This is a genomic window from Maribacter sp. HS, assembly GCF_048059195.1.
GTDB classification, from domain to species: Bacteria; Bacteroidota; Bacteroidia; order Flavobacteriales; family Flavobacteriaceae; genus Maribacter; species Maribacter dokdonensis.
On record NZ_JAYLVV010000006.1, the window covers coordinates 173,015 to 216,689 of the forward strand.

Below are 43,675 nucleotides of genomic sequence, written 5' to 3' on the forward strand. Positions count from 1 at the left end.
ATGCTCCAATCATCATATCGATGTCAGACTCCTCTAATTGTGCTCTAGTTGGGTTAATGATGAATTCTCCGTTTACACGACCAACTCTAGCTTCAGAAATTGGGCATTCAAAAGGGAAATCTGATAATTGAATAGCTGCAGAAGCTGCTAAACCTGCCATAGCATCTGGCATAACGTCTTCGTCATGAGACATTAATTGAATCATCACCTGAGTTTCAGAGTGATAATCTTTTGGGAATAATGGACGTAAAACACGATCCACTAAACGCATGGTCAATACTTCACCGTCACTTGGTCTTGCTTCTCTTTTAAAGAAGCCACCTGGGTAGCGACCCGCAGCAGCAAATTTTTCACGGTAATCTACCGTTAGTGGAAGAAAGTCCACATCACTTTGTTTGTAGTTGGAAACAACTGTACATAATAACATACATTTTCCTGATTGTACAACAACAGAACCGTGTGCCTGTTTTGCCAATTTTCCGGTTTCGATAGAAATTTCTCTACCATCCCCAAGGTCAATGACCTCTTTAAATACTTTTGGAATCATAAAATTTGATTAAAACCTGCTCATGCAGATTTGTTAAACAATGGTCTTTCCGACTGAAATTTTCTCTGGTCGGAGTTGTTGTGTTGTTGTGTTGACCAATGAAAAACCGTGTGTAGCTTTTTGTTCGCCTTTACCAAAATACTTGGCTTTAACTCCTAAGGCATGGAGTACTTAAAAAAAAGGGGATAGTTAACTATCCCCTTTTTAAAAATTATTTTCTAATACCTAGTTCTTTAATAAGCTCTCTGTATTTTACAATGTCATTTTTAATCATGTAATCTAAAAGACTTCTTCTTTTACCCACCAATTTTACAAGTGAACGCTCAGTGTTGTAATCTTTGTGATTCTTTTTCAAGTGACCGGTCAAGTGGTTGATTCTGTGTGTGAACAAAGCAATTTGTCCTTCTGTAGAGCCAGTGTTTTCTGCGCTACCGCCGTATTTTTTAAAAATTTCGGCTTTTACTTCTTTTGATAAATACATTCCAATATTGTTTTAAATGATTTTTATGTATGTGATTGTTTTTCAATCAGGGCGCAAATATACAATTATTATTGAAATGTGCAGTATATTTTATAATCAAAAATGCTCGCCGAATCAATTGATAGGGCGAGCACTTTAAGATGGACCGTAATAACTTTAATGAAGATGTTCTATCATTAAAATATTAAGCAGAAGTTTTTTCTGCTCTTACCGGGTTATTTTGAATTAAATCTATGTAAAGATTAACTTTTCTCTTTAAATCTCTTCTATGTGAAATGAAATCTAAGAAGCCGTGTTCCAATAAAAATTCTGAAGATTGAAAACCTTCAGGTAAATCTTTACCTGTAGTATCCTTTACAATTCTTGGACCTGCAAAACCAATAAGTGCACCTGGCTCTGCAATATTGATATCACCTAGCATAGCGTACGATGCAGTTGTACCACCCGTTGTTGGATCTGTACATAAAGAAATGTACGGCAAACCAGCTTCAGATAATTGAGCCAATTTAGCAGATGTCTTTGCCAGTTGCATTAATGATAGGGCAGCTTCCATCATACGAGCACCACCAGATTTAGAAATCATCATAAAAGGCACTTTTTTCTTAATGGCGTGATCTATACCGCGGGCAATTTTTTCACCTACAACACTACCCATTGAGCCTCCTATAAATTTAAAATCCATACAGCAAATAACGATGTCTTTACCATAAGACTTACCAAAGCCTGTTCTAACAGCATCTTTCAACCCTGTTTTTTTCTGAGCTGCTTTTAAACGCTCACTATATTTTTTGGTGTCTTCGAATTTTAAAGGGTCTTTAGAAGAAAGCTTCTCATCAAGTTCAGTGAACTTATTGTCATCGAAAAGAATTTCAAAGTATTCTTTACTTCCTATCCTTACGTGATAATCATCTTCTGGGCTTACATAAAAGTTTTTTGCTAGATCGTCTGACTCAACAATTTTGCCTGTGGGAGATTTGTACCACAAGCCTTTAGGTGTGTCTTTCTTTTCTTCGGTAGAGGTTTGTATACCTTTTTCTTTTCTTTTAAACCAAGCCGTCATATCATCCATTTTATGGTTATCCTAAGTTGTTATAACGTATTTACGTTATTTAAATCTTCAAATGCTTTTTTCAATCTTTCAATAAAAGATATTTCTCCTTTTCTTAACCAAACTCTTGGGTCATAGAATTTTTTGTTTGGTTCATCTGCTCCCTTAGGGTTACCTATTTGAGATTGTAAATAATCTTTATTGTCCTGAACATAATCACGAACACCTGCTAAGAACGCATATTGTAAATCGGTATCAATGTTCATCTTAATTACTCCGTAGCTAATACCTTCTCTAATTTCTTCAACAGTAGAGCCTGACCCACCGTGGAATACGAAATCAATATGATTGTTTTTTACACCATATTTTTTAGAAATATACTCTTGAGAGTTCAAAAGGATTTTTGGGGTCAATTTTACGTTACCAGGTTTGTATACCCCGTGAACATTACCAAAAGCAGCGGCAATTGTAAATCTAGGGCTTACTTTAGAAAGTTCTTCATAAGCATACGCTACTTCTTCTGGTTGAGTGTATAGTTTAGAATCATCTACATCAGAATTATCTACACCGTCTTCTTCACCACCTGTAATACCTAATTCGATCTCTAAGGTCATGTTCATTTTGCTCATGCGCTCTAAATAACCTTTACATATTTCAATGTTCTCTTCTAAAGGCTCTTCAGAAAGATCGATCATATGAGAGCTGAACAAAGATTTACCGGTTTCTGCAAAATGTTTTTCACTTGCATCTAAAAGTCCGTCTATCCAAGGCAATAATTTTTTAGCACAATGGTCTGTATGTAAAATTACCGTAGCACCATAAGCTTCTGCTAATTGGTGTACATGTTTAGCACCTGCAACTGCACCTAAAATAGCAGCTTGCTGTCCATCATTTGAAAGGCCCTTACCGGCATTGAACTGAGCTCCGCCATTAGAGAATTGTATAATTACAGGAGCATTTAAGCTAGCTGCAGTCTCTAAAACGCCATTAATAGTGTCAGAGCCTATTACGTTTACTGCAGGTAGTGCAAATCCTTTTTCTTTTGCGTAGTTGAAGATTTCTTGAACCTCATCTCCGGTTGCAACTCCCGGTTTTATGTTGTGAGCCATAATTATGTTGTTGTTTGTTTCTTAAAAAAATGAAAAACAAAAGTAATAAAACAATTATATTTAAAAGGGATAGTTGATACCAATTTGCAAAACAGCATTGGCAAAATTATAATCTCTAAACCATCGTTTAGACTGAATTTCAGCTGGGTTATAAGTTTTGAAGCCTAAATCTAATCGAAATAGGAAATAGGTGAAGTCGTATCTAAGACCCATACCAGTACCAAGGGCAATATCTTTTAAAGATGCTAAACCGTCAAAAGTGGCATCTGGATCTTCAACATTATCTAGCACGTTCCAAATATTACCGGCATCAGCGAAGATCGCTCCGTTAATATCTCCTGCAATAGGAAATCTATATTCAAGATTTAAAGCTAATTTTAGGTTGGCTTCGTTGAAATCGTTGATAGCAGAAGTGCTTCCGGGTCCTAATGAATATGGGAACCAAGCTCTGTTGTCATTAGATCCACCACCAAAATAACTACGAACAAAAGGTATGTTGTCAGAGTTGCCGTATGGAATAGCGATGCCAAAAAATGCTCTTGCGGCCAAAACGTTAGACCGTTTTAAATCCCAATATTTTACATATTCAAATTCATTTTTTATGTATTGCGAGAAGGGAACACCAAAAACCAAAAGTTGATCATCGTCATTTTTATTGAACGGGATAAAAGTGGAGAATGCAGACAGTACGTTGCCGGCACCTTCAATTTTCCAACGAAATTGATAAAAAGTGTTATCTAGAACACCAGTTCTATTCGTTTTATTAAAAGTGTAGTTAGATGCAAATATTAAATTGTTTTCCGTGAGTCTTATTCTTCTTTCTTCAATAGTATTTACATCTTCAAAATCATCTGTTGTAGCACTTACTGTGCCGTCTAGAATAGCATTGGTGAATCCGCTTGTGCCACTAGGTATGATCAAATTTAGATCATCATCACTATCATCTGTTTCAAAATATTCTGCCAGTTCTGGGTATAGCGTAGCGTCTTCATAAGAATCTGCAATTTCATCTAATAGTTCGTAGGTGTTTGTATATACATTGTAAAACCTATTACTGTTCACATTTCTTACAAATTGAATATTTAAAAGCTCAACATCGTGGTTTACAAAATCACTGGGTGTCCAGCTGTATCCTAAAACGGTATTGAAGGTTTGTTTGTCCAGACCAATGTTATTTTGAAAATTGGTACCAATAGCTATTCTGGTTTTTGGTAATGTATAATTAGGTATAATTCTGGATGTATTAATGAAAGGAAACCATATTCTAGGGAAATCTAAAGAAATGTCTCCGCCAAATTCGGAAAAATAATTTGCCTCAAAGGTGTTGCTGCTTAATAAACCATAAGAGCCATTTGCCGAGATACTCAAATTTTCCGCCCCTTTAAAGATGTTTCTAATGAGTAGGGTGGTGCCCAAACCAACACCAAGTCTTCTTAAATTAGATCTACTCACTTCAAAGTTGGTTCCCAATGCGTATTTTGTTTTAGGAGCCAAGTAGATGTTGGTGTTTACTTTGTTGCCAAGGCTGTCTGCTTCAAATATTATGTTTGGGTACTTAAAAACGTTTAGTGCGTTTAATTGCCTTGACGTTCTAATTTTATCGACATCTCTATAAATACTATCCTTTTTGAAAAAAATGGCATTGGCCAAGGTTTTAGGTTTAATGTCAAAATTTTTAGAATAGTGAATGGTATAGTCTTGGTAGTCTATAGTGTAAATGGAATCTTGATTGTTTGTTGAAAGATAATCTGTATAGATATTTATTTTATCGATTTTCTCAACTTTATAAGCAGAAGTGGTCACCTCATTTTCACCTCTTGTCTTTAGGTCACCTATATTAAGGGTGATGTTCATCTTTTGATCGTCTGCAGCTCTAGCGGTATCTCTTAAAATATCAAAAGTTATAGAGCTTTCTTGAAAATTTCTAATACCATTATTCCTGAAAATGCCTGTGAGTCTTTCACGTTCTCCGTTAAAATTTGAAAGATCAAATTGTTGCCCTTCTTTAATCAGTGAATTTGCGGCGTTTAAAAAATATAATGAATCTATTGCTCTAGATGAGATGTTGTTACCTAAAGAATCTATCATATAGGGATCACCCAATTCAATATGGTAATTTACCTTGGCCTTTTTATGCCTTGCGCTATCAATTACATACGTGGTATTGTTGGTGAAATAACCTTTGCTTTGATAGTAGGCGCTTAATTTTTCTAGACTTAATCTTGTTTTGGTAGTATCTAAAACAGTGGGTTCTTCGCCAATATCCTTTAGCCAATTACTTAGTCCCTTGACCAGAAAAGATTCGCCTAATCTTTCCACTTGCTTTTCTGAAAGCAGTTTATCCAGTCTTTTTTTTCTGTTCTCTTTTCTGTATAACCAAGCGTTGTAAGAAGAATCAGGGTTTTCTTTGGCAAGGTTGTATAAATTTAACCTTAAAGGGTATCCTAGAACAGTAGAATTCGGTTTTTGATAGACGAGACTTTCTAATTCTTCGTTGTTAACTTTTATAGAATCAGCATAAATGGTGTTTTTAATCACCAAGAGTTCATCATCCTCAACCTTCTTTAGCGAGTTACAGGATAACAAGACTATTGCCAGTAGGGATAATAAGCTTAATTTAGCCATGATGTTTTTGGAGCAAAGTGCCATCCTCATAGAAATCAAAAATACATTATTTGAATGGTTGTCAAAAGTGAATTGAAACTTATCAAAAGCCTACAGCAAAAAAAGTGCCGAATTGAGCACGGACTATTTGTAATAGAGGGGAAAAAAACCTTGGAAGAAGTTGTGAAATCTCAAATGAGACTATACAAATTGTTCGCCGTTGACCCAAGTGATTTGGATAATGGCGGTCATGAGGTAACGCAAGTGAGTGCAAGGGAGCTAAGTCAAATGAGTAGCTTAAAGAACCCAAATGGGTATCTTGGTGTATTTTATATTCCTGAAAAAGTAGAAAAAATAGCCTCTGATTGGGTTTTGGTGCTCGATGGTGTTCAAGATCCAGGAAATTTGGGTACTATTATAAGGCTTTGCGATTGGTTTGGTATCAACGATATTGTTTGTTCAAATGATACGGTGGATTGTTATAATCCAAAAGTGTTGCAGGCAACCATGGGGTCTATAACAAGGGTCAATATTCAATATAGGTCGTTAAGTACATTTTTAGGGTCAACAGAATTACCCATTTATGGAACATTTATGGACGGCGATAATGTAAATACTACCACATTACCTAAAAAAGGAATCATGATTATGGGTAATGAAGGAAAAGGAGTGTCAAATACCGTTGCTGAATTATGTTCAGATAGATTGGCAATACCTCAATTTGGCGAAAAAACCACAGAGAGCTTAAATGTGGCTTCTGCAACGGCAATTCTATTACACGAGATAAGAAAATAGCCCGGCTTTTTAATTCGAAATATTTAACTTTTGCTAATTGCTAATTGCTAATTGCTAATTGCTAATTGCTAATTGCTAATTGCTAATTGCTAATTGCTAATTGCTAATTGTTAAATGTTATTCAAAAGTGAAGTTGATGAAAATGCCTCGGGTTTTCAGAGATTCAATATTTCCGGTCCAAGGGCTGTTAGGGTCTTGATCGGGCACTAGTTCATCCGTAAGAGCAAAGACACCTCGTATAGAAGGAGTGAACTTAAAGTATTCTAGGTAAAAATCAATACCAAATCCAAGTTCGTAGTTGTACACCCATTTTTTCATTCTAAATGTTCCAGAACTGTTATCGTCCAAACTTTCTTCGTTACTACCTAGGTTTAAACTACGAGATCCGCCTGCCAATAAAAAAGGTTTAAAGTTGCCAAACCTGCGTGTACTTGCTTTAATAAGTACCGGAAAATTGATGTAGGTAGATTTTATTTCCCTGATGGCATCTCTTTCATCATCAAATCCAGGAAACCCCATTAGTCTGGTTCCGTAATGCAGTCCTGGTTCAAAACGAACATCAAAAAATTCATTAAGTCTTAATTCGCCTATTAGTCCAACGTTGAATCCAAAGCTTTTGCTAACCAATATGTCTTTGGCATTTTCTTTATATTCAATTTTAAAATCATACTGATTTAAACCTAAGAAGTAACCCCAGTTTAAGAGTTTTTTATCTTCGTTCTGTTTATTCAATATAGGGCTCTCATTAAATTGAGCGCTCATTAAATTCGTTATCAACAACGTTAAGGGTATTAAAAACCACTTCTTCATAAATGCTGGTTTACGATTGTAAAACGTCAAATAAATATTGAAAGACAGCTAATATTATAGATTAGCTTTTTTTGCAACATAAATTGAAGCAACCCCAAATGTTTGAGGTTTATTCGTTACATCTATAAACCCAATTTCGCGCAAAATATTGTTGAAGTTTTCTCCATGTGGAAAAACAGAAGCAGATTCGCTTAAATAGCCATATGCCGAATCGTCTTTTGAGAAGATTTTTCCAATTAATGGAAGAATATTTTTTGTGTAGAAATTGTAACCTTGTTTGTAAGGGGTCTTGGTGGGTACAGATGTTTCCAGGACCACTAACGTGCCGTTAGGTTTTAAAACTCTAAGAATTTCAGCCATACCCGTTTCAAGGGTTTCAAAGTTACGTACTCCAAAAGACACGGTAACGGCATCAAAAGAATTAGCATCGAAAACAAGATTTTCACTGTCACCAACTACCATTTCAATAGTATTGTCCAAATTTTTATCGGTTACTTTTTCTTTACCAACCGCCAACATTCCCGGAGAAATATCTAGGCCCACAATTTTTTTTGCACCTGTTTTTGTAAGTGCTATGGCTAAGTCACCAGTACCTGTTGCAATATCTAATATAGAATTAGGTTGTTCCTTTTTTAAAATTTCAACAACTTTTTTACGCCATTTAATATCAATGCCAAAAGAAATTACTCTGTTTAAACCGTCGTAATTTTTAGATATGGTATCGAACATTTTGGTCACCTGTTCCTTTTTACCTAAGTCAGAATCTTTGTATGGCGTAACTTTTTGGGGCATTATATTGCTATTTTTTTGGCAAATATACAATATAGTAGGAGCTTAACTCCTTTTTAACCGCCAAGGTTGGTCATTGATAGGTTAAAGAATTGAAAATAAAGAATAAACTAATTTAATTATGTAATTTTGCCCCATAATAATTGCTACGGTTTTCAAGACTACTTTTAAGTATTTATAGTGTTTAAGAGAGAAATTTTATGCTTGATAATTAGCGGTCTAATAAGATAAATGAAGATTATAATTGCTGGTGCTGGGGAAGTAGGCTTTCATTTGGCCAAATTACTATCCTATGAATCACAGGATATTACTTTAATCGATTCTAAAAAAGAGAGTCTGGCTTATGCCGATAACCATTTAGATATTCGTGTTTTAAAAGGTGATGCTACTTCTATTTCGGTGTTGAACGATGCCCAAGTGCAAAATTCTGACTTGGTTATTGCGGTAACCTCTTCTGAAACAACGAACTTAACACTTTGTATGTTGGCCAAACAGCTTGGTTGCAAGCGAACTATTGCCAGAATATCAAATACCGAGTTTATAAAGAATAAGGATCTTTTAAGGTTCTCTGACCTGGGGATAGATGAATTGATTTCACCCGAAGCATTAGCGGCGACTGAAATTCAAATGTTGTTGAATAAATCTGCATTCAACGATACCTATGAATTCGAGGAGGGCGAATTGATTATGGTTGGGGTTTCTTTACTGAAATCTGCTCCATTTGTAGGTAAAATGGTAAAAGAGGCTGCCAAAATTTTCCCTGAATTACATTTCATGCCCATAGCCTTGCAACGTACAGGAACGCAATATACGGTTATACCGCGTGGTGATACCGTTTTTAAAGAAGGTGACCAAGTATACTTTATTACGGTAAAGGAAGGTGTAGATGAGTTGTATAAATTAACTGGAAAGAAAAAAGCTGAAATCAAGAATGTAATGATTCTTGGTGGTAGTAAAGTAGGTTATAAGACGGCAAGAGATCTGTGTGCCAACAAGTTCAATGTTAAGTTGATAGAAAAGAATAAGGAGAAAGCCTTTGATCTTGCTGATGAATTGCCAAATGCACTGGTAATTAATGGTGATGGTAGAAATGTTGAGCTGTTAGATGAAGAAAGTTTAGAGTCCATGGATGCCTTTATTGCGGTAACCGGCAATTCAGAGACCAATATTATGTCTTGCTTGGTAGCAAAATCAAAGTATATTAAAAAGACCATAGCCTTGGTGGAGAACATGGATTATTTTCAGCTTTCACATTCTATAGGTATTGATACCTTGATCAATAAAAAGCTTTTAGCTGCAAACAATATATTTAGGCACATTCGAAAAGGTGAAGTTGTAGCATTAATGCGATTAAACAACTTAAACGCCGAAATTTTAGAATTCATCGTAAAAAGAAATTCTAAAGTGACCGGTGCTACTATTAGAGAGTTAGATTTTCCTAAGGCGGCTACCATTGGTGGTGTTGTTAGGGATGGGGTAGGCCACATTGCACTTGGTGGTTTTAATATACAGGAAGGAGATAGGGTAGTGGTTTGTTGTCTACCATCTGAAATTCCTAAAATAGAACGAATGTTCCTTTAAGATGCGACTTAATTTAAGAATTATATTTCATATCATGGGGCTTCTGTTACTTTGTAATGGGGGGTTTATGCTTTTGGCTGCAGTTGTTAGTGGTCTATATAAAGATGGGGCTACCTTGAGTATTGCACTTGCTTCTATCTGTACTATGTTCGTTGGTGTTTTTATGATGTACTATACCAGGGGGCATAAAAAAGAGGTAAAACAAAAAGAAGGATACATCATTGTAACATTTGGGTGGATCGTAATGTCGATTTCCGGGATGTTGCCATATCTGTTTTCTGGAGCGTTACCGACGATAACCAATGCTTTTTTTGAAACTATTTCAGGTTATACCACAACCGGGGCATCAATCATGGATGATATTGAAGCCATGCCCGAAGGAATTCTTTTTTGGCGTAGTTTAACCCATTGGATCGGTGGTATGGGAATCATTGTTTTGGCAATTGCCATTCTGCCTTTGTTGGGTATTGGTGGTATGCAGTTATTCTCTGCAGAGGCACCAGGACCTACTGGGGATAAGTTGCACCCTAGAATTACTGATACGGCAAAACGACTTTGGCTTATTTATTTTGGATACACTGTGGCAGAGACCATATTATTGCAGTTAGCTGGTATGTCCTTTTTTGATGCTATCAATCATGCAATGGCAACGTTATCTACGGGTGGATTTTCAACTAAAAATGCAAGTGTAGCCTATTGGAACGATCAGCCTTTAATTCAATATATCATCATATTCTTTATGTTTTTAGCGGGTAGTAATTTCGTATTAAGCTACTTCGCATTTAAGGGTAAAGTACAAAAAGTAATAAAGGATGAGGAGTTTAGGTACTATGCAGGCTTTATCATCGTTTTTACAATAATCGTTGCTTTGGTGGTATATTTCAAGGCAAATATTACAGAGCTTACTCCTGGTTATCCTATGGTGTTAGGAAAGGCGGAAAGTGCCTTAAGACATTCACTGTTTCAGATTATCTCTGTGATAACCACTACTGGTTTTGTTAGTGCTGATTTTACGCAATGGACACCTTTTTTAACCGTGTTTTTCTTTGGACTGTTCTTTTTGGGTGGCTCTGCGGGTTCTACTGCCGGTGGTATAAAGGTTATGAGGCATTTATTGATAATTAAAAACGGAGTATTGGAATTTAAGCGTACGTTGCATACCAACGCCATAATCCCTGTACGATACAATGATAAAACGGTAAAGGAAAAAATTGTCTATAATATTATAGGTTTCTTTGTGCTGTACATGTTACTGTTTATTATTGGTGCTTTGGTGTTAGGTTTCTTGGGGTTGGATTTTGAATCTGCCATAGGAGGGGCGGCATCTTCATTAGGTAATGTAGGTCCTGCTTTGGGGAGTTTAAACCCGGTAAGTAATTTTAACAGCTTGCCCGATCTTGCAAAATGGTGGTGCGGATTTTTAATGTTAGCCGGTAGGTTGGAGTTATTTACCGTACTGATTTTATTGACTCCTTATTTTTGGAAAAGCACTTAAGGTAAAGAATAGTAGAAATAAAAAAGTCCCTTAAGAAAAGGGACTTTTTTTATGAATATATGCTGAGGTTTACTTCAGCGCTTCTTTAATTCTTGATATTGCTTCTTTAATTTCTTTTACAGACGCCGCATAAGAAATACGAATACAGTTTCCATTACCAAAAGCATCTCCCGTAACGGTAGCTACATTTGCTTCTTCTAGTATGTACATAGAAAAATCAGATGCATTATTAATTTGCTTGCCTCTCAAGGTTTTTCCAAAGTAAGCGGTAACATCTGGGTACACATAAAATGCACCTTCTGGCTCATTACATTTAAAACCTTCAATTTCATTCAATAGGCTTAAAATGAGTTTACGTCTTTCTTTAAACTCATCAACCATATACTTTATACGCTCTGGTGATTCTTCTAAAGCTGTAATAACTGCGCGTTGTGCTATACAGTTTGCACCACTGGTTACTTGACCTTGTAATTTGTTGGTAGCACGTGCAATATATGCAGGAGCACCAATATATCCAATTCTCCATCCGGTCATCGCAAATGCTTTGGCAACACCGTTTACCGTAACGGTACGGTCATACATATCTTCAAATTCGGCCATGGAGGCGTGTGCTGTAACACCATAGTTAATGTGCTCATAGATTTCATCGCTGACCACTATAATTTGAGGATGTTTTTGAAGTACGTCCGCTAGTGCACGTAATTCTTCTTTACTATAGATAGACCCACTTGGGTTACAAGGAGAACTATACCATAACATTCTGGTTTTTGGTGTAATAGCGGCTTCCAACTGCTCAGCGGTCATTTTAAAATCATTCTCTAAAGTAGTCGGGACTTCTACCGGTACACCATCTGCTAATTTTACGATATCGCTGTAACTTACCCAGTAAGGACAGGGTAAAATTACTTCGTCACCTGCGTTCAATATAACTTGGGCAACATTGTATAAGGATTGTTTAGCTCCTGTTGAAACAACTATTTGAGCAGGCTCATAATTTAAATTGTTATCTCTTTTGAATTTGGTTATGATAGCTTTTTTAAGGTCTACATATCCATCAACTGGAGTATAGGAATTATAATCTTCGTTCACTGCTTTAATTGCAGCTTCTTTAATGTAATCTGGAGTATTGAAATCTGGCTCGCCTAAGCTAAGACCAATAATATCTTTACCTTCAGCCCTAAGTTCACGGGCTTTAGCAGCCATTTCTAAAGTAGCTGACGGTGTAACACTGTTGATTCTGTCCGAAAGTTGATTGCTCATGGGTACTCTTAATTTCTAGTATTGTAAAGTAGGCTCTTTGCCCAACTCTTTTAAATGTTTAAAGTGCGAAATTATAGCTTTTCTGGTAGTTTTATACTCGTGATAAGGTAAATTAAATTCCTGTGCCGTCTGTTTCACAATTTTTGAAATTTTTGTGTAATGTACATGGCTAATGTTAGGGAATATATGGTGTTCAACTTGATGGTTCAATCCGCCGGTAAACCAATTTACTATTCTGTTTTTGGTTCCAAAATTTACAGTGGTAAACAGTTGGTGAATGGCCCAAGTGTTTTTCATGGTACCAGATTCATCGGGTAAGGGGGTGTCCGCATCATCAACGATATGAGCTAGTTGAAAAACAACGCTAAGAATTACACCTGCAACGTAGTGCATTAAAAAGAATCCTATTAATATTTTCCACCAAGCAATATCTAAAATAAGCATAGGTAGTACGATCCAAATGGTGATGTACAATATTTTGGTAATGATAAGTGTACTCCAATTCATGGTAGCACTAGGTAGTTTTCCGTAAGATAATTTACGCTTCATATAGCGGTACATTTGCTGAAAATCTGTGGTTATCGCCCAGTTGAAAGTCAAAAGACCATAAAGAAATACAGAATAAAAATGTTGAAACTTATGGTGTTTCTTCCATTCGGCATGTTTGGAAAAACGTAAAATTCTACCAGCTTCCATGTCCTCATCATGTTCATGAATGTTCGTATACGTATGGTGAAGTACATTATGTTGTACTTGCCAATTATATACATTTCCGGCTAAGATGTAAATACTGCTTCCCATTAATTTATTCACCCATTTTTTGTTAGAATAGGCTCCGTGGTTACCGTCATGCATTACGTTCATGCCAACACCGGCCATGCCTATACCCATAACTATGGTCAAAAGTACATTGGCCCAGTTAGGTAGACCTAAGGTCAAAATCAAAAAATAAGGAGCAAGAAACAAAGCGAACATGATTACAGTTTTAAGGTGTAATCGCCAATTACCTGTCTTTTTAAGTTTATTTGTTTTAAAGTATTCGTTAACTCTGCTGTTCAAGGTTTTGAAGAACTTGGCAGAATCAGTTCTAGGGAAACGAATGGTATTTTGTTCCATAATTCGGTAATCTTTTACTTAATATAATGTAATTGAATCTATAATAGTTTGATAGCTTAATTAAAAGCCAAATCTTTGCACGAGTGAATATACTAATTAAATCTATTTACAAATATACGGATGACTGCTGAAATCATATTTGAAAATTTTCCCAATTTATCTGAAGATCAGAAAAGAAGGTTTGAGAAACTAGAGGAACTATATAAAGACTGGAACCAAAAAATTAATGTGGTATCCAGAAAAGATATAGATGAACTTTATTTAAGACATGTTTTGCATTCATTGGGAATTGCAAAATTTATTCAATTTAAAGAGGGTTCATCTGTTTTAGATGTGGGTACGGGTGGTGGTTTTCCCGGAATACCATTAGCTATCTTTTTTCCAGAAGTTGAGTTTACTTTGGTAGATTCAATAGGAAAGAAGATAAAGGTGGTAAATGAGGTAGTTGAAGGATTACAGCTAACCAACGTAAAGACCATTAATGCAAGGGTAGAGGAAATACCTGACCGATTTGATTTTATCGTAAGTAGAGCCGTAGCGGCGATGCCTACTTTTGTTCACTGGGTAAAGGGTAAAATCAAAAAAGAATCAAAACACGATATTAGAAACGGAATTCTGTATTTAAAGGGCGGGGATCTGCAAGATGAATTAAAGGAGTATAGAAATGCAGAAATCTTTGAGTTGACCAATTACTTCAAAGAAGATTTTTTTGAAACTAAGAAAATGGTCTATCTGCCTTTAAAGTATAAAGGGTAGTTAAAAGTGTTACAACAAAAAAGAGCTATAATATGCCTTTTTGTATTTACGTGCAAATTCCTTTAAGTTGTTCCAAATATGTATTTGAATACATGTGATATGTAATTTTAAATTGTCAATAATCATAAGCAATTGATTTTAAATGAGGTACAAAGTTCGGTAAATCACATTGAGTTTACAATTAATTAACGTTAAATTTACATTGATATTGTGTTAGTGAGGTGTTAATTTAGTTGAATAAATAAAAAAAAGTCCATCAAATTCAATTGACGGACCTTTTTTATGCTTTGTAAAATTATTTATTTACTCCATGGTGGTACCACGCCATTAGTTCTTGCATAAGCTATTAATTGCCCTTTGTGCTCGCCATTGTGTTCCATAATTGCCAATAGGCCGCCAAGTTTGTTTGACTTCATAAATCCGAAATCAACTTCTTCGTCTAAAGTACCATCTTCTACTTTTGTAATGTTTTTAAGTACAAATTCATTAGATTTTTTTAGGGCGGCTATAATATTTTCTTTTCCTGTAATTTTACTTAATCCCATGATGTCTACATCCTCTGGCGGGGCAAAGCCTAGTTTTGAGGCAAGGAAATAATTGGCACCTGCTACGTGCAAAAGCGCTTCTCCTACAGAACTTATACCTTCTGCCGGTCTCCAATCATATTTTTCTTCAGGGAAAGCTTCGGCAAGTTGAACAACCTGTAATTGATTGCCGGTTAAAACTGCTTGAATGCTGCTTTGTGTTAGTCCGTCTTGGGCAAAAGAGATACAGCTAGTTAGAAGTAAGGTGAATAGTAACTTTTTCATAATAAGTGTGTTAAGGTTGATGTTAAGAATGTATAATCTATGTAATTTACTTTAAAGGTAAGGTAAATTAAAAAAAAAGGCTGAAATTAATTTCAGCCTTTTTAGTTGTTTTTTTATCCTAAAAAAGGATATCTGTAATCTACAGGAGTAACGAAGGTTTCTTTAATTAATCGAGGTGAGACCCAACGCAATAAGTTTTGAGCTGATCCAGCTTTATCATTTGTTCCAGAAGCTCTGGCTCCTCCAAACGGTTGTTGTCCTACAACGGCACCAGTTGGCTTGTCATTGATGTAGAAATTACCTGCACAATTTTGTAATGCTTTGGTAGCTTCATCAATAGCGTATCTATCTTGAGAAAGAACAGCACCTGTTAATGCATATTCAGAAGTTTGATCGATTAATTGAAGAGTTTCGCTCCAATCTTTGTCATCATAAACATAAACGGTTACCACAGGACCAAATAACTCGGTTTCCATAGTGGTGTATTTTGGATCTGTCGTTAAGATTACCGTTGGCTCTATGAAATAGCCTTTAGATTTATCAAAATCACCACCTGCGTAAATTTCCGCATTTTCATCTTCCTTGGCTTGGTTGATGTATTTCACCAATTTATCAAAAGAACCTTCGTGTATTACCGCAGTAATAAAGTTGCTCATATCTTCTGGTGACCCAGGTTTGTTAAATGAATCTATATCTGCCTTTACGTATTCTAAAATCTCTTTTGAAGTGGATTTTGGTAAGTACACTCTTGACGCTGCGCTACACTTTTGACCTTGAAATTCAAATGCACCTCTGGAAATAGCGGTTGCTACTTGTTTGGTGTTGGCTGTTGGGTGTGCCAGAATAAAATCTTTACCACCAGTTTCTCCAACTATTTTAGGGTATGTTTTATAGGTGTGGATATTGTTACCTATTTGTTTCCATAGCTCTTTGAAAACATGCGTAGAACCTGTAAAGTGTAATCCTGCAAAATCTGGGCTGGACAAAACAGTGTCGGTTATCATAACTGGGTCACCGTAAACTACATTGATCACTCCGTCAGGTAATCCAGCTTCTTTAAATATGTCTACAATAACTTTTGCCGAGAAAATTTGGCTGTCACTTGGTTTCCAAACAACCACATTGCCCATCATAGCTGCACTAGCCGGTAGGTTACCCGCAATAGCAGTAAAATTAAATGGGGTAATGGCGTATATGAAACCTTCTAATGGTCTGTATTCTACTCTGTTCCAAATACCTTCGGCAGAATCTGGCTGCTCTTCGTAAATTTGAGACATGTACTCAACATTGAAACGCAAAAAGTCAATTAATTCACACGCCGCATCAATTTCTGCTTGATGAATGTTCTTTGATTGTGCGATCATTGTAGCCGCATTAATTTTTGCGCGGTACGGTCCTGCAATGAGCTCAGCAGCTTTCAAGAATATGGCAGCTCTTTGTTCCCAAGTTAGGTTGGCCCAAGCGTTCCTTGATTCAAGACAGTTGTCTATAGCATCCTGTATGTTCTTTTTATCTGCAGTATGGTAAGTGCCAACTATATGTTTATGGTCGTGCGGAGGGGACATCGGTTTGGTGTTACCTGTACGTACTTCTTCTGAGCCAATGTACATAGGTACATCAACTTGACCGTTAAAATATGTTTTGTATTGTTCTAAAACCGCTTCTCTTTCTGGTGATTCAGGAGCGTAGCTTTTAATAGGTTCATTAATAGCTGTAGGAACTTGAAAAAATCCTTTACCCATTGTCAAATTTTTTAAATTAAAAAGTTGACCAAAGGTACTAAAAGGGGATAGGACTAAAAACTAATAAAAGATTAAAAGGGTTTAATTGAGAGCAAAAGGAGCACTAAATTTAAATGTAGGTATGTAAACCCTAAATTTTTGTGCGTTGCTCATAATTACCATATTGTAATGGCCTTTCATGGCGCCAATAGGTGAGGTCAGTAAACATCCAGAATTGTAAGTGTGCGATTCTCCTGGTTGAATAACAGGTTTTTTGCCGATAACACCTTCGCCGTCCAAAGTTTCCATATCATTTAAGGAATCATATATTTTCCAATGACGAGAAGTTAACTGTACAGCATCTTTACTTTGGTTTTCAATAGTAATGGTATACCCAAAAGCATAATGCATTTTGTAGTTTTTAAAGAACGTGCCTTCAAAAGTTGTTTGTACCGATATCTTTATGCCTTTAGTAACTTGTGTTATCATCATATTTAATATGTAAATACGCTTTGTGCTATTAATATGGTTATAGCTATTATGCCTAAGATAAAAAATATCGTGTTTAGGAAAAAATACTTTATAACCGTTTTAACTCTTCCTTGCTGATAGAAATTGCGCATTGCTTTGTAAAGGTAGAAAGCGAAAATTAAAATAAATAATCCTTCACTACTAAAATTGAACACTGCATTGAGCAAATTGCTAACAATGAGCAAGATAAATAATAATGACTGATTGTGAAAGCTAAAGATTAAATGATCGGTATAAGTGTATTTTTTTCTGATATAGACCAACCAAATGAAGAAAGAGAAGAACGGAAGAAAGAAAAATGTTGTAAATGGAAGTTTGGAAAATAAGGTATTTAAAAATGTTCCTGGCCGTTTTTCTATTTCCACCAAACTATTGGCAAGGTTAAAGGCCATTTTGTTTTCCCTAGTGCTGGGTATACCAAACTTTTCTGTACTCTCATCAAAATAGTAAATGGTATCATGTTTGATCGTTGTATTGAAAAAATCAATTTTTTTAAAAAATCTATCCGTTAAACCGTTGGTGTCTATTTGATTAAAATAAAATTTCGGATTTGCCAGAACCATAGAGTCTTTTTGGTCTATGGTGTTTTTTAAGTACTTGTTTAGTTTTAATGAATCTATTTGTGCCAGTGCAATTTTTCTCTCCGCTTCATTTTCGAATTCCAAATTGTTGAATTCCGTATTTAAATCTATAAAGGGGCGTTTGTTGGCAGAACCGAATTTATTGAAAGATTCAAATTCACTATTAATGCTTAATATTAAAAAGTAGATGATAGACAGGCTTAGTAAAAACCTAAATGGGTTTGTGTAAGACAATCGCCTGCCTGAAATATATTCTTTAGTGATTTTGCCAGGTCTTAATAAAAGGGCTGCCAAGGTTCGCCATAACTTAGAGTCGTACGATACATAATTGGCTAGAAATTCTTCGAAGAAATCTAATATGGTTAGCCTTTTAGTGCTGTTGGCCTGAGAACAATTTGGGCAATACTTGTCACTTAATTCTAACGGGTGTCCGCAATTTAGGCAGTCAACACCTCTGTATTTTAATTCGTATCTGCCTTTTGGTTGGGTGGTTGGTTTGTTTTCCATAAATGATGAAAAACGTAAATATACAGTTAGTTCGTGATATTTCTAGAATTGGCAGAGCCTATACCTATAATACTATCGTACATATCTCCAAAATTTCTATAATATACCAATACCAAATAGGTGTTCTCGGTAAAATGAAAATTACCGCCAACTTCGTTTAGTTTTATTTTATCATCACTCTTTATAGCGTACTTATAGTTGTAAAAGCCTTGTTTCATCTTTAAAGTGACCTCTAGCATTCCGTTCTTTTCATTGTAGATCATTTTATTTTCTTCTGTTAGGGCGTAGTTATTGAATTTTCCAAAAACATAAACATCTTCTAAGGCAATGAATTCTGTATAGGGTAGACTAAAATGGACGTTTGTGTATTCAGCCTCTCTAGAGGCGTTATCACCTTGTAATGTTCTAATAACAAAATCTCCATTGATATCCGGAAAGTAAGTGTAGGGTTTGTCATTTCTAAAATCGTCGGAGAAAAGATAGTGGTTGTACAAATCGGTAAGGTCAATACTTGAAATCTGGGAACTTGGAGCTCTAAGGTCGCTAGTATCAAAAAGTAAAAATTCATTGCCGCCATAAAAAGCCGTTTCTTGGTCGTATTTATATACTAGCTCGCTTCCTAAGGTGTATTGTGGGGCTATGTTGGTGATCATAGTGGGCCAATAGTGATTCTGTAATATAGCAACTTTTACTTCTTTTTTGGGGTTGATCAATCTGGTGGATCCAGAATTTATACTGAATTGAACTACTTGTTTTTCGTTGATAAAGTTAAAGTCCCGTGATCGTTTTATTTCGGTACCAACGGTTACCACATCTTTATAGACAACAAACCTTCTTGAAAACTGTATTTCGTTATAACTGTTATATACTTCTAAAAGATAGTTGCCGCTAACCTTTAAGCGTACATTGTCATTGGGTATGGTTAATTGGTAGTTGGAGTATGATTGTAAGGTACTATAGCTATTCTCGTAATCTGTGATGCGCTGGTTGTCAACTCCGTCTAAGAATTGAGACTTAAGAAGGGAAGAGGGTGTCCAATCGTAATCGCAGTGTACTATTTTGTAATAATAATCTTGTTCGTTTGCAAGGATGTCATCAAATTCCAAATAGAGTGGTTCTCCAATTTTAATAACAGGAAATTGATCTTCAGTGGGACCTTTGAAAACTATTGATTTAATATTTTCGGGCGGATTTACCTCTACTTGAACTTGGGCGATCAAATTCTGTAAAAATAAAAGACAAATAAAGTGTTGGAAGAAAATGCGCATTGTACCCCGTTTTTTTTGAGTAAAGGTAAACAAAAAGGATGCCTAAAAAATATAGCTCGTTCTATTGTCTAATTTATGGGACAATAATTATGAAAACGAACTTTTTGTACTTAAATTTGCTCAAATTTTGATAACCTAAAGGTCTACACGCACATGTCAAAAGACATTCGAATTAAGAAAGGGCTCAACATTAATCTGGTGGGCGCCGCAGAACAGACTACTTCAAAAGCTGTTTTAAGTAATGTTTACGCAATACAGTTAAGTGATTTTCACGGAATTATTCCTAAGATGATGGTAAAACAAGGTGCCGAAGTGAAAGCGGGCGAGCCTTTGTTCTATAACAAAAACATAGAGAGTATGGTTTTTGTTTCGCCGGTAAGTGGTGAGCTCATCGAAATTGAAAGAGGGGATAGAAGACGTATTTTGACCTTAAAGATATTAGCGGATAAAACACAAGAGGTACTTTCAGGTGCTGCTATAGATGTAGAAAATGCATCTAAAGAAGAGTTGAAAGCAACGTTGTTGAAAAGTGGCTGCTGGCCATTTATCAAACAAAGACCTTATGATGTAATCGCAAATCCGGATACTACGCCTAAGGCTATTTTTATTTCCGGTTATTCAAGTGCTCCGTTACAGGCAGATTTGAATTATGTGTTACAGGGTAAGGAGAAAGAATTGCAAACTGCCATAACAGCACTTGGTAAGTTAACGCCAGGTAAAGTTCATGTTTCGGTAGGTTCAAGTGCTTCACCACTATCATCTATGAAGGGTGTTGAATTGCATAACGTATCTGGTCCCCATCCTGCAGGGTTGGTGGGTACTCAGATCAATAAAGTAGATCCTATCAATAAAGGAGAGTTGGTTTGGACCGTATCTCCACAAGATCTTATTATTATAGGTGAATACTTGCTTACGGGAATATACAATCCAGAGCGTATTGTAGCCCTTGTTGGGTCTTCAGTAAAAGCACCAAAGTATTATTCAACAAAAATAGGTTCTGAAATCTCTACATTTCTTTACGCAAGTGGTGTAAATGAAGAAAACTTTAGGGTGATCAATGGAGACGTGCTTACAGGTTCTAAAAGTAAGCCAGATGGCTTTTTGGGATACTATAATAATACGGTATCGGTTATTCCTGAAGGGGATGATTATGAGTTCTTTGGATGGAACAAGCCGGTTTTTGATAAAGTTTCTGCAACTAGGGCTTTGACGTTCTCTTGGATGCAGCCTAACAAGAAATATGATTTAAATACCAATACCAACGGGGAACATAGGGCTTTCGTGGTAACGGGGCAATATGAAAAAGTATTTCCAATGGATATTTTTCCAATGCAGCTTTTAAAAGCATGTATGGTGAAAGATTTGGATGAAATGGAGCAATTAGGTTTGTACGAAGTGGCTCCTGAAGATTTTTCGTTAACTGAGTTTATATGTATTTCTAAACAACCGCACCAGAAAATTATTCGTGAGGGGTTAGATTTATTGCAAAAAGAAATAGGATAAGAAATGAGTTTAAAAAGCAAATTACACGAACTTAAACTGAAGTATCAGGGTAAGAAAATGGCTCCTGCCTTTAATGCCATTCATACTTTTTTGTTTTCGCCAGATGAGACTACCCATGCAGGTGGTACACATGTTAAGGCGGTAGATGATTTAAAGCGTACCATGAACACGGTAATTATGGCGCTGGTACCGGTGTTGATATTTTCAATGTTCAATGCGGGTTATCAATATTATTCTGCTATCAATGGTTTTCCTGAGGAATTTTCGTTGATGAACGATTTCCTTACTTGGGATAATTTTTGGATCGGTATTATTAAGGTTTTGCCATTAGTTGTGGTTTCTTATGCTGTAGGTCTAATAGTGGAATTTATTTTTGCTGTTATCAAAGGTCATGAGGTTGAAGAAGGTTATTTGGTTACCGGTATGTTGGTTCCATTAATTGTTCCTGTAGATACACCACTTTGGATGTTGGCGGTGGCCGTAGTTTTCGGTGTTGTAATCGGTAAAGAGGTTTTTGGTGGAACGGGAATGAATATTCTTAATCCTGCCTTAACAATTAGAGCATTTTTATTCTTCGCTTATCCAACTTGGATGAGTGGTGATAAAGTTTGGGTTTACGGCGCTAGAGAACGTTCAGAAGAGATTCTGGCAGGAGCTACAAATGTGGATGCCTACTCTGGTGAGACCATATTAGGATTTTTAGCGCAAAACAAAGGTGCGGAGATGTCCTATTCTGTTTCGGATATGTTCTTCGGATTTATTCCTGGTTCTGTTGGTGAAACATCTGCTTTCCTGATTTTATTAGGAGGTTTGTTTTTGATATTCACAAAAATCGCTAGCTGGAGAATAATGCTAAGTGCTGTAATCGGTTCATTGGTTATGGGCTTAATATTCAATCAAGTTGTTGAATTTGGTTGGGTTGCAGAATCTAGTAAGTTCTACGGTTTAATGAGTTTTGATTTCTGGAAACATTTAATTGTGGGTGGTCTTGCCTTTGGTATTGTTTACATGGCAACTGATCCTGTAACTGGTTCTCAGACAAATAAGGGCAAATGGTACTATGGTTTCTTTATAGGGTTTATTTCTGTAATGATCCGTGTATTCAACCCTGCATACCCAGAAGGTGTGTTCTTAGCTATCCTATTAATGAACGTATTTGCACCTACAATTGATCATTATGTGGTTAGGGGCAATATCAAGAATAGAATGAAAAGATTAAAAGATGCTACTATCTATCCAAAAGATTCAGATGGTAAGGCAGAAGAACTTAAAGCTGAAACAGTTTAATTATGGCTAATAAAACAGATAGTAACGTTTATACAGTAGTTTTTGCTGCTGTTATGGTTGTGGTAGTTGGTTCAATACTTGCATTCTTGGCATCGGCATTGCGACCAAATATCAAAGAGAATGAGCGTTTTGAAAAACAACAGAACATTTTATATGCAATGGGTGTTAACGAAAATGGTGATGATGCCGGTAGCGTTAATTTTATTCCAACAGATGTGGTTGAAGACGAGTTTGCTAATTATATCAAGGAGCAATTGGTAATTCAAGGTGATAAAATCACTGAGGACAATGAAGCTTATTTGATTGATTTAAAAAAGCAATTGGCCAACATTAAAAAGGGAGAACCTTATAAGTTGCCAGTTTTTATCGGTGAGAAAGATGGGAAGAAATTCTACATCATTCCTATGTACGGTAAAGGACTTTGGGATGCTATTTGGGGCTTTATCGCTTTAGATGATACTATGACGGTTCAGGGTGTTTATTTTGATCATAAAGGTGAAACGCCAGGTTTAGGTGCCAACATTAAAATGCGTTATTTCATGGACGATTTTAAGGGTGAGACCATACTTAATGGAACTCAATACGCTGGTATATCCGTAGCAAAGGGAAATAATGATCCATTGAATAAAACAAAAGATGATAATGAGGTAGATGCCTTGGCGGGCGCTACTATTACCGGTAACGGTGTTTCTGCTATGATCAGCGAAACTGTCAAATTATATAAACCTTATTTAGAAACAATTAGAGCAAAGTAATATGGCACTACTATCAAAAAAAGATACAAATCTTATTACAGATCCGTTAGCGGATAACAACCCTATTACCATTCAGGTGTTAGGTATCTGTTCAGCATTGGCAATTACGGCAGAACTAAAAGCATCTTTGGTGATGGCAATTTCTGTAATGTTCGTATTGGGTGCGGGTAATGTTGTAATCTCTTTGATGAGAAACATTATACCTTCAAAAATTAGAATTATTGTTCAACTAATTGTAGTTGCTACATTGGTAATTATTGTGGATCAAGTGCTAAAGGCATTTGCTTATGAGCTAAGTAAAACCCTGGCGGTTTTCGTAGGGCTTATTATTACCAATTGTATTATTATGGGACGTTTTGAGGCATTTGCATTGGCAAACGGTCCTTGGCGTTCATTTTTAGATGGTATTGGTAACTCTTTAGGTTACGGTGTTATTCTAATCATCGTAGGGTTCTTTAGAGAACTTTTAGGTTCGGGAACATTGTTCGGTATTCCGGTTTTAGGTGATCCAATTGAAAAAACAGGATTGTACGCTACAGGTTATGAGAATAATGGTTTTATGATTATACCACCGGCAGCGTTAATAGTTGTTGGTATTATCATTTGGGTACAACGTTCAAGAAATCCTGCGCTTGTAGAAGAAAATTAAACGACATTTAAGTAGAAATTATGTTAGAACATGTAGAATTATTTTTTAAGTCCATCTTTATAGATAACATGGTATTTGCCGTGTTCTTGGGGATGTGTTCTTATTTGGCGGTATCAAAAAAAGTTGCTACTGCTGTTGGTTTAGGTGCTGCTGTAATATTCGTATTGGCGGTTACCGTACCAATGAACTGGTTATTGGATAAGTATTTACTACAGGATGGTGCCTTGGTTTGGTTAGGACCTGAGTATGCTGATTACAATCTTAGCTTTTTATCGTTTATCTTATTTATCGCAACCATTGCAACAATGGTGCAATTGGTGGAGATTGTAGTTGAGAAATTCTCACCTTCCTTATATAACTCATTGGGTATATTTTTACCGTTGATTGCTGTAAACTGTGCAATTTTGGGTGGATCGTTATTCATGCAGGCAAGAGAGATAGAAACTTTTGGTTTGGCATTTAATTACGGAGTGAGTTCTGGAATTGGATGGTTCTTGGCTATTTTGGCAATTGCTGCCATTCGTGAGAAAATTAGATATAGTAATGTTCCTGCACCGTTAAGAGGTTTAGGTATTACATTTATCATTACTGGTTTAATGGGAATTGGTTTTCAAAGTTTCGGTGGTATGTTGACCGGTGGCGGTGATGATGCTGAAGAGGCAACGGAACAAGTAAATCAAGTAACTCAGCCAGAAGTGGTTGCACCAATTGAAGAAGAGGTAGTAGTAGATAAGAACGAAGAAATTGACGAAAAAGTGATTTCTTATAACGACGTAAACAAATAATTATGATTTTAGCTGCAAGTACTGGCGGAACAATACTAATAACTGTTGTCGCATTTCTAATACTGTTGATGGTGTTAGTGGCATTGCTTCTGTTTACCAAACAAAAACTTTCTCCATCAGGTCCTGTGACCATTACTATAAATGGAGAAAAGAAAATTGAAGTTGCATCAGGTGGGTCATTATTATCTACCTTAGGTAACCAAAAAGTATTTTTACCATCTGCCTGTGGTGGTGGTGGAACATGTATTCAATGTGAATGTCACGTTCTTTCTGGTGGAGGTGAGGCCTTACCTACTGAAACTCCTCATTTTTCTAAAAAAGAATTAAACCATGGAGCACGTTTGGCCTGTCAGGTTAAGGTAAAGCAAGACATGGAAATTACCATCCCAGAAGAGGTATTCGGTATTAAGAAATGGCCTGCGAAAGTGGTTCGTAATTATAACGTTGCTTCTTTTATTAAGGAATTTGTAGTTGAGATTCCAGAAGATATGGGCTATAAAGCTGGTGGTTATATTCAAATTGAGATTCCTGAGTGTGAGGTTAAGTATGCTGATATAGATATTACCGCTCACCCAGAAGAGCATGAAACTCCAGATAAGTTCCAAGCAGAGTGGGATAAGTTCAACCTTTGGCCTTTGGTGATGAAGAATCCAGAAACGGTTGAGAGAGCTTATTCAATGGCTTCTTTCCCAGCTGAGGGTAGAGAAATTATGTTGAACGTACGTATTGCTACTCCGCCATGGGATCGTGCTAAGAACGGATGGATGGATGTTAACCCTGGTGTTGCGTCATCTTATATCTTTAATTTGAAGCCTGGTGATGATTGTACAATCTCCGGTCCTTACGGTGAATTCTTCATCAATGAATCAGATTCAGAAATGTTGTACGTAGGTGGTGGTGCAGGTATGGCGCCAATGCGCTCTCACTTATATCACCTATTTAAAACTTTAAAGACCGATAGAAAAGTAACTTACTGGTACGGTGGTCGTTCTAAAAGAGAACTTTTCTACTTGGATCATTTCTATAAGTTGGAAGAAGAGTTTCCAAATTTCAAATTCTACTTGGCATTATCAGAACCATTAGAAGAAGATAATTGGAAAGTAAAAGAGAATATAGATGCACCTGGTGATGGTTTCGTAGGTTTCATACACAATTGTGTAATTGATAATTACTTAAGTCTTCATGAGTCTCCAGAAGATATTGAACTTTATTTCTGTGGACCACCGTTAATGAACAAAGCTGTTCAGAAAATGGGTGAAGATTTCGGAATTCCAGATGAACATATACGTTTTGATGACTTTGGAGGATAAGCTATAAGTTGTTGAAATAGAATAAATTAACCGGTATGTAATGTATCGGTTTTTTTTATAATTTTATTTAGATATGCACGTATTAACAGAACAGGAGCTTCACAATTTGGCAATGAATATTGTTGGGAAGCAGTTAGAGGAAGCAGGGTTTGAGTTTTTAGCGGTCAATAGTGAATTGCGTAAGAATCCGCAATTTGTTTGTACCAAGGATAAGAAGATGCGTTTTATTGTGGTTAAGGCAATTGAATATCCAGGTGATCCCAAGGATTTAGATTTTTTTATGTCCGATTTAAAGAAAATGAAAGAACACGCCCTTAAGTTTGAGGCAACTACATTTTATGCAGGTGTGGGGTTGGTGAATGCAGCTGACCATAATTTACCGGTGTATTTAGATGAGGAGTATATTGTTGATTATGATGGTTTGGTAGAAATATGAAAAAGTTCTTTTTAATAATTGGTTTGCTTGCTGTTGGTCTTCAATCGTGTAAATTCGGCAATGATAGTTTTGTCCGTAATGATAATGTTGGTGGAGCCTTAGGTACTTCATATAGTATTATATCCTTTACAGAGAATAAATCCGACTTACAACCAGAAATTGATTCAGTATTTGCGGTCATTAACCAATCGTTATCTACATATATTCCAGAGTCGGATATATCAAGGGTCAATAATGGTGATAGCACTGTGGTTGTAGATGCTATGTTCAAGGAGGTTTTACAGCTGTCACAAACCATTCATGAACAAACAGATGGCTTCTTTGATCCTACTGTTGGAACATTGGTGAATGCTTGGGGTTTTGGACCTGAGCAAAAAATAACTATGGATAGTTTAAAAGTGGATAGTCTTTTAAATTATGTTGGTCTTGACAAGGTTTCTTTAAATCAGAATAATCAAATTATAAAGACCGATAGTCGCATCTATTTAGATTTTAATTCAATTGCCAAAGGTTATGCAATAGATAGGTTGGCTGCCATGTTAAATGCTAAGGGAATTCAAAACTACTTAATAGAAGTGGGTGGTGAACTTGTAGCGAAAGGTAAAAACGTGCTTAAGAATAAATCTTGGGTAGTAGGTATTGATGACCCTGAAATGGATATAAGCAGGGCAACCAAGATTTTAATCAATTTAAACGACAAGGCATTGGCTTCGTCAGGAAATTACCGTAAATACAGGGTAGATGAGGCAACTGGTAAAAAATATGTGCATACCGTAAATCCTAAAACCGGTTACACGCAATTATCCAATACACTAGGCGTAACCATTTTGGCGGATAATTGTGCTACGGCAGACGGTTATGCTACCGCTTTTATGGCGATGGACTTAGATGAGGCGTTTAAGGTAATCAGTGAGAATAAAAGTTTAGAGGCTTATATCGTATACATAGATGAGCATGGTGATACTCAGGAATATATGACACAAGGATTTAAATCGTTAGTAGTGGAATAATTATTTCTTTACTAATGGAATGATTTCACCAGGAGCTAGTCGGTATCTATTTATTTCTTCTTGGCTCAAAAGTTTTGTGAAATTTATTTCTTCGACCGTAAAACCAATAGTTCTCAATTTATTGAAATAGTCTCTACCATAAATTCGAACATGGTCATATTGACCAAAAATCTTTGCGCGTTCTACTTTGTCCGTTATAGAATCATCTTCAAAGGTGTTTTCCCTATTTAAGTCTTGTGGTATTTGAAAAATGCCCCAACCGCCTGGTTTTAAAATTCTATATAATTCTGACATCGCTTTGGTGTCATCTGGTATGTGTTCTAATACATGATTGCATAAAATTACATCGAACTTGTTGTCTTCAAAAGGCAAGTTGCATATATCTGCTTTAACGTCCGCTAAGGGAGAATTTAGGTCTGTAGTTACGTAATTCAGGTTCTTTAATTTTCTAAATCTTTTATAGAAAGCTTGTTCTGGCGCAAAATGTAATACGTGTAAACGGGCTGTAAAAAAGTCCGTTTCCTTTTTCAGAAACATCCATAGCAATCTATGTCTTTCCAAAGATAGGGTAGACGGAGAAAGCACATTTTCCCGCGGATTTTCATAGCCATATGGTAGAAAACTTCTAAAGGTGTTGCCATCAATTGGATCTTCATAGGTGTTGCCCCGGTAATAAGCCTTAAAAAATGGTTTCACCAAATAGCTAAGTGAAATTAATACCGGTCTAGGAACAAGGTTGAGAAAAAATTTAAAAATTTTTTTCATGCTTGTTGACTAGCTTTTTACGATGGAAGAAGTAAACTCATCTTCTTCATCACTTTCAATACCCAAGGCTTCATAAATGTATTTAAAAGTCGATAATAGCTCTGGTTTTCCATTCACAATAGCAACATCATGCTCAAAATGGGCGCTAGGTTGACCATCTGCGGTAAGTATCGTCCATCCGTCTTTAAGTTGTTTAATATTTTTAGTACCCATATTGGTCATAGGTTCTATAGCTACCGTCATACCTTCAAGAAATTTTTTACCTCTTCCGCGTCTACCATAATTTGGCATTTCAGGACCTTCGTGCATTTTTCTTCCCAAACCATGACCAACCAATTCACGTACCACTCCGTAGCCATGGTCTTCCGTAAATTTTTGAATAGCATAACCTACATCACCAACACGGTTACCTACTTTAAATTCACGTATGCCAACGTAGAGTGATTTTTTAGTGACCTCAAGTAGTTTTTTTACCTCAGGGCTAACTTCGCCTACTTCAAAGGTGTAAGCATGATCACCGTAGAATTCGTTTTTTAAAGCACCGCAATCTATTGAGATGATATCACCTTCTTTCAATGGTGTATTATTTGGAATACCATGTACCACTTGTGCATTAGGGCTCATACATAACGAGTTTGGAAAATCATATAAGCCTAAAAAGCCAGGTACTGCACCATGATCGCGAATAAAAGTTTCTGCCATAGCATCTAACTGAAGAGTCGTAACTCCCGGTTTAACTTCTGCAGCGATCATTCCCAAGGTCTTGGAAACGATCAAGGCGCTTTCTCGCATTAATTCAATCTCTTCAGCTGTTTTTATTTTAATCGTGCTCATGATGTGCTAATGGGTTGGTTATGTAATTATACCAAAGAATTTTGGGTCATAAATTTTGATTGTTCAACGCCCATTAATTTTAATATCGTTGGTGCAATATCACCTAGTACACCATCTTTGATTTGATGAATATCCTTGTCCACCAAAATTAATGGTACAGGGTTGGTGGTATGTGCCGTGTTAGGTGAGCCATCTTCGTTGATCATGGTCTCACAGTTACCGTGGTCAGCAATTACGATTACGGAGAAATCTTTTTCTATAGCTGCGGTAATAACGTCTTTTGCGCATTCGTCAACAGTTTCACATGCCTTGATCGCGGCATTCATGTCACCGGTATGACCAACCATATCTGGATTCGCAAAGTTCAAGCAAATAAAATCTACATCTCCTTTTTTGATTTCAGGGATGATTTTATCCCTAATCTCAAATGCACTCATTTCTGGTTGCAGATCGTATGTAGCCACTTTTGGTGACGGACATAATATACGCGATTCTCCTTCAAAAGGAACTTCTCTACCGCCATTGAAAAAGAAAGTAACGTGTGGATACTTTTCTGTTTCGGCAATTCTTATTTGTTTTTTACCTGCATTGGATAAAACCTCACCTAGCGTTTCTACAATATTGTCCTTATTGTAGACAACATGAACATTGTTGTAAGATTCATCATAATTGGTAAGGGTAACATAGTAAAGATCAAGTTTGTGCATATTCTGTTCATGCATATCTACTTGACTTAGCACTTGGGTCAATTCTCTACCACGGTCAGTTCTAAAGTTAAAGAAGATAACCACATCGCCTTCCTTTACAGAAGCAATAGGAGTACCGTCCGTATTGGTCATTACGATAGGTTTAATAAACTCATCAGTAATATCGGCATCATAGCTTTTTTGGATTGTTTTGCCGATATCGGTAGATTTTTCACCTTCGGAATTTACAATTACATCGTAAGCTTCTTTAACGCGTTCCCATCTTTTGTCGCGGTCCATGGCGTAATATCTACCAATAACCGTTGCCAATTTTGTGTTTTTATCAGAACCGTATGCTACAATGTCTTCTAGAAAGCCTTTTCCACTTTTTGGGTCAACGTCTCTACCATCGGTAAATGCATGTAAATACATATTGTTTACACCAGATTCTTTTCCAGCAGCTATTAAACCCTTAATATGGTTTGTATGGCTGTGTACACCACCATCGCTTAACAAGCCTAAAAAATGAACATCTTTGTTGTTTTTCTTCGCGTAGTCAAAAGCACTTTTTAAGACCGGTTCTGAACTTAAGGTGTTTTCGTTGACCGCCTTATTTATTTTGGCAAGATCTTGATAAACTATTCTACCGGCACCTAAGTTCATATGACCTACTTCGCTATTTCCCATTTGACCTTCTGGCAAACCAACATTCATTCCGTCGGTCAACAAATTGGAATTAGCATATTTGGTATATAAACTATCTATAAAAGGAGTATTGGCTTTATCTACTGCAGATACTTCTGGATCTGGAGATTTGCCCCAGCCATCTAATATCATTAAGATTACTTTTTTGTTCATCTTTATTAGGTTTTAAGGCTACAAAAATACTATGATCTATTAAGTTAAGCTACTACATTACCTACCTTTTTTGTAAAGCTGGAGTAACACAACAAATTTGTAGTCTGTGTTAAGATTTGTTTGTTAAAGTTTAGTTATAACAATGTTAAAGGCTGAAACAATTTATGTAGACAAGCGTCTTTTAAATGTACGCTATTGTACTTCATCAATTAAAATCAATCATCATGAAAAAAGTAATTCTAACATTATCCATGGTAGCACTTACCATGGGGTCAACAATTTTGGCTGCAGACAAAACTAGCAACGCTACAGATTCTAACACAACACTTGTAAAAAGGGTAAACATCAGTTCATTTTGTAAAGCGGTAATTAAGGGAGATTTAGAAACGGTTAAGCGCTTAATTGACCTTGGCGAAGATGTAAATCAAAAATCTCTAGGTATGACACCGGCCATGTTTGCTGCCCGTTATAATAAGGTGGATGTTTTAGAAATTCTCCTTGATAATGGTGCGGATCTAAATCTAAAAAGTAACCAAGGCTATACCGCGAAACGTTATGCGGAATTATCAAATGCAACCGATGCTCTTGAACTTATTGAAATTGCAGCTGGCAGTTAATTATTTCAATTATTGTTGTAATTGAAAAAGCTTAAAGAACGAGAATGTCAATTTGACACTGTATAAGTGTTAAATATATATTATTTAATTCTTAAATTTAAGAATATCTTAATGATTTATATGTAAATTTATAATATTGATAATTTTAACACTAAATAAAATATAAATATTATGAAAAAAGTAATTACATTTTTATTCTGTATAGGGGTGTTCTCGATAGCTAATGCCAATGTAACCGGTATTGAAAATTCTAATACATATACTATTGAATCTATTACCGTTAATGATGAAATTAGTTCATTATGTAAGGCGGTAATTAAGGGAGATGTGGATAAGGTTAGAAGTTTAATAGCAACGGGGGCGGAGCTTAACGAAAAATCTTTAGGACTAACACCGGCGATGTATGCTGCACGTTACAATAAGGCAGAGGTATTAAAAGTTTTATTGTTGAACGGTGCAAATTTAAACATTAAGAGTGATCAAGGCTACACTGCTAAAGACTATGCCAAGCAATCTAATGCTAAAGATGTATTAGAAGTTATAAAGCAAGATTCTTAAGAAATTAGAAAATTAAATTTGAAAAGGCCCATTGAAATTTCAATGGGCCTTTTTTTAATTAATACAAAATTCTACTCCAAATAGTGTTCAGGTAAAAGAGTAAAACGCGTTAAAAATCAAATCCGTTTACGGCTCTAACAACGAAGGCATACATTGCCATAAATATCATTAGGGCGCAAAACACCGAGTAGACTTTTAAAAATGTAACCAATATTTCTGGTTTACAGTTTTCAAATGCCTGCACGTACAAGTTTTTGAAATGTGTAATTGTTCCCATTATAGTGTTCTTCTATGATTAAATCATAGCTATAAAGGCAATAGATAAATGGTAAAATAAGCTTGGGACTTACCCAAAGTTACAAAAATATTGGTAGCGTATAGCGAGCACTAGATGAAGTGTAAAAAAAATCGGATTAACCTTGATTTTTATACTTTGCTATGGCTTCTTTTATTTTTTCTATTCTATTTTCTGGATCAGGGTGGGTACTTTGAAATTCAGGAGTACGGTTGGGTCCGCCCGCTGCTTTTAAAATTTCCATAACCGTGATCATTTCATAAGGATCATATCCAGATTGAATCATAAAAAGAACGCCAAGTTCATCACTTTCCAATTCATCGCCCCTCCCATTTTTTAATAAAGTACTTTGACCTATGCTGCCAACAATACTTCCCATGTCTCCGGCACCAACGGTTGCACCCATGGTCGCTGTTTGCCATGTTTGGCTATCAGCTATTCTTTCAGCGGAATGTCTACCTATTACATGACCTATTTCATGACCTAGTACTCCGGCCAATTGAGCTTCGGTCAATTGTGAGAATAAAGCGTAGGTAATAAAACATTGTCCGCCTGGCAATGCAAAAGCATTAATGGTCTGGTCATCTGCCAATAAATGAAAGTCATATTCATATGGCGTTTCCCTAGCGATACTATTTTGAACCAATTTGTTGCCTACCGATGATACAAACGACTGTAAACGTTGGTCTGGGTAGAGTCCGCCATGTTGTTGAGCCATCTCTGGGGCACTTTGTAATCCTATGGCAATTTCTTGATCAGGGGTCATTGTAATATGCTGTGATCGGCCTGTATAAGGGTTCTCTTCTGTATTGCTGCATTTCTGTATAAAAGCGAAGGCAACAATGGCCAAACCAATGAATATTCTAATTTTCCAACTTCCTCTTCTCATCGTAATGTGTTATAGTACAAGCTCTAATGTACAAAATGCTTATAATAGCTTCCTATTGATATCTAAAATATTATTTTGAATGTAAGACTTTAAAAAGTTCATTGTAAAATGCTCTGCACCATAATAATCTTCTCTAATTATAATTGAGGCAACATTCTTACTTCTAAATTGCTCAAGCATAGGTATTGATAATGGAGCATAACTATAGTGCCATGGTTCATACTTAAAACCTCTTCTTTTAGGTTCATTGGTGTAAACTAAATAAAAACCATAAGTTTCAGAGTTTTCATCCATCCATTTTTTAAAATCAACATAGGGTCCGTCACCTTCGTACTTATGTGGTACCAATACATCGCCATCTACTTTTCTGTAACCGTCCACAACATCTATATCAGTACCCCAATGATGTCTACTTGTACCGGGTATAGTAGAATATTCAATGATTTTATCAATAGCTTCGGTAGGGTTCATGCCATCATCATCTGTATATTTTAAAAATTTACGCTCAAAAATTGCCTCTTGTCTATCGTAGCTTCTATAGCTTGATACAATTTTTAAATCAATACCATCTTTATAAGCGGCCTTTTTCATTTCAATAAAAGCATCGTGTGCTTCTTTGCGTAGATTGATTCCCTTACCAAAAAGTTCAATATCTTCTTTACCCATAAGCTCTAGAATACCATATTCCTTTTCTTCTTGAATAAATAATGTGGGCGTTAAGGCAAGAGCCAAGGCTGCCGAACTACTTTTATTAATAAACGTTCTTCTTTGCATATCTGAATATTGAGGTTAATGGAGCAAAATATTTGCCAAACTTTATCAAAAGAAAAAAACTAGTGAAAGTGGTCAATTCATTCCATAATAAAGTAAAAATAGTAAATCTTGATCTTAAAAGATGTAAGATTAGTTGTCTTCCCTTGTGGTAAGGTATAAATACCCTTGATGTCTGAGATTTATATCATTTAGGGTAACTATATAAAAATAAATACCCGATGGTAAACCTATATTCTTTGCAATGACACCGTTGACATTGGATATTCCATTGAATTCGTTGTTATAATTCTTCATTGAATATACCATTCTACCGTACCTGTTAAAGATTTGTAGGGTATTATTTGGTGAGCCTTCTATACCTTCTATGACAAGAAAATCATTGATGCCATCACCATTTGGCGTCATATAATAATTGTCTAAAGATATGTTCTCAACAGTTTCCAGAAGATCGGAATTACCACCAATGGTTATGATTTCGTAATCACTTGGTATAAAGTCTTCGGAGGTAATAGAACCGCTATTAAAATCTCCCTCTACATTGGTATTGCCCAAATTGACCCATACTTTGTCTATAATGCTCCAACCTACCACTTTTAGGTCTGTAATAAAATCACCATAAAGGCTGGTATTGCTATCTTGGTCCCATGTTAAGGTTACTTTTGATGGAATACTACCTTCTAAATGCCAGAATTCATATTCGCTAACCGATAAAAATTGATTTTCGGTCAAACTGGTATCAAAAGTAGTACCTACAATACTAGGAGTATTAGGGTCTTCAAAATAATAGGCAGCTTTAGTATAATCGTTTGAACTTTCTGAGGAAATGGTCAATGGTCGTAACTTATCGAACTGACCAATAGGGAAAGTGAAGTCGGTTTTATTACTCATAGCCGCATAGCCATCTACCTTTGTGGTATTGCCTTCGCCTATATAAAATGAATCGTTTAGAAAATTAATATTGACATCTGATGCTGCCCTATTGGTCACAACATCACCTGTGATGAAATTGGCATTGTTTAAGACACCCACGGTATTATCAACATAAAGATCATTATCTACGGCAATCTCAAAATCATAGAAAATAGGATTTGATCCGCCAGATATGGTCAAAGCTTTATCCATGGCATAAAAACCCACTAGACCTTTGTTTTGGTTAAAAGCTCCGTTATTTATTACATCCATGTGAAAACCTACAAGTCCGTCATCATGAATTTGGATATTACCATAATTATGTACGGCATCTTGACCGTAGCTGTATATGGTACAGAGAGCAATGCATATGGAATGTATTAAGGTGTAGGTATTTCTCATAAACTTATCTATGTGCTTCATAAATTACAACTACCCCATCGGCATAATTATCTGTATTCAATGTAAAACCTGTAGAGGTGAATGCGGTAACCGTCGCTGTGGTCAAGCCTAATTTATCACCATTTTGGTTGGCGTATCTTACACCGATACTATGTGAATCTGAAGCATATCTAGAAATATCGTTAATAGAATTTCCGCTACCCCCATTAAAGATTACTTGCTCGGTAATAGAGCCATTATCATCCCTAGCAAATCCTTTCATGCTACCATAAGCGTTAGGTAGACCTGTTTCATTGTTTCTGGTACCGTTATCGCTGTCAATATTAAAATCCTCTACGTTGGCATAAGCAACAAACGATACTGAAGTTGGTTGAAAAGGAATTCCGCTAACCGATAGTGTACCGGATCCGGATATTCTAAAAGTGCCGGTATAGGTAGTTTTCTGCCCCATTTGATTCCAAGAAGTGCCATCAAAAACATATACTTGATTTGTATCCGTATTAAAGACCAATGATCCTTTTGCGGCGTCTGTAGTTGCGTTTATATCAGCCGTTGTGGCATTGGTTAACCCAAGCAATAATCCACTTTCCAATTGGGCATTGACAATGAAACCGGTTAGAAAGATGATAGAATATAGGATGTAATTTTTTAATCTCATTTTTATAAATCTAAAACAGTGAACATAAATTCAGAATCAAATCTTGAACGGTCTGTGCCACCGTTGTCATTATCACCTATGATTACCTCAAAACTAGTTGCGGTTTGGTTGGAGTAGGAGATACCAGGGTCGTCGTTACCAGCACCACCTCTTCCAGGTTGTGTTAATTGAATGATATAATCTGCATCAGATACCGCACCCGAAGGTAGTGTAACTCTGTAATAACCAACACTGATTCTAGTTACGGTAACTCCAGCTGTTGCTTTGGCGACCCCACCAGCAGCACTTATTTTTCCAATGGCTTTAATCGGACTCATAGAATTTACCCATTCAGTACCAGTAGCTGTAGAAGTTAATACTTGACCAGCGGTACCAGGGGAATCATTTTCATCTAGTAAAGCACCTTCTAATTCTAAAGTTTCGTTTATGATTACTGATGTGTCACTACTGGTTTCTTCGATTTTCATGGCTTCTATACCACCAACAGTAAAGGCAATTTCGTCAGCTGCAGGTCTAAACATACCGGTATTGGTATCATCATTAAATCGGTATGCCGGTTCATTTTCTGTTCCATTAGAATTTAAAACTCCTTGAGAACGAATTGCTCCTGAAACATGAAGCTTGTTTGTTGGGCTTGAAGTTCCTACGCCCAAACTATTGCTGCTGGAATTCCAGAATAATTGACCGTTATTTTCGGTTGGAGTACCATCTGCTCCAGCAAAGAAAACAGATCCAGTAATACCGGTATGAGATAAATCTGATAAAGGAACGTCTAAGTCTCCGTTAGAATCAGATATTCTTAAGAAGTCAGTGCCAGCAACATCAACAGTAGAAAAACTAGTGTTGGTTTCATTGGTGGCACTTAAGTCCTCGTCTGCAGTGTTATGTGCGGCAATAGCGGCTGAATTTGATGAAATTGAATTATTCTGAGTTGTTTGCTCCGCTTCCAGATTGTCAATATCTGTTGCATTGGTTGTTATTGAATTGTTCTGTGTTGTTTGCTCGGTTTCCAAAGCATCTATATCGGCAGTATTTTGGTCCACATCGGCTCTTAATGCCGTGTCGTCATACGCCAATCCGCTGATGTTCACGGTTTGGTCACCACCAAGGTCGGTTACGGTAAGGTCCGTTCCGTCGAAACTGATACCTGTATTATATTCGTTGGAATCGCTCAAGTCTCCATCCGCACTGTTGTGCGCTGCAATAGCTGCAGCGTTAGTGGAGATATCGGTTGCATTCGTAGCAATGGAATTGTTCTGCGTAGTCTGTTCCACTTCTAGATTATCAATATCCGTAGTATTGGTTGCGATATTGGTATTCTGCGTAGTCTGTTCCGCTTCTAATGCATCGATATCCGTAGCATTCGTGGCAATGGAATTGTTCTGAGTTGTTTGCTCCGCTTCCAGATTGTCAATATCTGTTGCATTGGTTGTTATTGAATTGTTCTGTGTTGTTTGCTCGGTTTCCAAAGTATCTATATCGGCAGTATTTTGGTCCACATCGGCTCTTAATGCCGTGTCGTCATACGCCAATCCGCTGATGTCCACGGTTTGGTCACCACCAAGGTCGGTCACGGTAAGGTCCGTTCCGTCGAAACTGATGCCCGTATTGTATTCGTTGGAATCGCTCAAATCGCCATCGGCAGTGTTATGTGTGGCAATGGCTGCAGCGTTAGTGGAGATATCGGTTGCATTGGTTGTTATTGAATTGTTCTGTGTTGTCTGTTCCGCTTCCAATGCATCGATGTCCGTAGCATTCGTACCAATAGAATTATTCTGCGTAGTCTGTTCTGCTTCAAGATTATCAATATCGGTTGCATTGGTTCCTATTGAATTGTTTTGAGTCGTTTGCTCGGTTTCCAAAGCATCGATATCCGCAGTATTTTGGTCCACATCCGCTCTTAATGCCGTATCGTCGTAAGCCAATCCGCTGATGTCCACGGTTTGGTCACCACCAAGATCTGTTACGGTAAGGTCCGTTCCGTCGAAACTGATACCTGTATTGTATTCGTTGGAATCGCTCAAATCTCCATCGGCAGTGTTATGTGCGGCAATGGCTGCTGTGTTAGTGGAGATATCTGTTGCATTGGTTGCTATCGAATTGTTTTGCGTTGTTTGCTCAGCTTCCAGATTGTCAATATCTGTTGCGTTTGTAGCGATATTCGTATTCTGAGTGGTTTGCTCGGTTTCCAAAGCATCGATGTCCGCAGTATTTTGATCCACATCCGCTCTTAATGCCGTGTCGTCATACGCCAATCCGCTAATGTCCACGGTTTGGTCGCCACCCAGATCGGTTACGGTAAGGTCTGTTCCGTCGAAGCTGATACCTGTGTTATATTCGTTGGAATCGCTCAAATCTCCATCGGCACTGTTATGTGCTGCAATAGCTGCAGTATTAGTGGAGATATCCGAGGTGTTTGTTGCAATGGAATTATTCTGCGTAGTTTGCTCTGCTTCCAATGCATCGATGTCCGTAGCATTCGTAGCAATGGAATTGTTCTGAGAGGTTTGTTCGGTTTCCAACGCATCTATATCGGCAGTATTTTGGTCCACATCGGCTCTTAATGCCGTGTCGTCATACGCCAATCCGCTGATGTCCACGGTTTGGTCACCACCAAGGTCGGTCACGGTAAGGTCTGTTCCGTCGAAGCTGATGCCGGTGTTATATTCGTTGGAATCGCTCAAATCTCCATCGGCACTGTTGTGCGCTGCAATGGCTGCAGTGTTGGTGGAGATATCTGTTGCGTTTGTTGCAATATTGGTATTCTGATTTGTCTGTTCCGTTTCTAAGTTATCAATGTCCGAAGCATTTGTTGCTATGGAATTGTTTTGAGTCGTTTGCTCGGCTTCTAAAGCATCGATGTCCGCAGTATTTTGGTCCACATCGGCTCTTAATGCCGTGTCGTCATACGCCAATCCACTGATGTCCACGGTTTGGTCACCACCAAGGTCGGTCACGGTAAGGTCCGTGCCGTCGAAGCTGATACCTGTGTTATATTCGTTGGAATCGCTCAAATCTCCATCGGCGCTGTTGTGGGCAGCAATGGCTGCTGTGTTAGTGGAGATATCGGTTGCATTCGTAGCAATTGAATTGTTTTGTGTTGTCTGTTCTGCTTCCAGATTGTCAATATCTGTTGCGTTAGTTGCTATCGAATTATTCTGCGTAGTCTGTTCCGCTTCCAATGCATCAATGTCCGTAGCATTAGTAGTAATGGAATTGTTTTGTGTTGTCTGTTCTGCTTCTAGGTTATCAATATCTGTTGCGTTAGTTGCTATCGAATTATTCTGTGTGGTTTGTTCGGTTTCCAAAGCATCGATATCGGCAGTATTTTGGTCCACATCGGCTCTTAATGCCGTGTCGTCATACGCCAATCCACTGATGTCCACGGTTTGGTCACCACCAAGGTCGGTCACGGTAAGGTCCGTGCCGTCGAAGCTGATACCTGTGTTGTATTCGTTTGAATCGCTCAAATCACCATCGGCAGTGTTATGTGCAGCAATTGCTGCTGTGTTAGTGGAGATATCGGTTGCATTGGTTGTTATTGAATTGTTCTGTGTTGTCTGTTCAGCTTCCAATGCATCGATGTCCGTAGTATTCGTGGCAATGGAATTGTTCTGAGTTGTTTGCTCCGCTTCCAGATTGTCAATATCTGTTGCATTTGTTGCAATGGAATTGTTCTGAGTAGTCTGTTCTGCTTCTAGGTTATCAATATCTGTGGCGTTTGTAGCGATATTCGTATTCTGTGTGGTTTGCTCGGTTTCCAAAGCATCGATGTCCGCAGTATTTTGGTCCACATCCGCTCTTAATGCCGTATCGTCATACGCCAATCCGCTGATGTCCACGGTTTGGTCGCCACCAAGGTCGGTCACGGTAAGGTCCGTTCCGTCGAAGCTGATGCCTGTGTTATATTCGTTTGAATCGCTCAAATCTCCATCGGCAGTGTTATGTGCAACAATGGCTGCAGTGTTGGTGGAGATATCTGTTGCGTTGGTTGCGATATTGTTATTCTGCGTCGTCTGTTCCGCTTCAAGGTTATCAATATCTGTGGCGTTTGTTGCAATATTGGTATTCTGAGTTGTCTGTTCCGTTTCTAAGTTATCAATATCAGTTGCATTTGTTGCAATGGAATTGTTTTGAGTCGTTTGTTCTGCTTCCAGCGCATCGATGTCCGCAGTATTTTGGTCTACCTCGGCTCTTAATGCCGTATCGTCATATGCCAATCCGCTGATGTCCACGCTTTGGTCGCCACCACCATCGGTCACGATAAGGTCCGTTCCGTTGAAACTGATACCTGTATTGTATTCGTTGGAATCGCTCAAATCTCCATCGGCGCTGTTGTGGGCAGCAATGGCTGCAGCGTTAGTGGAGATATCCGAGGCATTAGTAGCAATGGAATTGTTCTGTGTTGTTTGCTCCGCTTCAAGATTGTCAATATCCGTAGCATTAGTTGCTATTGAATTGTTCTGAGTAGTTTGCTCTGCTTCTAAGTTATCAATATCTGTTGCGTTTGTAGCGATATTCGTATTCTGAGTTGTTTGTTCGGTTTCCAGCGCATCGATGTCCGCAGTATTTTGGTCCACATCGGTTCTTAATGCCGTGTCGTCATACGCCAATCCGCTGATGTCCGTACTTACATCGCCACTGGCATCCGATACCGTTAAATTTGTTCCGTCAAAAGTGATGGCTGTATTGAAGTCATCTGTAGCATCTATATCTAAGTTTGCAGGTAGGTCGCTTAAATCATTAAAGCTTCCGGAGAAGTCATCAGCAGCATTTTGATCAAATGCCGATAAATCTACTACAGTTGCATTGGGGTCGTTAGATAAAGTAAGTACGCCCGATGTATAATCCAAGGTCTGTATTTCATTTTGGGCATCTGCATCTGCATCATCCACATTGATGGTAAGGGCATTGCCATTATCAATACTGATATTACCTGGGGTATTATCGGTTTGTAAATTTTGGTTGTCGGTTACAGCTATTGAAATAACGGTTTCTATTCCGTTTTCATTGGTGTACGTGTATGTACCGTCGCCATTATCAATAAGTGTAGATATGGTTTGTGCCGCTCCGTTAAAAGTGATCGTATTACCGTTGCCATCATCTAGGGTTATGGTGCCGTCACCATTATCTGTAAAAGAAAAATCGTTGGTATTATTACCGTCACAAAGGTTAGTCCATACCGTTCCGTTGAAATAATGAACACATTGGGTATCGGTATTGTACACTACTGCACCGTTCAAAGGGGTAATGGCCTGCATTTGTGCGGTGGAAAGTCTGGTAAGCACAAAAGCTTTGTCCGTACTCTCTAATTCTACAATAGAAGCTGAATGAATAGTGTTAGGGTTCTGACCTATTTTTACTTGTGCCGTGGCACAGAAAGAAATAAATGAGAAGAATAAAAGAAATTTAATTTTTGAAGACATTTACAATGTGGGGAATATGTTAACATCTGTAAAAATAAAGGGGACTTTGTAAGAAAAATAGAATATGTTGTGTACTTAGGCAAATATGTTGGGAATGTAGACAAGTGTTTCATTTCAACCTAGTAATCTGCGCTTTATCTAATGGTTGTGGGGTGTAGCGGTTATTTTAAAATAATAAAAAGTAGGAAAAATCGCATTAAAATAAAGATTGTCTCCTGTTCTTTTACTATATATTTTATCGTGTTAAATACAAGAAGCCTTGGTAATTTAAATCTTCATCTGGAATGTGGATAGTGTAAAAATATACACCGGTAGGTAAACCCTCTTCCGCACCAAAAGGTACATTGTCCAAATTGGAAAAACCTACAAACTCATTGGTATAATTCGTTTTTTCAAATACTTTGAGTCCGTAACGATCATAAATTTGAACAAAGTTACTGTTGAATTCCTCCAACTCCTCAATATAGAAGGTGTCGTTAACCCCATCGCCGTTTACCGATACAAAGAAGTTATCAATAAAAAGGACATCTTTTGCAAGAGGTTCATAGGGTTCTTTTGATGTGCCAAAGGTAATAATATCGAATTCATCTGGCAGTATTGATCTTGTGGTTATGAAGCCTTCGGTAATTGTGCCAACAGGGGCACTTCTAGATAAATTTACCCATTGCTGTTGTGCCTTGCTCCATCCCACAGGTATGATCAAAGAAACATCATTTGTAAGTCTAGATAGATTACTACGTAGGTTCCAGCTTAAAGAAACCGTTGAGGGTACCGTGCCTTCTAATTGCCAAAATTCGGCTGTACTAACCAATTCGACATCAAAAGCCTTGGTAGCGGTATTGTAGGTGTTTGCCAAGGAAACAGGATTGTTGGCATCTTCATAGAAGTAAGCACTTTTAGCGAAAAGGTTAACACTTTCAGATATTAGAATTAGAGGCCTTAAATACTCGTTGTCCCCAATAGGAAAGCCAAATTCTTGCTGATTGGTGATAGCCGCATAGCCTTCAATTTTACTAAAGTCATTTTCACCGTTGTAAAAAGAATTATCTACAAAATTATAGAAAATATTAGGTTGTGATAGGTTAGTAAGAATGTTACCAAATATAAAGTTGGTATTACTAATATTGTCCACACCTAAATCTAACTGCATATCATTTTCCAATGCGAGCTCCATATCATAGAATTGTGGTGTTACCGTTCCCGAAACGGTAATGCGTTCTGAACCATAAAAACCAGCCAGCCCAAGGTTGTTGTCCATGGGAGATTCATTAATGAAATTGGTATGGAAACCAATACTGCCACCGTTATGAATGCGCAAATTGCCATTATTATATAGGGCAGATTGTGCAGAAACAATAGCCGTGCATAAAAAGAAAAATAAGAAGGCTATGTTTTTCATTAGTCGTTCTGCTTTTCTAATAACATGGTTTTGATCTCTTCCATTTGGGTTTTTAAAACCTCTAATTCTGAACTCATGCTAGTATTGGCTTTTTGGAGCTCTTTAATTTTCTTTTCTTGTTCAATAGTGTGAAGGAATAATTCTTCTATTTTTTCAAGGTTGACTCTAGAGGATTCGCTCACATTCCAAAACCCTTGTTCTTTTACTGCTTGTGCAGATTGAATGCCGGGTAAGTGATTGTTCTCTTTTACAAAAGCTTCTATTTCAGCTAATGTTTTAAACGTATAACTAGGGTTTAAAATGGAATTGCCCAAGAAGTATTTTTGGAAAACGTAGTCTGGTACTATGTTAATTGCTGTGGCGAAAATTTCTCCTTCCGCTCTTATGTCTCCGTTTACGTGAAGTTTAGCAGTAGGAATAGTTAAGCCTATGCCAACATTACCATCATCAATTATTCTTAATCTTTCTAAACTATTTGTCGAAAATGCCAATTCAGATTCAGCCGGTAACCACATTCCAGAATTTAAATCGTCTTGAAAGCGATAAGCCGGTAGACTAGCAGCTCCGTCACCATTTGCAATAGTACTTGCTCTAATTTGACCGTTTACATCTAGTTTAGAATCTGGATTAGGGGCTCCTACCCCTAACTTAAGTGTGGTATTATTCCAAAACAATTGATCATTGTTTTCCGCTATACCACCTGTACCATCGGAAAATAAAATTGAACCTGTATTGGCAGGGTTGGTAAGGTCTTGCCATTCTACGTTTGCACCGTTGGTTGCAAGAAATTGCCCGTCCGTAACACTTGCTTCTATTTTAGCGGGGGTAACGTTATCGTCAAGGATTTTTAAGGTTGTGACGGCATCATCGGCAATACCAAGATCTACTGTGTTTCCGTTACCGATCAGGGTCGCGTCCGTATTAACATTGCCTGCGACCGGATCAGCCCAAACGACATCTGTTCCGTCGGTAGTAAGGATCTGTCCGTCCGTAGCGCTTGCTTCTATTTTGGCAGGGGTAACGTTGTCGTCAAGGATTTTTATGGTTGTGACGGCATCATCG

Annotated in this window: 38 protein-coding genes and 1 pseudogene (1 of these 39 only partly in view); 14 read left to right on the forward strand and 25 right to left on the reverse strand. The window is 37.1% G+C overall.

Annotated features, from left to right (window positions below):
• From VBZ51_RS15665 to VBZ51_RS15685, 5 genes are all read right to left on the reverse strand, one after another.
• Positions 1–547 carry the 5' portion of a polyribonucleotide nucleotidyltransferase gene (locus tag VBZ51_RS15665; protein ID WP_305522955.1) on the reverse strand. The gene continues 1,670 nt to the left of window position 1, outside the view, so 547 of the gene's 2,217 nt are visible here — the first part of the coding sequence; the start codon lies at positions 545–547; its stop codon lies off the left edge, out of view.
• Positions 548–758: 211 nt separating this feature from the next.
• A complete protein-coding gene (gene rpsO, locus VBZ51_RS15670) occupies positions 759–1,028 on the reverse strand; it encodes a 30S ribosomal protein S15 (RefSeq protein ID WP_058106043.1) in 270 nt (89 codons plus the stop codon).
• 184 nt (positions 1,029–1,212) lie between these two features.
• Positions 1,213–2,088: an acetyl-CoA carboxylase, carboxyltransferase subunit beta gene (gene accD, locus VBZ51_RS15675; protein WP_300027754.1), complete on the reverse strand. Its 876-nt coding sequence runs from the start codon at positions 2,086–2,088 to the stop codon at positions 1,213–1,215.
• A 29-nt stretch (positions 2,089–2,117) separates the two neighbouring features.
• The gene (gene fbaA / locus VBZ51_RS15680) at positions 2,118–3,185 is read right to left on the reverse strand and encodes a class II fructose-bisphosphate aldolase (RefSeq protein ID WP_058106044.1); all 1,068 of its coding nucleotides are present in this window, start codon (positions 3,183–3,185) and stop codon (positions 2,118–2,120) included.
• A gap of 60 nt (positions 3,186–3,245) precedes the next feature.
• On the reverse strand, positions 3,246–5,810 hold the full coding sequence (locus VBZ51_RS15685) for a BamA/TamA family outer membrane protein (protein ID WP_416577542.1): 2,565 nt from the start codon (positions 5,808–5,810) through the stop codon (positions 3,246–3,248).
• Between the two features lie 72 nt (positions 5,811–5,882).
• Between VBZ51_RS15685 and VBZ51_RS15690 the strand changes: the two genes are divergently transcribed.
• The gene (locus tag VBZ51_RS15690) at positions 5,883–6,584 is read left to right on the forward strand and encodes a TrmH family RNA methyltransferase (RefSeq protein WP_416577543.1); all 702 of its coding nucleotides are present in this window, start codon (positions 5,883–5,885) and stop codon (positions 6,582–6,584) included.
• Between the two features lie 117 nt (positions 6,585–6,701).
• Here VBZ51_RS15690 and VBZ51_RS15695 read toward each other — a convergent pair whose 3' ends face one another.
• Both VBZ51_RS15695 and ubiE read right to left on the reverse strand, forming a co-directional pair.
• A complete protein-coding gene (locus VBZ51_RS15695; protein ID WP_058106047.1) occupies positions 6,702–7,394 on the reverse strand; it encodes a porin family protein in 693 nt (230 codons plus the stop codon).
• Between the two features lie 54 nt (positions 7,395–7,448).
• Complete coding sequence (gene ubiE, locus VBZ51_RS15700; RefSeq protein ID WP_058106048.1) at positions 7,449–8,186, reverse strand: bifunctional demethylmenaquinone methyltransferase/2-methoxy-6-polyprenyl-1,4-benzoquinol methylase UbiE; 738 nt, start codon at positions 8,184–8,186, stop codon at positions 7,449–7,451.
• A 228-nt stretch (positions 8,187–8,414) separates the two neighbouring features.
• Between ubiE and trkA the strand changes: the two genes are divergently transcribed.
• Positions 8,415–9,764: a Trk system potassium transporter TrkA gene (gene trkA, locus VBZ51_RS15705; protein WP_099193500.1), complete on the forward strand. Its 1,350-nt coding sequence runs from the start codon at positions 8,415–8,417 to the stop codon at positions 9,762–9,764.
• Position 9,765: 1 nt separating this feature from the next.
• Positions 9,766–11,259, forward strand: coding sequence for a TrkH family potassium uptake protein (locus VBZ51_RS15710; RefSeq protein ID WP_416577544.1), 1,494 nt, complete (start codon positions 9,766–9,768; stop codon positions 11,257–11,259).
• Between the two features lie 69 nt (positions 11,260–11,328).
• Here the strand turns inward: VBZ51_RS15710 and VBZ51_RS15715 are convergent, their stop codons facing one another.
• Positions 11,329–12,519 carry a pyridoxal phosphate-dependent aminotransferase gene (locus tag VBZ51_RS15715; RefSeq protein WP_074669827.1) on the reverse strand — a complete coding sequence of 397 codons (1,191 nt, stop codon included), beginning with the start codon at positions 12,517–12,519 and terminating at the stop codon, positions 11,329–11,331.
• Positions 12,520–12,534: 15 nt separating this feature from the next.
• Positions 12,535–13,635, reverse strand: coding sequence for a fatty acid desaturase family protein (locus tag VBZ51_RS15720; RefSeq protein WP_058106052.1), 1,101 nt, complete (start codon positions 13,633–13,635; stop codon positions 12,535–12,537).
• 120 nt (positions 13,636–13,755) lie between these two features.
• Between VBZ51_RS15720 and rsmG the strand changes: the two genes are divergently transcribed.
• Complete coding sequence (gene rsmG / locus VBZ51_RS15725) at positions 13,756–14,391, forward strand: 16S rRNA (guanine(527)-N(7))-methyltransferase RsmG (RefSeq protein ID WP_058106053.1); 636 nt, start codon at positions 13,756–13,758, stop codon at positions 14,389–14,391.
• A gap of 299 nt (positions 14,392–14,690) precedes the next feature.
• On the opposite strand, the gene VBZ51_RS15730 is transcribed toward rsmG, so the two are convergent.
• The 5 genes from VBZ51_RS15730 to VBZ51_RS15750 form a co-directional block, all read right to left on the reverse strand.
• Complete coding sequence (locus VBZ51_RS15730) at positions 14,691–15,200, reverse strand: DinB family protein (protein ID WP_348100148.1); 510 nt, start codon at positions 15,198–15,200, stop codon at positions 14,691–14,693.
• A gap of 113 nt (positions 15,201–15,313) precedes the next feature.
• Complete coding sequence (gene pruA / locus VBZ51_RS15735; protein WP_416577545.1) at positions 15,314–16,942, reverse strand: L-glutamate gamma-semialdehyde dehydrogenase; 1,629 nt, start codon at positions 16,940–16,942, stop codon at positions 15,314–15,316.
• 81 nt (positions 16,943–17,023) lie between these two features.
• On the reverse strand, positions 17,024–17,410 hold the full coding sequence (apaG, locus tag VBZ51_RS15740; RefSeq protein WP_058106077.1) for a Co2+/Mg2+ efflux protein ApaG: 387 nt from the start codon (positions 17,408–17,410) through the stop codon (positions 17,024–17,026).
• A 5-nt stretch (positions 17,411–17,415) separates the two neighbouring features.
• Positions 17,416–18,540 carry a DUF3667 domain-containing protein gene (locus VBZ51_RS15745; protein ID WP_416577546.1) on the reverse strand — a complete coding sequence of 375 codons (1,125 nt, stop codon included), beginning with the start codon at positions 18,538–18,540 and terminating at the stop codon, positions 17,416–17,418.
• 26 nt (positions 18,541–18,566) lie between these two features.
• Positions 18,567–19,808: a DUF5103 domain-containing protein gene (locus tag VBZ51_RS15750; RefSeq protein ID WP_416577547.1), complete on the reverse strand. Its 1,242-nt coding sequence runs from the start codon at positions 19,806–19,808 to the stop codon at positions 18,567–18,569.
• A 153-nt stretch (positions 19,809–19,961) separates the two neighbouring features.
• Between VBZ51_RS15750 and VBZ51_RS15755 the strand changes: the two genes are divergently transcribed.
• From VBZ51_RS15755 to VBZ51_RS15790, 8 genes are all read left to right on the forward strand, one after another.
• Positions 19,962–21,311 carry a Na(+)-translocating NADH-quinone reductase subunit A gene (locus VBZ51_RS15755; protein WP_286814174.1) on the forward strand — a complete coding sequence of 450 codons (1,350 nt, stop codon included), beginning with the start codon at positions 19,962–19,964 and terminating at the stop codon, positions 21,309–21,311.
• A 3-nt stretch (positions 21,312–21,314) separates the two neighbouring features.
• Entirely contained in the window at positions 21,315–22,598 is a 1,284-nt protein-coding gene (locus VBZ51_RS15760; RefSeq protein WP_058106059.1) for an NADH:ubiquinone reductase (Na(+)-transporting) subunit B, read from the forward strand.
• Between the two features lie 2 nt (positions 22,599–22,600).
• Positions 22,601–23,353 carry a Na(+)-translocating NADH-quinone reductase subunit C gene (locus tag VBZ51_RS15765; protein WP_058106060.1) on the forward strand — a complete coding sequence of 251 codons (753 nt, stop codon included), beginning with the start codon at positions 22,601–22,603 and terminating at the stop codon, positions 23,351–23,353.
• A gap of 1 nt (position 23,354) precedes the next feature.
• Positions 23,355–24,002, forward strand: coding sequence for an NADH:ubiquinone reductase (Na(+)-transporting) subunit D (locus VBZ51_RS15770; protein ID WP_036156129.1), 648 nt, complete (start codon positions 23,355–23,357; stop codon positions 24,000–24,002).
• 20 nt (positions 24,003–24,022) lie between these two features.
• Entirely contained in the window at positions 24,023–24,787 is a 765-nt protein-coding gene (gene nqrE, locus VBZ51_RS15775; RefSeq protein WP_058106061.1) for an NADH:ubiquinone reductase (Na(+)-transporting) subunit E, read from the forward strand.
• Between the two features lie 2 nt (positions 24,788–24,789).
• Positions 24,790–26,097, forward strand: coding sequence for an NADH:ubiquinone reductase (Na(+)-transporting) subunit F (gene nqrF, locus VBZ51_RS15780; RefSeq protein ID WP_058106062.1), 1,308 nt, complete (start codon positions 24,790–24,792; stop codon positions 26,095–26,097).
• A gap of 73 nt (positions 26,098–26,170) precedes the next feature.
• A complete protein-coding gene (locus VBZ51_RS15785; protein WP_058106063.1) occupies positions 26,171–26,533 on the forward strand; it encodes a hypothetical protein in 363 nt (120 codons plus the stop codon).
• On the forward strand, positions 26,530–27,543 hold the full coding sequence (locus tag VBZ51_RS15790; protein WP_416577548.1) for an FAD:protein FMN transferase: 1,014 nt from the start codon (positions 26,530–26,532) through the stop codon (positions 27,541–27,543). The genes VBZ51_RS15785 and VBZ51_RS15790 overlap by 4 nt, the downstream gene beginning before the upstream one ends.
• On the opposite strand, the gene VBZ51_RS15795 is transcribed toward VBZ51_RS15790, so the two are convergent.
• Genes VBZ51_RS15795 through gpmI form a run of 3 tightly spaced genes read right to left on the reverse strand, consistent with a single transcriptional unit; the run spans position 27,544 to position 30,686 of the window.
• Entirely contained in the window at positions 27,544–28,308 is a 765-nt protein-coding gene (locus VBZ51_RS15795) for a class I SAM-dependent methyltransferase (protein ID WP_416577549.1), read from the reverse strand.
• Positions 28,309–28,317: 9 nt separating this feature from the next.
• Positions 28,318–29,142 carry a type I methionyl aminopeptidase gene (map, locus tag VBZ51_RS15800; RefSeq protein WP_091602217.1) on the reverse strand — a complete coding sequence of 275 codons (825 nt, stop codon included), beginning with the start codon at positions 29,140–29,142 and terminating at the stop codon, positions 28,318–28,320.
• A 26-nt stretch (positions 29,143–29,168) separates the two neighbouring features.
• Entirely contained in the window at positions 29,169–30,686 is a 1,518-nt protein-coding gene (gene gpmI / locus VBZ51_RS15805) for a 2,3-bisphosphoglycerate-independent phosphoglycerate mutase (protein WP_416577550.1), read from the reverse strand.
• 224 nt (positions 30,687–30,910) lie between these two features.
• Between gpmI and VBZ51_RS15810 the strand changes: the two genes are divergently transcribed.
• Both VBZ51_RS15810 and VBZ51_RS15815 read left to right on the forward strand, forming a co-directional pair.
• Positions 30,911–31,303 carry an ankyrin repeat domain-containing protein gene (locus VBZ51_RS15810; RefSeq protein WP_416577551.1) on the forward strand — a complete coding sequence of 131 codons (393 nt, stop codon included), beginning with the start codon at positions 30,911–30,913 and terminating at the stop codon, positions 31,301–31,303.
• 171 nt (positions 31,304–31,474) lie between these two features.
• Positions 31,475–31,861 carry an ankyrin repeat domain-containing protein gene (locus VBZ51_RS15815; protein ID WP_091602222.1) on the forward strand — a complete coding sequence of 129 codons (387 nt, stop codon included), beginning with the start codon at positions 31,475–31,477 and terminating at the stop codon, positions 31,859–31,861.
• A gap of 109 nt (positions 31,862–31,970) precedes the next feature.
• On the opposite strand, the gene VBZ51_RS15820 is transcribed toward VBZ51_RS15815, so the two are convergent.
• The 8 genes and pseudogenes from VBZ51_RS15820 to VBZ51_RS15855 form a co-directional block, all read right to left on the reverse strand.
• Positions 31,971–32,138, reverse strand: a complete 168-nt coding sequence (locus VBZ51_RS15820; RefSeq protein ID WP_172822512.1) for a DUF6747 family protein — start codon at positions 32,136–32,138, stop codon at positions 31,971–31,973.
• Between the two features lie 136 nt (positions 32,139–32,274).
• Positions 32,275–33,045, reverse strand: coding sequence for a M48 family metalloprotease (locus tag VBZ51_RS15825; RefSeq protein WP_416577552.1), 771 nt, complete (start codon positions 33,043–33,045; stop codon positions 32,275–32,277).
• A gap of 39 nt (positions 33,046–33,084) precedes the next feature.
• Complete coding sequence (locus VBZ51_RS15830) at positions 33,085–33,819, reverse strand: M15 family metallopeptidase (RefSeq protein WP_416577553.1); 735 nt, start codon at positions 33,817–33,819, stop codon at positions 33,085–33,087.
• A gap of 129 nt (positions 33,820–33,948) precedes the next feature.
• A complete protein-coding gene (locus tag VBZ51_RS15835; protein WP_416577554.1) occupies positions 33,949–35,130 on the reverse strand; it encodes a gliding motility-associated C-terminal domain-containing protein in 1,182 nt (393 codons plus the stop codon).
• A gap of 4 nt (positions 35,131–35,134) precedes the next feature.
• A complete protein-coding gene (locus VBZ51_RS15840; protein ID WP_416577555.1) occupies positions 35,135–35,788 on the reverse strand; it encodes a hypothetical protein in 654 nt (217 codons plus the stop codon).
• Between the two features lie 2 nt (positions 35,789–35,790).
• Entirely contained in the window at positions 35,791–41,214 is a 5,424-nt protein-coding gene (locus tag VBZ51_RS15845; protein ID WP_416577556.1) for a beta strand repeat-containing protein, read from the reverse strand.
• Between the two features lie 235 nt (positions 41,215–41,449).
• Positions 41,450–42,613: a gliding motility-associated C-terminal domain-containing protein gene (locus VBZ51_RS15850; protein WP_416577557.1), complete on the reverse strand. Its 1,164-nt coding sequence runs from the start codon at positions 42,611–42,613 to the stop codon at positions 41,450–41,452.
• Positions 42,613–43,675, reverse strand: a pseudogene (locus VBZ51_RS15855) (hypothetical protein); the annotation flags it as partial. The pseudogene VBZ51_RS15855 and the gene VBZ51_RS15850, both read right to left, overlap by 1 nt.

Coding starts and splice junctions, on each gene's coding strand:
- rpsO (WP_058106043.1), bottom strand. CDS start 1,028: ATGTATTTATCAAAAGAAGTAAAAGCCGAAATTTTTAAAAAATACGGC.
- accD (WP_300027754.1), bottom strand. CDS start 2,088: ATGACGGCTTGGTTTAAAAGAAAAGAAAAAGGTATACAAACCTCTACC.
- fbaA (WP_058106044.1), bottom strand. CDS start 3,185: ATGGCTCACAACATAAAACCGGGAGTTGCAACCGGAGATGAGGTTCAA.
- VBZ51_RS15685 (WP_416577542.1), bottom strand. CDS start 5,810: ATGGCTAAATTAAGCTTATTATCCCTACTGGCAATAGTCTTGTTATCC.
- VBZ51_RS15695 (WP_058106047.1), bottom strand. CDS start 7,394: ATGAAGAAGTGGTTTTTAATACCCTTAACGTTGTTGATAACGAATTTA.
- ubiE (WP_058106048.1), bottom strand. CDS start 8,186: ATGCCCCAAAAAGTTACGCCATACAAAGATTCTGACTTAGGTAAAAAG.
- trkA (WP_099193500.1), top strand. CDS start 8,415: ATGAAGATTATAATTGCTGGTGCTGGGGAAGTAGGCTTTCATTTGGCC.
- VBZ51_RS15710 (WP_416577544.1), top strand. CDS start 9,766: ATGCGACTTAATTTAAGAATTATATTTCATATCATGGGGCTTCTGTTA.
- VBZ51_RS15715 (WP_074669827.1), bottom strand. CDS start 12,519: ATGAGCAATCAACTTTCGGACAGAATCAACAGTGTTACACCGTCAGCT.
- VBZ51_RS15720 (WP_058106052.1), bottom strand. CDS start 13,635: ATGGAACAAAATACCATTCGTTTCCCTAGAACTGATTCTGCCAAGTTC.
- rsmG (WP_058106053.1), top strand. CDS start 13,756: ATGACTGCTGAAATCATATTTGAAAATTTTCCCAATTTATCTGAAGAT.
- VBZ51_RS15730 (WP_348100148.1), bottom strand. CDS start 15,200: ATGAAAAAGTTACTATTCACCTTACTTCTAACTAGCTGTATCTCTTTT.
- pruA (WP_416577545.1), bottom strand. CDS start 16,942: ATGGGTAAAGGATTTTTTCAAGTTCCTACAGCTATTAATGAACCTATT.
- apaG (WP_058106077.1), bottom strand. CDS start 17,410: ATGATAACACAAGTTACTAAAGGCATAAAGATATCGGTACAAACAACT.
- VBZ51_RS15745 (WP_416577546.1), bottom strand. CDS start 18,540: ATGGAAAACAAACCAACCACCCAACCAAAAGGCAGATACGAATTAAAA.
- VBZ51_RS15750 (WP_416577547.1), bottom strand. CDS start 19,808: ATGCGCATTTTCTTCCAACACTTTATTTGTCTTTTATTTTTACAGAAT.
- VBZ51_RS15755 (WP_286814174.1), top strand. CDS start 19,962: ATGTCAAAAGACATTCGAATTAAGAAAGGGCTCAACATTAATCTGGTG.
- VBZ51_RS15760 (WP_058106059.1), top strand. CDS start 21,315: ATGAGTTTAAAAAGCAAATTACACGAACTTAAACTGAAGTATCAGGGT.
- VBZ51_RS15765 (WP_058106060.1), top strand. CDS start 22,601: ATGGCTAATAAAACAGATAGTAACGTTTATACAGTAGTTTTTGCTGCT.
- VBZ51_RS15770 (WP_036156129.1), top strand. CDS start 23,355: ATGGCACTACTATCAAAAAAAGATACAAATCTTATTACAGATCCGTTA.
- nqrE (WP_058106061.1), top strand. CDS start 24,023: ATGTTAGAACATGTAGAATTATTTTTTAAGTCCATCTTTATAGATAAC.
- nqrF (WP_058106062.1), top strand. CDS start 24,790: ATGATTTTAGCTGCAAGTACTGGCGGAACAATACTAATAACTGTTGTC.
- VBZ51_RS15785 (WP_058106063.1), top strand. CDS start 26,171: ATGCACGTATTAACAGAACAGGAGCTTCACAATTTGGCAATGAATATT.
- VBZ51_RS15790 (WP_416577548.1), top strand. CDS start 26,530: ATGAAAAAGTTCTTTTTAATAATTGGTTTGCTTGCTGTTGGTCTTCAA.
- VBZ51_RS15795 (WP_416577549.1), bottom strand. CDS start 28,308: ATGAAAAAAATTTTTAAATTTTTTCTCAACCTTGTTCCTAGACCGGTA.
- map (WP_091602217.1), bottom strand. CDS start 29,142: ATGAGCACGATTAAAATAAAAACAGCTGAAGAGATTGAATTAATGCGA.
- gpmI (WP_416577550.1), bottom strand. CDS start 30,686: ATGAACAAAAAAGTAATCTTAATGATATTAGATGGCTGGGGCAAATCT.
- VBZ51_RS15810 (WP_416577551.1), top strand. CDS start 30,911: ATGAAAAAAGTAATTCTAACATTATCCATGGTAGCACTTACCATGGGG.
- VBZ51_RS15815 (WP_091602222.1), top strand. CDS start 31,475: ATGAAAAAAGTAATTACATTTTTATTCTGTATAGGGGTGTTCTCGATA.
- VBZ51_RS15820 (WP_172822512.1), bottom strand. CDS start 32,138: ATGGGAACAATTACACATTTCAAAAACTTGTACGTGCAGGCATTTGAA.
- VBZ51_RS15825 (WP_416577552.1), bottom strand. CDS start 33,045: ATGAGAAGAGGAAGTTGGAAAATTAGAATATTCATTGGTTTGGCCATT.
- VBZ51_RS15830 (WP_416577553.1), bottom strand. CDS start 33,819: ATGCAAAGAAGAACGTTTATTAATAAAAGTAGTTCGGCAGCCTTGGCT.
- VBZ51_RS15835 (WP_416577554.1), bottom strand. CDS start 35,130: ATGAGAAATACCTACACCTTAATACATTCCATATGCATTGCTCTCTGT.
- VBZ51_RS15840 (WP_416577555.1), bottom strand. CDS start 35,788: ATGAGATTAAAAAATTACATCCTATATTCTATCATCTTTCTAACCGGT.
- VBZ51_RS15845 (WP_416577556.1), bottom strand. CDS start 41,214: ATGTCTTCAAAAATTAAATTTCTTTTATTCTTCTCATTTATTTCTTTC.
- VBZ51_RS15850 (WP_416577557.1), bottom strand. CDS start 42,613: ATGAAAAACATAGCCTTCTTATTTTTCTTTTTATGCACGGCTATTGTT.